Source organism: Brucella sp. NBRC 12950 (assembly GCF_030268145.1).
Classification (GTDB): Bacteria; Pseudomonadota; Alphaproteobacteria; order Rhizobiales; family Rhizobiaceae; genus Brucella.
In genome coordinates this window covers 282,908-339,159 of sequence record NZ_BSQC01000005.1, presented here as the reverse complement: position 1 = coordinate 339,159, position 56,252 = coordinate 282,908, and the positions used below count along the sequence as shown (strand labels likewise).

The following is a 56,252-nucleotide window of genomic DNA, read 5'->3' as shown; positions in this document are numbered from 1 at the left end:
ACCACGCGCACCAGCTTTCGATACTGCACTGATGTTGAATTCGCTTTCCTGACGTGCGATCGCATAGGCAAGCGCTTTGCCAGAGCCGCTGATATTTGCATGTGCTGGAATGGCGCCAATCGGATGCGATAGCGCGCCGACATCCAATCCACGGAATGCAGCAGCTTTACCAACACGCAGAGCCAGATAATGGTTATCGTTTTTCTCTGCCATCACAGCGAGAAGGGCGAGTTCACCAACGCTACCGAGCTCTTGTGAGAGCTGCGTATAAAGTAAGGTTGCGCGATTTCCATAACCAATCTGCTCAAGACGCTTGATCGCCTGCACAGCAGGGCGACCAGAGAAACGCACACGCTCGGCATCTGTTGGTCTCGGATATGCAAGCTCTGGCGCCTTCTCATTGAGCTTTGCAGCGGAAAGCTGACCATAGAACGTGGTGCCGAAATGTGCCGAACGTCGGTAATAGCCCTGTGCATCGCCTCCAGCGCCAGCTTCCGATGCGCGACCCAACCAATAATAGGCACGGGAAGCGGAAATCGGACGGGAGGAAATTTCTGCAATCTTGGCAAAATGTTGTGCCGCAAGCTTTGGCTGCTTGAGTGCACGCAATGCATACCAACCCGCATGAAACTCGGCTTCGGCTGCCATAGTGGGCGATTCGGCAGCATGTGCAGCTGCAAGTCGATAGGCTAGCTGAGGCTTGTTAATATCGAGAAGTTCGCGTGATAGAATGCGTCGCTCTCCCCACCACGCGTCTGGATCAACGAGCGATGCAGCATCTTTTGGCGCTTTCAGCATCAGGTCTGTTGCTTCGCTGAAGCGATCTGCACGCCGCAGAAAACGAATCTGCAGGAACATATAGGCAGGGTTTGAGTGCCAAGACCGATCAACATCGGCAATGGCTTTTGCCGTATTCGGCGATTTTTGCGCAAGCGCTGCGTAAGCGTTATAAAGTGATTGTGCCTGTGCGGGGCCAGATAGAAGCTTGGCCGACTGCATGCGATCATTATAAAGCGAGCGCAGAAGACGACGCTGATGGTCGTCTCGGCTCAGAACGCTGCCAAATTCCTTCAGAATTTTCGCTTCATCATCTGCAGAAAGACGCTCTGTTGCCCACCATGGCGCTAGCAACTGGCGCGCCTTGGTACTGTTTCCGGTAGCTACATAGGCGCGTGCAAGAACAATCATGCCCTCAGTTGTCTGAGGACGTGTTGTACCAAATGTAGCAATGACCGTTGAAGCCGAAGCGTTTTCTTTTGCAAGTGCGCGTTCTGAGTTACGGCGTAAGGCCGACATGCCTGGCCAGCCTGGCAACTCTGATGCTGCCATTGCGATCTCAGCGCTAGGAACGCCGTCCAATCCGGATGTCGCGATCGACCATGTCAGAATCTGGCGATCAAGCGAGCCCTTGGGCATTCCATTGCGGTATGCAATTGCCCCCTTAATTTCCCGGGAATAAAGCGCATCGAGACCACTCTTTAGCGTCCCACCAATTGCTGCAGGGTTTTCTACGCGACTAAAGGAGGAGGTAATAACCGGGTCTGGTGCCGCAGTAGGACGAGGCTTAGGGGTAACCAGATTGATTGGCGATTCATGTGTAGCGGTTGACGCAAAGGGGCGTGCCAGCGGCGTGGGAACCTCCGTTGGCAAAGATGATTGGGCATATGCAGCCCCCATTTGCCCTGCAAGAAGCGAGGCAGCAATAATCAAACCGCCCGAAAAGAGCGCTCTTTGCTTTAATGGCATATCTATATTTTTCTTACACATGATCTAACGAGAATAGAGTGCCTGATTGCAGGCAAAATATTGTTCAAATCGGGCTTTTATAAGCCTGATCCACGGAGTGGCTGTCTGCTGTAAGACTATGATCTCGATGCATGAAGCATTGGTTAATAAAGAGTTATGTTTTTCTCTTGTCGGTTTTACCCATAAAGGCATATCTTATGATGATGCTTCGATGAGTTTGGAGCAAACATTCGCAGAGAAATTTTCGTAAAACTGTCATTTGCACGCTGATTTGGGCGGGACCCCCGCTTGCCGGATTTGCACTGCGAGACTATGGTGCATCGCCTCGCAACTGTTCTGGCATATAGGAAAGCCAGCTTGGTATTGCCGGGTTACGTCTCTATTTCTCAGGAGTTCACTGATGCTGAAAGGCTCGATTACTGCACTTGTCACGCCATTCGATAGTGAAGGAGCGTTCGACGAGAAAGCCTTTCGTGACTTCGTAAACTGGCAGATTGAAGAGGGGACCAAAGGTCTCGTTCCTGTCGGTACGACCGGTGAAACGCCTACGCTTTCCCATGACGAACATAAGCGTGTTATCGAGGTTTGCATCGAAGTTGCTGCAGGCCGCGTGCCTGTCATCGCCGGTGCCGGTTCTAACAACACTGTTGAAGCCATCGAGCTTGCGCAGCACGCCGAAAAGGCAGGTGCTGATGCAGTTCTCGTCGTGACGCCTTATTATAACAAGCCGAACCAGCGTGGTCTCTATGAGCATTTCTCGCGTGTGGCCCGTTCGATCTCTATTCCGCTCGTGATCTACAATATTCCGGGCCGCTCAATAATCGATATGACACCGGAAACCATGGGTGCTCTGGTTCGCGACCATAAAAATATTATGGGCGTGAAGGACGCAACCGGCAAGATAGAACGCGTTTCGGAACAGCGGGCAACTTGCGGCAAAGAATTCATCCAGCTTTCGGGCGAAGATGCCACTGCTCTGGGCTTCAATGCGCATGGCGGCGTAGGCTGCATTTCGGTGACGTCTAACATCGCTCCTCGTCTTTGCGCGGAATTTCAGGCTGCTTGTCTGGCTGGTGATTATGCGAAGGCTTTGGAATTGCAGGATCGCCTGATGCCGCTGCACAAGGCATTATTCATAGAGCCAAATCCGTCGGGCCCGAAATATGCGCTTTCTCGTTTGGGTCGCATTGAAAATGTTCTGCGTTCGCCAATGGTTACGATCGAAGCAGCAACCGCAGAAAAGATCGATCAGGCTATGAAACACGCCGGTCTTGTCAACTAAGGCTGGTATTTTTGCCCGGTTGATGGATTGTTACGCTATCGCTAGTGCGAGAGCGTTTTCATTTCCGGGAATGAGCATTATATGGTGCCATTATGAATAAGCCGAAAAACTCTCCCGCCCGCAAAATGGTCGCTGAAAACCGTAAAGCGCGCTACAATTTCGAGATTACTGATACGCTCGAAGCTGGTCTGGTTCTGACTGGCACCGAGGTTAAGTCCTTGCGCGCCAATCAGGCCAATATTGCTGAAAGCTATGCCAGCTTTGAGAATGGTGAGTTCTGGCTGATCAATTCGTATATTCCTGAATATACGCAGGGTAATCGCTTCAACCATGAGCCGCGCCGCTTGCGTAAGCTGCTGATAAGCCGCCGCGAGATGGCGCGGATTTTTAACTCCGTATCACGCGAAGGGATGACCGTCGTTCCGTTGAAGCTTTATTTCAATGATCGTGGTCGTGCAAAGCTAGAAATTGGCGTGGCGCGCGGTAAAAAGAATCACGATAAGCGCGAGACTGAAAAGCAGCGCGACTGGAACCGCGAGAAATCGCGTTTGCTGCGTGATCGGGGCTGATACAGCTCGAAGGTCTTCATAGCATTTCCGGCAAAAGTGCGAAGCGGTTTTGCTGCGGATAATGTGAAAAACAAAAAGTTACAGCGGTTCCAACGATTCATTTTTAACTGGATCGCTGTAAAAACAAAGAGCGCCACTTAGGCGCTCTTTTCGTTTGTAAACAATTTGGCAGCTCGAGATTTAGGAGCTGTTGGCAGTCGATATCAATAATCGTCGTCGAGATCGTCATCCTGACGGCGCTGCTGCTGTGGGCGCTCGGAAGGATCACGGCCGATTTCGGCTTTCAGTGAGACGAGGTCGATGAAGTGATCGGCCTGGCGACGCAATTCATCGGAAATCATTGCTGGCTGCGTGGTCAGAGTGGAAACCACGGAAACCTTGCGGCCCTTGCGCTGCAATGCTTCGACGAGAGAGCGGAAATCGCCATCGCCCGAGAAAATGACAAAATGATCGACGGTGTCGGTGAGCTGCATGGCATCGACCGTCAGTTCGATATCCATATTGCCTTTGACTTTGCGTCGGCCCGTTGAATCTGTAAATTCTTTAGCGGCCTTTGTCACGACCTTATAGCCGTTGTAATCAAGCCAGTCGATCAGTGGACGGATCGATGAGTATTCCTGATCTTCAACCAGAGCGGTGTAATAATAGGCGCGGAGCAAATAGCCCCGTTTCTGGAAGGCTTTCAAAAGTTTACGGTAATCGATATCGAAACCGAGGGTTTTTGAAGCTGCATATAAATTGGCGCCGTCAATAAAAAGCGCAATCTTTTCACGAGAATCGAACATCGTGTAATATATCCACTCTACGGTCGGAAGGGAGTGGGCCTGCGACCGCTTATTCAGATTTGTTTCTTAAACGGCGGGTGGTATTCATTTTTACCAATGCGTTTATTGCGTTCTAAGGACATATTATAGAAAAACAAGCAACCTAGGATTGTTATTTGTGCAAACTAAATTACTATTACGTGAATTTTGCACATTGCAACCGATAATAGCACGATTTCTATTGTTCCGATTTGAACCAAGACGCGTATTTGTCATACAGATTTATCAAGAGACACATTTGTCATACAGATTAACAAAGAATAACGAGTTCATCGTTGTTGTATGAAGGTTATCGCTACGCATTTGCGCTTTTGCTTGTAATTTCGACGCATAAGCGTTATGTGCTGGGAAAATTCCGATAAGTTTTAAGAGATGAAAGGGACCGCCTATGGCCCGCGTCACCGTTGAGGACTGCGTAGATAAGGTCGAGAACCGTTTTGAGCTGGTTCTTTTGGCCGGTCACCGTGCACGCCAGATTTCCCAGGGCGCACAGATCACGATCGACCGTGATAACGACAAGAATCCTGTCGTTGCTCTGCGCGAGATTGCTGACGAAACGCTGTCGCCAGACGACCTGAAGGAAGATCTCATCCATTCGCTGCAGAAGCATGTCGAGGTTGATGAGCCAGAAGCTGCTGCTCCAGCTCAGATCACCGATGCATCAGACGCACTGGCCGAAGGCATTTCCGAAGCTGCAGAAGATGATGTTGTTTCCTTCGATCGTATGTCGGAAGAAGAGCTGCTGGCTGGTATTGAAGGCCTCGTTGCTCCTGAAAAGAACGACGACTTCTAATAGCCTTTCAGACTACCGTATTTTACATGCGCTGTAGCCCGGCAAGGCTGCAGCGCATGTTTTTATCTGCTTGAACGCGATGGCTAAAAAAGTCCATTAAGCAGTAATTCACGCGAGTTTGAGTAGGATTTCGACGAGAAATTAAGGCTGTTTGTAAAAAACAGGTTCAGAAGCTCGCAAAATATTCTATTTTTTAGCGATATCTGGAGCTTTTCTAACAAAACTGCGAAGTGGTTTTGCGTAGGGTAGCGCGGAAAAGTTAAGAGAGAGCGGCTCAAAGGATTCTGTTTAATTGGAACCGCTCTGATCTGATTAGTTGTTGTTTCGTATGTGACTGTGGGGAGTTTCTGTAGATGATGCGCCAATATGAGCTTGTAGAGCGTGTTCAGCGATACAAGCCTGACGTCAATGAGGCGCTCCTCAATAAGGCATATGTTTATGCCATGCAGAAGCACGGCAGTCAGAAGCGCGCATCAGGCGATCCTTACTTTTCACATCCGCTCGAAGTCGCAGCCATCCTCACCGACATGCATCTGGATGAAGCTACCATCGCGATTGCTCTCCTGCATGATACGATTGAAGACACGACCGCGACCCGACAGGAAATTGATCAGCTTTTTGGTCCTGAAATTGGCAAGCTCGTAGAAGGCCTGACAAAGCTTAAAAAGCTTGATCTTGTTTCCAAGAAAGCGGTGCAGGCTGAAAACCTTCGCAAGCTGTTGCTGGCGATTTCGGAAGACGTGCGTGTTCTTCTGGTGAAGCTCGCCGACCGTTTGCACAATATGCGCACGCTTGGGGTGATGCGCGAAGACAAACGTCTGCGCATTGCAGAAGAAACTATGGATATCTATGCGCCGCTTGCTGGCCGCATGGGTATGCAGGACACGCGTGAAGAACTTGAAGAGCTGGCGTTCCGCTATATCAATCCGGATGCCTGGCGTGCGGTTACAGATCGCCTTGCTGAACTCCTTGAAAAAAACCGCGGCCTTTTGCAGAAAATCGAAGAAGATCTTTCCGAGATCTTCCAGAAGAACGGCATCAAGGCGAGTGTCAAAAGTCGCCAGAAGAAGCCTTGGTCGGTTTTCCGCAAGATGGAAACCAAAGGCCTTTCTTTCGAGCAGCTATCCGACATTTTCGGCTTCCGCGTTATGGTCGAGTCCACGCAGGACTGCTATCGCGCGCTTGGCTTGATCCACACGACCTGGTCGATGGTCCCAGGTCGGTTTAAAGACTATATTTCGACCCCCAAGCAAAACGATTATCGCTCGATTCATACAACGATTATCGGCCCGTCACGTCAGCGTATCGAACTGCAGATCCGTACTCGCGTTATGGACGAGATTGCAGAATTCGGCGTGGCCGCCCATTCGATCTACAAGGATCGTGGTAGCGCCAACAATCCGCATCAGATTTCGACTGAAACCAACGCTTATGCTTGGTTGCGTCAGACAATTGAACAGTTGTCCGAAGGCGATAACCCGGAAGAGTTTCTAGAACATACAAAGCTTGAGCTGTTTCAGGATCAGGTTTTCTGCTTCACGCCGAAGGGCCGCCTGATTGCGCTGCCGCGTGGAGCGACACCAATCGATTTTGCCTATGCGGTCCATACCGATATTGGCGATAGCTGCGTGGGCGCCAAGGTCAACGGTCGTATCATGCCGCTGATGACGGAACTTAAGAATGGCGACGAAGTGGAAATCATCCGCTCCAAGGCGCAGGTGCCCCCAGCAGCATGGGAGTCGCTCGTTGCAACAGGTAAGGCGCGTGCTGCGATCCGCCGTGCAACACGTTCTGCTGTTCGCAAGCAATATTCCGGCCTTGGCATGCGCATTCTCGAGCGGGCTTTTGAGCGTGCCGGAAAAGCATTCAGCAAGGATATCCTCAAGCCTGGTTTGCCGCGTCTTGCACGCAAAGAGGTTGAAGATGTTCTGGCGGCTGTGGGACGCGGTGAATTGCCGTCGACTGATGTGGTGAAGGCAGTTTATCCAGACTATCAGGATACGCGCGTTACTTCGCAGAACAGCCCGGCAAAAACTGGCGAAAAAGGCTGGTTTAACATTCAGAACGCAGCGGGCATGATCTTCAAGGTGCCGGAAGGTTCTGAAGGTGCCGAAGAACCCGCTGCGACCGGCGAAAAGCCGAAGCGCAAAGCTGTGCCGATCCGTGGCACTAATTCCGATCTGCCAGTGCGTTTCGCGCCGGAAGGTGCTGTGCCGGGTGATCGTATTGTTGGTATCATGCAACCGGGCGCCGGTATCACGATCTACCCGATCCAGTCGCCTGCATTGACGGCCTATGACGACCAGCCGGAGCGCTGGATCGACGTGCGCTGGGATATTGATGAAGGGATGCATGAACGCTTCCCTGCGCGCATCAGCGTATCTGCAATCAACTCGCCGGGCTCGCTGGCTGAGATTGCGCAGATTGTTGCTGCCAACGACGCCAATATTCACAATCTCTCAATGGTGCGGACCGCACCTGATTTTACTGAAATGATAATTGACGTTGAAGTGTGGGATCTAAAGCACCTCAACCGCATCATTTCCCAGCTAAAAGAAAGCGCAAGCGTTAGCGGCGCAAAGCGTGTGAACGGGTAGGACAAATATGAAAACCGAAGATGTGCTTGCCGTCTTCCGCGAAGCGGGAGCGATCCTTGAAGGCCACTTTATTCTCACTTCCGGTCTGCGTAGTCCGGTCTTCCTGCAGAAAGCACGCGTTTTCATGCATGCGGATAAGACCGAGAAGCTTTGCAAGGCGCTGGCAGAAAAGATCAAGGCCGCTGATCTCGGCAAGATTGACTATGTCGTCGGCCCTGCAATCGGTGGTCTTATCCCTTCATACGAAACTTCGCGCCATCTTGGCGTCCCATCGGTTTGGGTTGAGCGTGAAAATGGCGTTTTCCGCCTGCGCCGTTTCGATGTGCCAAAAGGTGCGCGCGTTGTGATTGTGGAAGACATCGTCACGACGGGTCTTTCGATTCGCGAAACTATCGAATGCATGAAGGATATTGGCATCGAAGTGGTTGCTGCTGCATGCATCGTTGATCGTTCAGCGGGTAAGGCTGATGTCGGAACGAAGTTGATTGCCCTCGCGGAATACGAAGTACCAGCCTATTCCCCAGATAACCTGCCGCCGGAACTCGCTGCAATCCCAGCGATTAAGCCAGGAAGCCGTAATATTTAAGCGATTTCGACTATATTATTGATTTTGCTCAAGGCTGTTTCCACCCTGCGGCGAAATTGCGCTTTGCGGTATTCATCTAGTACCCTTAATTTAGGGGGAAGGGCACGCCCATGCCCATCCCCCTATCTAGGAATTTGTCGTGGCTGTTGCGCCTCTTATATTCGACTCAAAATCCCCTTATCGTGCTCCCTGTGGAGTGTGCGTGGATTGCGACGTGCGTCGTATGGCGGTTTGCTCTGCGCTTGATGACGGTGATCTTGGCGCGCTTGAAGCGATTATGACCTCCAAGAAGCTCGATGCAAACGAGATGTTGGTGGAAGAGGGCGATCCAAAGCGCCGCGTTTTCAGCCTAACATCGGGTATGTTGCGCATCTATACATCGCTGCCGGACGGTCGCCGCCAGATTGCGGGCTTTCTTGTTCCGGGTGACTATCTCGGTTTGGCCGACGATGACGTCTACTCGCAATCGGCAGAAGCAGTTGTTCCGTCCGTGCTTTGTGCCTTTTCCACCAAGGAAATGGACAGTCTGATGGAGCGGTTTCCAAGGCTGAAAGAACGCCTCCACCAAATGACTCGCGAAGCATTGCGCACCGCGCGTGATAATCAGCTCGTGTTGGGGCGTCTTGCACCGGTGGAAAAGCTAGCAAGCTTCCTTTTGGTTTTAGGCGCACGCACGGAAAAGCGTGGCGGAAAGCCTAATCTTGTTCATCTGTCGATGAACCGCACTGACATCGCGGATTATCTTGGCCTGACGATTGAAACCGTTAGCAGGAGCTTCACAAAGCTCAAGACCCAGGGGCTTATCCAGTTACTGGACGCCAACACGGTCGAGATATTGTCTCGCCGCTCGCTTGCTGCGGTTGCCGGAATGGACCCTGACGCCGCATAATTTCATTTACAGCAATCCCAATATTTTTGTTTTGAATTCGTTGATTCAAATCAATGAACTTTGCCTCAGCCACCATTACACCTGACAGTAGAGGATGATGCAGCACATTGCAGTGCTGCTCGATCATAACGAGGTGAACAGGTGTCGTTGTGGCTGGCAATTACAATATCGGCTGTCATGTGTGCGGGCTTCCTTGCCGCCTCATGCCGACTTGCCCGGCAGAATGCCCGTCTTCGTCCAGTGCGCGTAAAGGTGAGAGGCTCTCACCGGATCGTCAGGAGCGGGGAGTGGAACCATCATGCATGAAGCCGCGATAAGACGATATGCGGCGCTTGCCGTTCCCCGCTATACATCGTTCCCAACTGCTGTGGATTTCACGCCTATCACACCTGACAGCACAAAGCGCTGGTTGCGTCAGATCGGTCCAGAAGAAAGCGTGTCGCTTTATGTCCATGTGCCGTACTGCAAAGAGATCTGCCACTATTGCGGTTGTCATTCGAAGATGGCGATCCGCGAAGACGTCATCGAGAATTTCGTCATAGCTCTGTTGAGTGAGATTGAAACTGTAAGTGCAAGTCTGACGGCTCGTCCGCAAGTCGTGCATCTCCATTGGGGCGGGGGCACCCCTTCTATTCTGCATGCCACGCAGTTCAAGCGTATCATGGCGGCTCTTCGCCTGCCGTTTGATTTTCATCCGGACATGGAACACGCCATTGAGCTTGATCCACGCACGGTCAATCCAATTCTGGCAAAGACCTTGTCGTTGATGGGGGTGAACCGTGCGAGCCTCGGTGTTCAGGATGTGGATGCTGATGTGCAGAAAGCAATTGGTCGCGTTCAGCCGGTTGAAACGGTTATTCGTGCGGCAACTCTGCTGCGAGAAGTCGGCATAGATAAGCTAAATTTTGACCTTATCTATGGTCTGCCGCTGCAAACGATTGAGACGCTGCGTGAGACCTGCAAGCGGGTCGCTGAGCTCAAACCTGATCGCGTTGCCTGCTTCGGTTATGCACACCTGCCTCAGCGTCGGGCCAATCAGCGGTTGATCGACGAGGACAGCCTTCCGGATGCCGACGAGCGTTTTGCGCAGGCAAGCACAGTTGCCGATAGTTTCATCGGCTTCGGCTATCAGCCTGTAGGTATCGATCATTTCGCTCTACCTGACGACGCACTCGCTATTGCTGCGCGTGAAGGTGCACTGCATCGTAACTTCCAGGGCTACACGACGGATCGCTGCCATACACTGATCGGCTTTGGGCCGTCATCGATTTCACAATATCCGGGTGGATACGCGCAGAATATTTCCGATGTTGGACAATACAGCAAGCGGGCAGTAGCGGGCGATCTTGCAACCGTGCGTGGTTATACAATGCGCGATACGGATCGCGTACGGGCAGGGATCATTACTGCCCTCATGTGCAACTTCCGTGTCGATCTGAACCATGCCGCGCCGGATATGGAATTTTCCGATGAGATGGCGCTGCTTCGTCCGCTGGTCGCTGATGGGCTGGTCGAGGTGGATAATGGGATAATTACTGCGACTGAAGATGGCAAGCCACTCATCCGCTTGGTGGCGGCAACATTCGACGAGTTTCGCAGGGAAAGTATGCACGGCTTCAGTTTCGCCGTGTAGCCAGAGCTACAATTTGCGCATTGCTGAAATATCATTCGCAATGTGCGCCAGAGCAAAGAAGTAGGGTGGTTTTCACTCTATTTTAGAGCTGCCGCTGCACCGGGCCGTCAAAAGGTCAGTGGCATTAGGGGCACCGTTCGTTGGGGGATGAACGGTGCCCCACTATTTTCAAACCATAAGCTGGTTGGGCTTATCGTGCCTTTTCCATCTTTGGCAGGAAGATCGTCAACAGGCCGAGAAGCGGAAGATACGAGCAGATCTGATAGACGAACTCGATGCTTGTGCGGTCGGCGACGATACCGAGCGCTGCTGCTGCAATGCCCGCAATGCCGAATGCGAGGCCGAAGAACAGGCCTGAAACCATGCCCACACGTCCCGGAAGCAGTTCTTGTGCGAACACGATGATGGCAGGGAAGGCAGATGCCAGCACGAAACCGATGATCACGGTGAGAACAGCTGTTACTTCAAGGTTTGCATAAGGCAAGGCGAGTGTGAATGGAACGATACCGAGGATCGATACCCAGATCACAGTGCGCGTGCCGATCTTGTCGCCGATAGGGCCTCCGACGATCGTACCTGCTGCAACTGCACCGAGGAACACGAACAGCAGCAACTGCGATGCCTGTACGGTCACGCCGAAATGGCTGATCGTATAGAAGGTGTAGTAGCTCGTAAGGCTGGCCATATAGACGTATTTGGTGAAGATCAGCATGGCGAGCACGGAGATCGACGCAATAACCTTCTTACGTGGCAGCGGCAGGGTCTTGTCCGGCTTTGGCTTGCTCTTATTGGCAAGATTATGCTGGTTGTACCAATTGCCAACATACCACAGCAGAGCCATGCCGATCAGGGCTGCGATAGAGAACCACGACACGCTGGCTTGACCGAACGGCAGCACAATGAAAGCTGCAAGCAGCGGTCCAATCGATGAGCCGAAATTACCGCCTACCTGAAACAGCGACTGTGCAAAGCCGTGGCGGCCACCCGATGCAAGACGTGCAACGCGCGCAGCTTCCGGATGGAATACCGAAGAACCGAAGCCGATGAAGGCCGCACCCAAAAGCAGGACCGAATAATGATGAGCCGTTGCAAGCAGGATCAGGCCGATCAGCGTGCAACCCATACCGAAGGGTAGGGAGTAAGGCATCGGACGACGGTCGGTATAGATGCCGACAATCGGCTGTAGGATCGAAGCCGTTACCTGAAATGTGAAGGTTAGCAAGCCGATCTGCCAGAAAGACAGGCTGTAGTTGTCCTTTAGCATCGGATAGATGGCCGGAAGGAGCGACTGCATCATGTCGTTCAGGAAGTGGCCCATACTCGTGGCCAGAATAATGGCGAGAACCGTATTGTTCGCGCTATTGCTTGTTGGCTGCTCGGCAGCACTCATGCTCATAGTCCTACTCCGAAGGTAATTTGGAACGGGATTTTCCCGCAAAGTGGTGAGGTCGGTTCGGAAACCCAATTCGTACGTTTACGAATATTTCTAACCTGACCATTTCATAATCATATTGTTTCGCGCCTGCTTTCGTGATTTGGTCCATTACCTTCGAGACTGGGCCAAAGCCAATGAAGCCAAAATCGCCACCGGGGCTTTTATTACCGGGCAGTGAGGACCTGCAAAAGTTCCACGAACAACGGATCGCCATGTTGGAAAACATGGGCGGACCAGTAATTGCACTTCCAACAAAATATCCTGATGGCTATTTTGTTCCTCGTCATAGTCATAGCCGTGCGCAGCTTTTATGCGCGTCACAGGGGGTGGTGCTGGTTACAACCGATGCAGGACGCTGGATGATCCCCGGTGATCACGCGATGTGGATTCCTGCTGGTGTCAAACATTCCGTCGAAATCGTTGGCGATGTGTTCATGCGCTCCATCTATATCGCTCTTGATGCAATTTCCGGTGTGCCGGACTATCTGCATGTGGTGGGGCTGACCGACCTGATGCGCTGCCTGATTATCGATGCAACCTCTGTCGATAGCATTCCCGAACCGGGAAGCCGCGATGCTTTGGTAATCGATCTCATTCTGAAAGACCTTCACACCTTGCCGCAAAGGCCACTTGGTTTGCCATTTCCGGCAGACATACGCTTGCAAAAGCTGTGTCGGGAGTTCGTGACGAAGCCCTCGGCTCGCGCAACAATTGACGAATGGGCTGACCGTATGGCGATGAGTAGACGCTCATTTACCCGTCATTTTCAGCGAGAAACTGGTGTGAGCTTATCTGTCTGGCGGCAGCAGGCTTGCCTTTTTGCCGCTGTCCCACGCCTTACCGAAGGTGAAGCGGTTACAAGCGTGGCGCTTGATTTGGGCTACGATAGCGTTTCCGCCTTCACGACAATGTTTCGCCGTATGCTGGGTGTATCTCCGAAGTTCTATTTACCTCGTATGCAGACAGCCCACATCGAGGGCCACGAGAAACTGTTATCCGGATTGGTAGCTCAATAATAACAATTGTCTCGGTGAGCAGAGAGCAGTATTAGAAGCCCATGTTGTTCCAACGTCGAAATCCGCCGAGCCGAAAAGAGCGCCTGAGGCTGCTCGTCTGGCCGCGCCGTTCCTTTGCTCGCTCATTCAAATATGGCGGCAAGCGAGTGCTGCGCATCACCGCCTCTCCGCATGCGGTCGCTGCAGGCTTGGCCGTTGGCGTTTTTTCAGCTTTCACACCGTTTTTCGGATTTCACCTGATTATCGCAATCGTTCTGGCCTATTTTCTGGCTGGTAATATTGGCGCTGCAGCTCTTGGCACTACGCTTGCCAATCCGTTGACGCTACCGTTCATCTGGGGAAGCACCTATGAGCTGGGCCGCTTTGTCATAAGCGGAGACCTGGAAAGCGCGCCGCCTTTACACCTGGGACATGCGCTTCAGACGATGAAATTTGGTGAAGTCTGGACGCCTCTGCTTAAGCCTATGTTGTTTGGATCGACGATTCTCGGTGCGGCTTTTGCGGTAGTCGCCTATTTCGTCACACGCTTTGCGGTAACTGCCTTTCGTCGGCGCCGGCTCGAGCGCCTTGCTGAGAAGCACAGTCTCTATCGGTCGCGGGAGCCGAAAAACATATGATCATTGGCATTGGCAGCGATCTGATTGATATACGCCGTATAGAGAAAACACTTGAAAAGCACGGCGATCGCTTCACCCAACGAGTATTTACTGAGATTGAACAGGCAAAATCCGACGGTCGTAAACAGCGTGCAGCCTCTTATGCAAAGCGTTTCGCTGCAAAGGAAGCCTGTTCAAAGGCTCTTGGTACCGGGCTTTCGAATGGTGTGTTCTGGCGGGACATGGGTGTCGTCAATACGCCTTCGGGCAAGCCGACGATGAAGCTTACGGGCGGAGCAGCAGAACAATTGAAACGTATGCTGCCACAAGGCACGCGTGCTGCCATACATCTGACAATTACAGATGATTTTCCTCTCGCTCAGGCCTTCGTCATTATCGAAGCTCTTTCTTTAACGGAATAATTGATGTTGCGGAAATGGTGAAAACTGGTTCCCCGACAAGGATATGAACAAAACAATTGCGATTGTGACAGGTAAACTCCTGCTCATAATCGTGCGAGAAACCGGTGATTGGATTGCCTCGGGCAATCTAAGCCGTTATTAGATCGCACATCGGCAAGCGGAGATACAATGAGCGTGTCCAGCAAAAGTGAGACTAAAAAATCGGGTGGCTTTGGCGAAACCATCAGCGTTATCGTGCAAGCACTGTTGCTGGCGCTGGTTATCCGTAGCCTGCTTTTCCAACCATTCAGTATTCCATCTGGCTCCATGCGCCCCACTTTGCTGGAAGGCGATTATCTGTTTGTGTCGAAATATGCCTACGGTTATTCGCGCTATTCGCTACCTTTTGGTCTCGACCTTTTCTCAGGTCGTATATGGGCCGCTGAGCCAAAACGTGGTGACGTTGTCGTCTTCAAGCTGCCAAGTGATACGAATGTCGATTACATCAAACGTGTGATCGGTCTGCCAGGTGATCGTGTGCAGATGCGAGGTGGTGTGCTTTACATCAACGATGTTGCGGTAAAGCGCGAACGCGTTGGCACCATCGATAATCCCGACGTGACGGAGGTCAATCGCCCGGTTGAAGTCTATCGCGAAACGCTGCCAAATGGTGTGACCTACGACACGCTTGATCTGGCGCCAAATTCCATTGGCGACGATACGCGCGTATTTGAGGTGCCAGCTGGCCATTATTTCATGATGGGTGACAACCGCGATAACTCGCTCGATAGCCGCTTTGGCGTCGGCTATGTGCCTTTTGAAAACCTTGTCGGTCGTGCAAACATCATCTTTTTCTCAATCGCCGATAAGTCAAGCCCGCTTGAAATCTGGAAATGGCCGTCTGATGTTCGTTTCAGCCGACTTATTTCATGGGTAAGTGGCGAGCCGCATACAGCTGTAACCGGAAACTAAAATGGTCTCCGCGAATAAAGCAGCAGAAATTCTGGAGGCGCGCACAGGATACCGTTTTCAAAATCTGAAACGGCTTGAACGTGCGCTCACCCATTCAAGTGTCCAGGCACCATCCCGCGCCAATTATGAACGCCTTGAGTTTCTTGGCGACCGCGTGCTTGGTCTCGTGGTAGCCGAAATGCTTTTTGAAGCATTTCCAGAGGCTCCAGAAGGCGAATTGTCGGTGCGCCTCAATGCGCTGGTCAATGCGGAAACCTGTGCCGCGATTGCGGACGAAATCGGGCTTGCCGATCTCATCCACACAGGTTCCGACATTAAATCGCTCAATGATAAGCGCTTGTTGAATGTGCGAGCGGATGTTGTCGAAGCGCTGATCGCCACGATGTATCTTGATGGTGGGCTGGAGGCTGCGCGCGGCTTCATAAAGCGCTACTGGCAGGAGCGTTCGCTTGAGACCGGAGCAGCTCGCCGTGATGCCAAGACTGAGTTGCAGGAATGGGCGCATCAGCAAGGCAATGTACATCCATCTTACAGCATTTTGAGCCGCAGTGGGCCGGACCACGACCCGCTTTTCACCGTTGAAGTGACAGTGAAAGGATTTGCACCCGAAACGGGTGAAGGTAGATCCAAGCGGATTGCTGAGCAAAGCGCTGCAGAAGCGATGCTTTATAGGGAATCTGTCTGGAAACGCGACACTTCCGGCTAATGCGGAAATCTGCATTCTTTTAAGCGAAATTCGGCTATAATCGGATCAACAGCGACAGTGGTGGGCTTGTCGCATGGGGCAGATTGGTTTTGGGCGAGGAGCCAATCTCTGCCATCAATTTGAAATCGAGCAATTCCAGCGAAAGTGGGGACGGGACCGCGTCGGGAATTGCGCAAAACAAAATTGGAGTGCTTCCCACTTCTTGTGAAATGGGTTGCTCCTAAAAGGATAAGCAATGAATAATCCGACGACGCCGACTTCCGGCGAAATTGAAACCGGGCAGACACGTTCTGGCTTTGTAGCGCTGATTGGGGCGCCAAACGCCGGAAAGTCCACGCTGGTTAACCAGTTGGTGGGAACCAAGGTTTCAATCGTCACGCATAAGGTACAGACCACGCGCGCGCTGGTTCGTGGTATCTTCATCGAGAACAATGCGCAGATCGTACTTGTCGATACACCCGGTATTTTCCGTCCAAAGCGCAGGCTGGACCGTGCGATGGTCACGACCGCATGGGGCGGCGCGAAAGATGCCGACATCATCCTCGTTCTGCTGGATGCACAGGGTGGTCTCAACGAGAATGCAGAAGCGCTTCTGGAAAGCATGAAAAACGTGCGCCAGAAGAAGGTGCTGGTGCTCAACAAAGTTGATCGCGTTGATCCCCCGGTTCTGCTGGATCTGGCAAAGAAGGCCAATGAGCTTGTCACCTTTGATAAGACTTTCATGATCTCTGCGCTGAACGGTTCGGGCTGTAAGGATCTCGCAAAGTTCCTGGCGGAAACCGTTCCAAATGGCCCTTGGTATTATCCGGAAGATCAGATTTCCGACATGCCGATGCGGCAGCTTGCAGCGGAAATCACCCGTGAAAAGCTTTATCTGCGCCTGCATGAAGAACTGCCTTATTCCTCGACGGTAGAAACCGAGCGCTGGGAAGAGCGTAAGGACGGCTCGGTACGTATCGAGCAGGTCATTTATGTCGAGCGCGAAAGCCAGAAGAAGATCGTACTTGGTCATAAGGGCGAAACGATCAAGGCTATCGGTCAGGCTGCGCGTAAAGAGATCAGCGAAATTCTTGAACAGAACGCGCATCTCTTTCTGTTTGTAAAAGTTCGCGAAAACTGGGGCAACGATCCTGAGCGTTATCGTGAAATGGGTCTGGACTTCCCGACTTAAGGTATATCTGGCTGCTCCATGGAATGGCGCGATGAAGGCATAGTTCTCGGCACACGACGACATGGCGAAACAAGCGCCATTGTCGAAGTGATGACCCGTGAACATGGGCGTCATATGGGCATGGTACGCGGCGGGCGCTCCCGCCGCATGCAGCCTCTCCTTCAGCCGGGCAATCATGTCGATCTATCATGGTGGGCAAGGCTTGATGAGCATATGGGCAGCTTTACCATTGAGCCGCTTGGCTTTGCGGCGGCGCGGCTCATTGAAACGCCCGTGGCACTTTACGGTATTCAGCTTGCTGCCGCCCATCTGCGCTTATTGCCAGAGCGTGATTCCCATCGTGGCTTATACGAAACGCTCCGCCTCATTATCGAGCATTTTGACGATCCGCTCGCCTCAGGTGAACTATTGCTTCGGTTTGAAGTGATGATGCTTGAAGAACTCGGCTTTGGCCTGGACCTGAAAGAATGTGCCGCAACAGGTGTCCGTGAAAACCTGATCTATGTATCGCCCAAGTCAGGACGTGCGGTCTGCGGCGATGCCGGCGCTCCCTGGGCCGATAAAATGTTGCCGTTGCCTGCATTCGTCAACAGCACATCAGTGCGTCCGTCCTGCTATGACGACCTCAATGATGCATTCAGAATGACGGGCTTCTTCTTTTTGCGACATGTGTGGGAACCGCGCGCGCAAACGCCTCCCGATGCACGCGGGGGCTTTCTGAATGCGGTATCGCGAAGCATCAACCTGCAACAGGTAAGCTAAAGACTTCGCCCTCAAAAGTATCTTTTCCGCGCCCGATTGCCTTGATCGCTTCAATCATGCGGCCATTTCTCGCCAATATCTGATCAGCAAGTGCGATAAGTCGGATATTCGGGGTTGCTGATGGCGAAAGCTGTCGCAGCTTTTGCGCGAGAGCTACTTCATCCAGTGCCGGATTGAGCGCAAGTGCTATAATGTAAGCGCTTGCGGTAGAGCGTGATACACCCGCATAGCAGTGAATGAGCATTGGCTTGGAGCGACCCCAATCGCTTGCGAAGGCCAGTATCTGGTGAATATGACTATCGTCAGGCATGACCAGCCCTTCGCGCGGCTCAACGATATCGTTGAAAGTAAGGTTAAGCCGCGTGACGGTGCTCGGCATCGATGGAAGATCGCTGCTGCTCAATGACAAGATATGACTTGGGCGATGCAGAGCTATTTGGGCTTCAAGCCTCGAAAGCGGGCTGACCACAATATACGTCATGGCTTATTTCTTTCGCGCCTGTTCCAATGTTGCAAAGCGCGCCAGAAAATCATTTTGAACGCTTTGTGTCGGACGGGGCGTCAGGTCTAGCCCTGACGGATCGAAACTGCGCGGACGGCCAAAATATTTGGTCGCTTCTGTTTCGCTGAAACCGGCAAGTCGTGTTGCCTCAAAAAAAGCTGCGACCTGATCGGCACGCTTGATCAGTTTTTTTAGAGACACGGAAATGGAAGCTGGCAGCGAAAACCGAACGTGAACTGCACTCTCAAGACGTGCTTCGATCAGTTTGTAATTCCCGCCCATCACAGCTTTGAAGGGCGAAATCATGTCGCCAATGACATATTCAGGCGCATCGTGCAGGAGCGTCAACATTTGCCATTCGATGCTCGCATCAGGCACAAGCCGGTTGAAAATCTGTTCAACCAGCAGCGAGTGCTGGGCAACCGAATAGGCGTGTTCGCCGACAGTCTGCCCATTCCAGCGGGCGACACGCGCAAGACCATGCGCGATGTCTTCAATCTCTACATCAAGGGGCGACGGATCAAGAAGATCCAGTCTGCGGCCTGACAACATGCGCTGCCAGGCGCGATCTTTGCCCGATGACCGGTCAGCGGCTGCCATCAGGCTTTGTCCGCGTCGGCAGTTTGAAATGTGAAGCGTACATGCGGGGGAAGGGCGAGCGTAATTTCGGCCCCACCAGCCAGAATCGGCGTGCCGGAATCAAGCGCATCCTTCACTCGGTCAATGCGCACAAGCGCCAGACCGAGTTTGCCGGACGAACTGCCAAGGGCTCCGATATCGCGCCCACCGACCGTAACCGACGTACCCATTGCGGGCAGGGGCGCATCAGATTTTGCCACGAGGACGCGTCGACGCGGCGTGCCGCGGTGATGCATACGCGAGACGACTTCCTGCCCGATGAAGCAACCTTTCGGGAAAGTCACGCCGCCAGTCTGATCGAAATTAATGTCGTGAGGAAACACATCATTATAGGCGAAGTCGGCTTCACCTTCGGCGATGCCATATTCAGCGCGAAGAGCTGTCCATGCACTTTCATCGCTGATCTCACCGGCCTGTCCGTAAGTGCGAATAACATCCAGTTCTTCAGGGAACCGGGTATCGCGCTTAATTGAAACGCTTTCTGAGGAAGCGGAATCGTTCTGCCAGCAAACGCTCACAAGTGATTCTGGCAATTGGGTAATTTCTGCTTTAGCGCGCAGACGATAGAGGGTCATCCGCTTAGCAAAATTAGCTGCAATGCCAGCAGGCATGTCGAATCGCAGCCCGTCTTCAATGCGCGACACAAGGAAGTCGAACATGACCTTGCCCTGCGGTGCCAACAGCGCACCGGGTTTCAGCTCATCGGCGCCAAGCTTGTCGAGATTGGTTGTGATCACGGCCTGCACGAATTTTTCCGCGTCTTCGCCTGTAATGTGAACCAGTGCTCTGTTGGAAAGATTGATCGTTTCCGCTACCGTCGCCATCGCTTCTTCCTTGCCTTTATAACCATCGTTACGTAAGCCGCATTGAAAAGGCTCGCAAGTCCCATTCAGCCAGCAGGAGACAACAATGGCCCAAACGTTCGACACAATCCTGAAAGGTGCAACCATCGTCAATCACGACGGTATAGGTCAGCGGGACATTGGTATTCGTAACGGGCGCATAGAGGCGATTGGCTCGCTTGCAGCAGGTTCTGCTGGCGAAGTCATCGATTGCACCGGTCTGCATATTTTGCCCGGCGTTGTTGACAGTCAGGTGCATTTTCGTGAGCCGGGGCTGGAGCACAAGGAAGATCTGGAAACAGGTTCGCTTGCTGCGGTTCTGGGTGGTGTGACATCGGTTTTCGAAATGCCGAACACCAAACCACTGACGACTTCCGCTGAAACGCTTGAAGACAAGATTCGCCGTGGCCGTCATCGTATGCATTGCGATTTTGCCTTCTGGGTCGGCGGAACGCGGGACAATGCAAAAGACGTTGCCGAGCTTGAGCGCCTGCCAGGTGCGGCTGGCATCAAGGTGTTCATGGGATCTTCGACAGGCAATCTGCTGGTTGAGGACGATGAAGGCGTCCGTTCGATCCTGAAAAATACGCGTCGCCGCGCCGCCTTCCATTCGGAAGACGAATTCCGCCTTAAGGAGCGCGAAAATCTCCGTGTTGAAGGCGATCCATCGAGCCATCCCGTCTGGCGCGATGTTACCACTGCACTGCAATGCACCGAACGCCTTGTCGGTATCGCCCGCGAAACCGGCGCACGTATTCACGTCCTGCATATCTCTACAGCCGAAGAAATCGATTTCCTTCAAGGACACAAGGATGTGGCAACCTGTGAAGCCACTCCGCATCACCTTACGTTGTCGGCGGATGAATATGCGACGCTTGGCAATCTTATCCAGATGAACCCACCGGTGCGTGAAAAGCGCCATCGCGATGGTGTTTGGAAGGGCGTTGATCAGGGCATTATCGATGTACTCGGCTCCGACCATGCACCACATACGCTGGACGAAAAGCAGAAGTCTTACCCGGCTTCGCCGTCTGGAATGACCGGCGTTCAGACGCTGGTGCCAATCATGCTCGATCACGTCAATGCGGGTAAGCTTTCGCTGGAGCGCTTTGTCGATCTGTCGAGCCACGGCCCCAACCGCATTTTCGGTATGGCTCGCAAAGGTCGCATTGCTGTTGGCTATGATGCCGATCTCACCATCGTCGATATGAAACGCCGCGAAACCATCACGCATGAACAGGCTGGCTCAAAGGCTGGCTGGACGCCTTATCATGGCAAGACTGTCACTGGCTGGCCGGTTGGTACTTTCGTGCGCGGTATCAAAGTCATGTGGGAAGCGGAAATCGTCAATCCGAATAAGGGCGAGCCAGTCGAGTTTTTGGAAGCTTTGCCTCGCCACTAATGGCTCAACGATTGGCGCGATCTGTCCCATCTTTGTCCGAAGTTAATCTTTCGGCCTGGATTGTCGGGAGTATTGTGTTCTTGTATAAATTTACAAGGAGCACAAAATGTCCGCCCATGACACGGCCTTGCTGGTTATCGATGTTCAGGAATCTTTTCGGCATCGACCTTACTATCGAGAAGAAGAGGTTGCCGCTTACATTGAGCGGCAGCAGGCTTTGATTGACGGTGCCAAGCACAAAGGCGTTCCGGTCGTGCAAATTTTTCATGTTGAGAATGAGGGACCGTTTTCGGAGGCATCAGGTCTTGTGAAGGCGCTTGCACCGATCAGGATCGAGCCGGATGCCGTTTTCCGTAAGCGTCGCCATAGCGCACTGGTGGGCTCAGGTCTCGATGTCTGGCTGATTTCTAACAACATCAAACGGGTTATCGTTTCAGGTATCCGCACCGAGCAGTGCTGCGAGACCACCACACGTCATGCGTCTGACCTTGGCTTCAATGTCGATTATGTCGGCGAAGCCACGCTGACTTCCCCATGACTGACGTAAGTGGTCATGTGTGGAGTGCTGCGGAAATTCGCGCGCGCACCGAGCTGGTACTTGCGGATCGCTTTGCAAGGATAGCAACGGTGGAACAGGCTCTTGCAGGCAGCGCAGAACGGAGAGCTGCATGATCCAAACCGCCGACAGCCATAAAACTGTCCGGGTCTTTGTCGTCGTCCCGCCGCGCACGCTTTTGCTTGACGTGGCGGGGCCGATGGAGGTTTTGCGCAAGGCTAATCTGGAGCAAAACAGGGTGCAGTTTGAAGTGACGTTTATCGGGCCTTCCGAAACGACGCTCAGCTCCATCGGCCTCACGCTTGCAAATATTGAGCCTCTACCCGATCACCTGCCAGATGATGCGCTTGTGGTGATATCCGGCTCAGCTGACATTCCGCTTGGGACTGCTGTCGTTAATCGCGACGAAGATGCAGCGCTTGAAACGCAAATCGTGAGCTGGATGCGTCGTAGGATCCGTCCGGGTATCAAATTGGTTTCAATCTGCTCTGGTGCACTCCTAGCAGCACGCGCGGGTTTGCTTGAAGGGTATGACTGCACCACGCATCATATGGCGATTGATGAGCTGCATCGACTTGCGCCGACCGCGCATGTTCTGCAAAACCGTTTGTTTGTGGAGGATCGCGACAGGCTGACCAGTGCGGGCATTACTGCCGGTATTGATCTAATGCTGCATATTCTGGCCGAGATGGCAGGGCATGCACTGGCTCTATCAGTGGCGCGTTATCTTGTGGTTTATCTGCGTCGCAGCGGTGGCGATCCGCAGCTTTCGCCATGGCTTGAAGGCCGCAATCACATGCATCCTGTGGTGCATCGTGCGCAGGATGCTGTGGCTGCAAATCCGGCTGAAAACTGGTCTGTCGAGAAACTCGCTGACGTCAGCGGGGCAAGCCCGCGCAATCTTTCACGCCTGTTCAATGAACATGCAGGCATGAGCGTGATTGATTATGCCAATCGGCTGAAAATAAGCCTTGCTCGCGAAATGCTGCTGAATTCGGCTCTCGATATGGAGAATATTGCTGAGCGAGCAGGGTTCGCGTCAGCAAGACAGTTCCGCAGAGTGTGGGAGCGGATATACGATACACCGCCTAGTCGTATGCGGGCATTTGCGACAGATAACTCTGCCTACTGAAGAACACGATCCTGCAGGAAGGTGCCTGCAATAATCTGTTCGCGCATTTTCTCGATAAGTTCGAGTGCGCTGTCTTCGCCTGTTGAACGCATAAGTTCTGTAAGGGCTGTAGTGAAAGCAGCTTCCGCCAGAATTTCTGGCTCAATTCCTTCGGAAATGCCGTCTGCCCAGGCTTCATTCTGGTATTCAATCGCAACAAGCTTCTTTTCGCGGGCGATCATCTCGTCCAGATCTGCTGGCATATATTCCATAGACTTCATCCCGGCTTGCGCCCTTCTTGCTGTATCAGCTGATTTCTCACCATTGGGAGCACAATCACCTGCAGCCTGACTGTCACGTTTAAGACAGTGTTAACAGATTAAAGCGGATTTGAATGAGGCAATTTCTGCCCATCCGCACAAGACTGAATAATTGGTTAATTCCCATAGCGCGAGATAAGCTCGTTCGACAAGCTTTCTCCTTCCTTCATGTAGCGATCAATCGCCGCAAGAGCCGAGGGTGTGCAACGAACATAATTGTCGCTGAAAACGCGGTATCCATGGTTGAAGCTTGAAACAAGACGCACTCGCTCGGCTTCATCGGGCTTTTCGGCAGCAATTATGGCATCCATGCGCTCGCGCCATTCGTTGCTGGTTTCTCCGCAAAGGTTGCGCAGATAGTGAAGCGAGCCAAGCACTTCCGCAATTCTGAGCATTTTGCCCTCATAAGGAGCATCCTGGGCAGAAAGGGCCGGGGACAGAATGCCCAGCCAGAATGCTATCACCAATATGGAAAGCCGTTTTTCCTGCAATATACGCCCCTCTGAAGAAAGAAATTCCTGAATGAGAAACGGGGCCACTTCAAGGCGATACGGAATGCGCGCCTGAAGCATCCTCAATTTCAGCGACAGAGCGCGCCACATCCAGCGTACTATCCGTCACATTGGCATGGGTCATTTCTTCGATGCTGAGCCAGTGTATTGCGGCTGCATCGTCACCGGCCTGTTCCTCGCCTGAAATCTCAAACGCACGATAGACTGACAGGAAGTAGCTCTTTGAATAGGCCTTGCCTTCGAGTGCCAGATCAACTGTGATAACATGGCGGAGAGAGCCCGCATCCAGTGCAGTTTCTTCTTTCAGTTCTCGAATGGCAGCTTCTTCCGGCGTTTCCCCAGCTTCGATACTGCCACCCGGAAAAGCCAGCCAGCCTTTCCATGGTTCCTTGCCGCGTTCGACCAGCAAAAAGCGGCCATCACGGCGACATATGAGAGAAACGCCGTGTATCTGAACGGGGGCAGGGATGGCGGGAACTGTAACCATGAACCAGCTATGATGCGGCAAACCGCTTTTGGCAACAGCAAAGCCCGCTTGACGATTAACTCAAAAGTCTGAACATGGCCGCTATGTGTGGACGTTTTTCTCTGACTGCTAGCCGTGAAGAAGTTGAAGCCCTGCTTGGTGCAATGATCGAGGAGGATTTTCCTCCGCGCTACAATATCGCACCAACGCAGCCGATACTCTCTATTCTGGCAGGCGAAACACCGCCGCCGGGAAGCAACAGGCCCGACCGTATCGGCATGTTGGTGCGCTGGGGGTTTGTGCCGTCATGGGTCAAGGATCCCAACGACTGGAATCTTGTCTTCAACATTCGTTCTGAAACGGCAGCCGAGAAGAATTCTTTCCGTGCGGCACTCAATCATCGGCGCGCGCTGATTCCCGCTTCCGGCTTTTACGAATGGCGGCGCGAAGGAAAGAACAAAGCGCAGGCTTATTGGATCAGGCCGCGCAACGGCGGTATTGTGGCTTTTGGTGCGCTCGTTGAAACATGGAGCAGCGCTGACGGCTCGCAAATCGATACAGCGGGTATTCTGACCACAAGTGCAAACGGATTTCTCCGTCCCATCCACGAGCGTATGCCGGTGGTGGTGAAGCCAGAGGATTATGCCCGCTGGCTTAACTGCAAGACCCTGCTTCCGCGAGAGGTGGCCGACATCATGCGGCCAGTTCAGGATGACTTTTTTGAAGCCATTCCGGTGTCGGACAAGGTCAACAAAGTTGCCAATACCTCGCCTGACGTTCAGGCGAGAGTAGAGGAAAATCTTGTGGCGCCATCACTGGATCAGGGCAAAAGAAAGAAAAAGCCTGGGCCGGGTGATGAGCCCGACGGTCAGCTTTCCATGTTCTGACGAGCCGGACGCTGACGACGCGATGAAGCGGATCAGCCTGTCTTTTTGACTGCCAGAATTGAGCGGCGCGTATTGTCGTTGCGACCTTTGCTTTCGCGATTGGTCTTGCTCATCAACGCTGCAACCAGCACAGCCGGTCCGATTTCGCGGTACTGGTCAATGAGCTTGTCTTGTCGTGGTTGCAGTTCATTTTTAGGCATTGGTCCATCCTCTTCCAAATTACACTCACTATTTTGTGATTGATTGGGACGGAATGAAGGCTGTTTAGAGCCGGTTTTGAGGAATTCCGGTTAACATCAACGGGATAAGGATGAAGGGGGAATGGGGTTGCCGAAATGCAACAGCGATTTTGACGAGGCTGGCTTCATATAAGCCTGTCAGGCACTCCAGCTTCACCAGTCTGAGGGAAATGCTTTATTTCTATTGAACTTTTTCAAAAGCTCTTGACGTGATTGAGGTCGAGAGAGATAAGTAGCGTCATGAAAACGCCGACCACGATCATTTGTACTGGTTCGATTATTATTGGCTAGCAGCTTGCTGGCCCGGCCGTTTTCGTCTCCCCTACCATAAAACAGGATGATAACGCCCCGGCCAGACGGCTGCGGTCTTTCGTGCCCGTATTTTCAGGTCCTTTGGGGAAATAAAATGGCTGATGCGCCGCAACTACGCCTATACAATACTGCCACTCGCACGAAGGAGGCTTTCACCCCCATCGATGCAAATAATGTGCGCATGTATGTCTGCGGACCGACCGTTTATGACTTTGCCCATATCGGCAACGCACGTCCGGTTATCGTCTTTGACGTTCTTTTCCGCCTGCTGCGCCATTTCTATGGCACTGAAAAAGTCACTTATGCGCGTAACATCACCGATGTTGACGACAAGATCAACGCGCGTGCTGCTACTGAATATCCCAACCTTCCGCTCAATGAAGCAATCCGCCGGGTGACCGAAGGCACAAACAACCAGTTTCAAGCTGATATCACGGCTCTGGCAAATCTGGAGCCGTCGAGCCAGCCGCGTGCAACCGAGCATCTCGACGACATGCGTAATATCATTGAGAAGCTGATCGAGCGCGGCGTTGCCTATGTTGCAGATGAGCATGTGCTGTTTTCCCCGTCAGCGATGAACGCTTTGGGTGGCGCACGCTATGGCGCGCTTTCCCACCGTCCATTTGATGAGATGCTGGCCGGCGCTCGCGTCGATGTTGCATCCTATAAGCGCGATGAAATGGATTTTGTGCTGTGGAAGCCATCGCGCAATGGTGAACCCGGTTGGCCTTCACCGGCAGGTATTGAAACGCTTGGTCGTCCCGGCTGGCATATCGAGTGCTCGGCCATGTCTATGGCCAAGCTGCTGGCGCCTTTTGGCGGCGGTTTGAAGTGTGATGATCCGTATAAGAACCAGTTCGACATTCATGGCGGTGGCATCGATCTTGTGTTCCCGCATCATGAAAACGAGCTTGCGCAATCATGCTGCGCATTCGGAACTGAGCGGATGGCCAACATCTGGATGCATAATGGATTCCTTCAGGTTGAAGGGCAGAAGATGTCGAAGTCGCTTGGCAACTTCATAACCATTCGCGATGTGCTGAACGATGGTTTGCCGCAGCTTGGTGTCTGGGATGACAAGGATGCTCGCGATCGCTGGGTTGGTCTGGCTGCTCGTCTTTCGATGCTGCAAACGCATTACCGCGAGCCGATCAACTGGACGGCGCAGCGTCTGGCAGAGTCTGCCGAAGAGCTGCATCGCTGGTATGGTTTGTTGCGCGACGCGGACTTTGCTGCGCCTTCTGCGCTTTCCGTTGTTGAAGAAGTCGCTGACGCATTGTCGGACGATCTCAACACCTGGTCTGCTATCACGTCTCTACGCAAAGCATTCAAGGCCAAGGACGTTGCAGCTTTGGGCGAGGGCATGGCACTATTAGGCTTGCTCGACCCTTACTTTGTGACTGCACAGGATGTGCCAGTATTTGCAAAGGCAGATGTTGATATAGCTGCAATCGATGCATTGATTGCCGAGCGCCTGAATTTCATAGCTGGCAAGAACTGGGCAGAAGCAGATCGTATCCGCGATGAACTTCTGGCGCAGGGCGTGCAGTTGAAGGACGGCAAACATCCTGACACCGGCGAACGCATCACGACATGGGAAGTGGTAAGCTGACGATCGTTTAGTTTCTGGGAGGAAGCCATGACGCTTGATAATAAGCCGCTCTATAGCGGGGGATGCCAGTGTGGTGCGGTGCGCTTTCATATCGAGGGCGTACTTGGTTCAGCATCTATCTGTCATTGCCGCATGTGTCAGAAAGCCTTTGGCAATTTCTATGCGCCGCTGGTTTCGGTGGGTGAAGCAAAACTCATCTGGACCCGTAACGAACCGAAGCGTTTTCAGTCGTCGAATCACGTCAAGCGTGGGTTCTGTGCTGAATGCGGAACTCCGCTGACTTACGAGGCGCCGGATGGTGTGGCGCTTTCCATAGGCGCTTTCGATGCGCCGGAAGAGATTGAACCCACAATTCAATGGGGTGTCGAAGTCAAGCTTCCCTATGTCGATGACCTAGCAAAACTGCCCGGTTTCGAGACCGAACGAGATCCGGAAAGTATCGAGTTTGTAAGAACCATGGTGTCCTACCAGCACCCCGACCACGATACTGAAAACTGAAAAGCCATAAATTATAACGGCATACACCCACCGACAGGCAGGCAAAATGGCACGCGAACGCATCTATATCTACGACACGACCTTGCGGGACGGACAGCAGACTCCCGGCATTGACTTCTCTGTCGAAGACAAAAAAGCGATTGTCATTCTGCTTGAAGAATTGGGTGTCGATTATGTGGAAGGCGGCTATCCGGGTGCAAATCCAACGGATACGGCCTTCTTCAAAAAGCGGCAGACCTCACGGGCCAAGTTTGCAGCTTTTGGCATGACCAAGCGTGCAGGCGTTTCGGCATCGAATGATCCGGGATTGACTGCACTTCTGCAGGCTTCAAGCGATGCAGTCTGTTTCGTTGCCAAAAGCTGGGATTATCATGTGCGGATTGCGCTCGGCTGCACCAATGAAGAAAATCTAGAATCGATCACTGCGTCGGTAACCGCTGTTCGTATGGCTGGTCGTGAGGCGCTGGTTGATTGCGAGCATTTCTTCGATGGATACAAAGCCAACCCTGAATATGCATTGTCTTGTGCGAAGGCTGCCTATGAGGCAGGCGCTCGTTGGGTCGTGCTTTGCGATACCAATGGCGGGACACAGCCGTCGGAAGTGGCTGAAATCATCAATGCGGTCAAAGCTGTTGTTCCGGGTGAAAGCCTTGGCATTCATGCTCACAACGATACCGAGCAGGCCGTCGCCGTTTCGCTTGCTGCAATCGATGCAGGTGTGCGGCATGTGCAGGGAACACTGAATGGGATCGGTGAGCGTTGCGGTAATGCGAACCTCGTTTCTCTTATTCCGACACTGGCATTGAAGCCTTATTGGGCTGATCGCTTTGAACTTGGTGTCAAGCCTGATGCGCTGAAAGCAATCACCCGCATTTCACGCGCCTTCGATGATATTCTGAATCGTGCGCCGACCGAGCAGGCGCCCTATACAGGTACGTCCGCCTTTGCGACCAAGGCAGGTATTCATGCCTCAGCGCTGCTTAAAGACCCGCAGACTTACGAGCATGTTCCCCCAGAAACGGTCGGTAATCGCCGTCGCGTCATGGTTTCGGATCAGGGTGGTAAGTCGAACTTTATCGCCGAACTGGAGCGTCGCGGCATTCGCGTTGCCAAGGACGATGTGCGATTGGATACGTTGATTGCACTGGTCAAAGAGCGTGAAGCAGAAGGCTATGCCTACGAAGGTGCTGATGCGAGTTTCGAGCTATTGGCGAGAGCCATGCTCAACCCGCAGCCGGAATTCTTTAAAGTCGACTCTTTCCGCTGTCTTGTTGAACGCCGGTTCGATGCCAATGGTTCATTGAAAACTGTTTCCGAAGCCGTGGTGAAGGTTGAGGTCGACGGTGAAATGCATATGTCGGTTGCCGAAGGTCACGGTCCGGTCAACGCTCTTGATATTGCACTGCGCAAGGATCTTGGCCGCTATCAGGATGAAATCGAAGATCTCGAACTGGTGGATTTCAAGGTGCGTATCCTCAATGGCGGTACAGCAGCTATCACCCGCGTTTTGATTGAATCCGGTGATGCTACGGGCGCTCGTTGGCGCACGGTTGGCGTCTCCGACAATATCATCGATGCATCGTTTCAGGCGCTGATGGATTCGGTCAATTATAAATTGATGAAGAACCGTTCTTTAGCTGGTCTGGTGGCTGCTGAATAAGCCGCTTCTTTCACGAAGATTGATGCTTTGATCAGTTTAATTGAATAGATTTTATGGATTGATCGGCGCATAGCAGTCTGACAAACTCGAAAAAGTTCGTAGCTTTTCCGAGCGTACACTTAATTCGGAGATGGAAATGACCGAGCAAACCTTATCCGGAGGCCAGCTTTCAGATGGAAGCCGTGGCTTCATGATGGCTATGGGGGCTTATGGTCTTTGGGCTATTTTGCCCTTCTATCTCAAGGCTTTGTCACATCTCCCCGCACTTGAAATTGTCGCGCATCGCGTGATCTGGTCGGTGCCTGTTGCTGCGATTTTGCTACTCTTCATCGGTCAATTTCGCACAATACTTGATGCTCTGCGCAAGCCGCGAATGCTTGCAATGGCTGCACTGACCGCTGCACTTATCACTGTAAACTGGTCGGTTTATGTTTGGGCTGTTGCGCATGACCAGATTATCGGCGCCGCACTCGGATACTATATCAATCCACTATTCAATGTGGTTTTGGGCGGGCTGTTTCTCGGTGAGCGGCTGTCAAAAGTGCAGTATGTTGCAGTCGGCTTTGCATTTGCCGCTGTTCTCGTTCTGACTCTCAATGCTGGTGGCCTGCCTTGGGTTTCACTGGTGCTACCGCTGACATTTGGTCTTTACGGATTTTTCCGCAAGTCTTTGCCTATGCCACCTTTGCAGGGCTTTACGCTTGAAGTGGTTATCCTTTCGATCCCGGCGCTTGGCTATGTTTTCTGGTTGATGGCCAATGGTCAGGATCATTTCTTCTCAGGCACTATGTCAAACGTTTCGCTGCTGTTGCTTGCAGGACCGTTCACGGCAATTCCGCTGATTCTATATGCGGGCGGTGCAAAGCTGCTGCGTTATACGACGCTTGGCCTTATGCAGTATCTGACGCCTACGCTGCTGTTTATCTTCGCAATTTTCATTTTCCACGAGCCATTTTCCAATGCGCAGCTCGTAGCTTTTGTTCTCATCTGGACAGGCCTGATTATCTACACATGGTCGTCTTTGTCGGCGAATCGTAAGGCACGCGCCAGAGCCTGATAAATTTAACTTGAGCGTTTGAGCTTCTATCTATGGTGGATTATGGCCACCGGAGCCATAATTTGGCCGTGCTCTGGCCCTCTGGTCCGTTTGTCATTTCAGATGGAATTTGGAGCCGCTCACTGCATGCTGTTTCGTGCTGCCCGCAGAGATAAGCAGATTCACGTTGTTGTATCGCCAGATCTCATGATCCGGTCCAACGACGCGCATACTGCTGCTTTGGCTGAGCATACGAAATTGCCTCCGCTTTCGCAGCGTGCTCTCAAGCCACTAGAACGCGTACGCTTTTCCATTCACACACATCGACGCGCCTGTATTGCGCTGGCGTCAGCCACGCTTCTGGCGGGTGGTGCAATGGCTTTGGTGACGGGAGGTTTGGTGCGACATGGACATGCTTCACAGCCTGTGATGATCGATCCTACCACGCTGGTTCACAGTCATGCGGCCATGAAAGAAGCGCGGCTGGTTCCTCAGAATGAAGTTGATGAGAACCGACGCATTGCCAAGCGCATCGATATTGCCGAAGGTACCGACGATGGAGAAGCGACACTCTTTACCTATCAGCATGTCATCCTTGATTTGAAGAATGAAGGAAGCGGGCAGGGTCTGATCGATCTGGCATCGGTACGGAGTAAACGGCGAGGGGAGAAAACCTCTGATCAGCCAGATGAAATTTCAGCGCTTGCCAATCAGAAAGGTGTGCCGCTGAATGTAAGCTTTGCCAAGCCAGCGGATACGCCTCATAAAAAGGCGCACGAAATTGTTCTCGCTCCACAATCGCGCGAGAAGGTGGGCGTACTCATGCAGGCGGCGGATGTATCCGCCGACGATGCTGCACATCTGGAACAGGCGCTTGGTCGAAAAGACCTCGTTCCTGGTGACAATCTGGTTCTGCTACTCGATCAGTCGCAGGGCAAGCCAGCGCATATAACGATGGCACGGTTCAGGCATGGTAATGCATCAGATTCCGTTTATGGACGGACAGACGATGGTGTTTTCCGCGCGAATGATAATCAGAGACTTTTCGCGCGTCTTTCTCATGATGCTATGTTGTCCGCATCGCGCCAGCCCGCAAAAAGAGTAACGGATGGATCTGTTCAGTCCCGGCTTATTGCAGCAGGGGCACCGAGCGAAGTCGCGGATGATGTGAAGAAACTCGCGGGTGAGAATAACGTATCGCTTCAGAAGGGCGTCAACGGGGTTGATAAAATCGACCTCCTGTTCCGTGAGAGTGTGGATGCCGATCCTGAACTGGTGTTTGTGGAGTTTACCACAAACGGTCAGGCCAAGCGTTTTTACAGGCATGAAGTCGAGGGAAACGCTGACTATTTCAACGAAGACGGTTCCTCGATGACCAAATACCTCATGCACAAGCCACTGCCAAATGGCCGCTTGAATGATGGTTTTGGCTGGCGTGTGCATCCGGTTTTGCATGTCCGCAAACATCATAATGGCGTGGATTACGATGCGCCAATCGGCTCGCCTATTGTCGCTGCAGGAGATGGTACGGTTGAGCTGATTTCGTCACAAAAGGGCTATGGCAAGTATGTGCGCATTCGCCACCAGGGCGGCTACAGTACCACCTATGCTCATCTCTCCGGAGAAGCGAAGGGGCTGAAAGTCGGCCAGCATGTGAAGCAGGGTGAAGTGATCGCTTATGTGGGATCAACCGGCTACTCGACCGGACCGCATTTGTATTATGAGCTCAAAGTCGGTGATCATTATGTCGACCCGCTCAAAGCACAGCTCAATGCGGGTGAAAAGCTGACAGGTTCATCCATGTCGAGCTTCCGCTCGGAAATGGATCATGTCGATAAGGTTTTCAAGCAGATGAATTTGGCGCCACTGACAAGTGACGCCAAAGACGTTTTAAAGACGAATTGAATCACACTGGCCGGTAAGCATTGGCCAGTGCAACGAATTCTTCGACGCTTAGCGTTTCAGCGCGCCGGGTCCCATCAATTCCAGTTTTTTCCAGAAGTTGTGCGCCGCCGACAGGCTTAAGGCTCTGACGCAGCATTTTCCGGCGTTGCCCGAAGGCTGCCTGCGTAATCTGGCCCAAAGCATCCGCACGGCATGGGAGTGGCTCTTCACGAGGCGTGATATGAACGACCGACGACATGACCTTCGGCGGAGGCGTAAACGCCTGTGGAGGCACATCGAAAGCAATTTTCGAATGCGTACGCCAACCTGCCAGAACGCTGAGGCGCCCATAATGATCCGTATCAGGTGCAGCCACAATACGCTCGCCAACTTCACGTTGGAACATAAGGGTCATTGAGGAATAAAAGGGTGGCCAAGGCTCAGTCAGAAGCCAGTTGAGCAGCAATTGTGTTCCCACATTATAAGGCAGATTAGCCACGATGCGTGGCTTCGGGCCATCCGGAAAGAGAGTTTTGAAATCTTGCTCCAATGCATCACCGGAAATAATGCGCAAACGTCCCGGATAGTGCGCTTCGATCTCTGCAAGAGCATCAAGACACCGTTCATCGCGCTCAATTGCGGTAACATAAGCACCTTGAGCAAGCAGAGCGCGTGTCAGGCCACCTGGGCCGGGACCGACCTCGATAACCTGCTGATCTTGCAGATTGCCTGCCTGTCGAGCGATCTTCGATGTCAGGTTCAGGTCGAACAGAAAGTTCTGCCCAAGCGACTTTTTAGGCATCAGGTCATGCCGTTCGATGACCTCACGCAGTGGCGGAAGATTGTCGATGCTCATGATTTCCGCCTTGCTTCGTTTTCGGCTAGTTCCTGCGCCAACCTTATGGATGCGATGAGACTGTCAGGGCGGGCTATACCTTTTCCTGCAATGTCGAAGGCCGTTCCATGATCGGGGGACGTCCGGATAAATGGAAGCCCGAGGGTAACATTGACCGCCTCGTCAAAAGCGAGAGCTTTCGCCGGAATAAGCGCCTGATCGTGATACATGCAAATGGCGACATCATAAGTCACGCGTGCTTGTGCATGGAACATGGTGTCAGCAGGCAATGGTCCCCAGGCATTGATGCCCTCACGCTGCAATTCCTCGACTGCTGGCCGAATAATAGCGTCATCTTCCTTACCCAGCGCGCCACCTTCACCCGCATGAGGATTGAGGCCGGAAATCGCAATACGAGGTACTGCTATGCCAAAACGATCCGTCAGTTCCTGCGCCGTGATGTAAGCCACTTCCAGAATATCATCCTTGGTCAGTAAGCGTGGGACGTCGACGAGAGGGATGTGGATTGTGACTGGAACGGCACGTAGTTCGGGGCCAGCCAGCATCATTACCGGAATGACTGTGCGTCCGAGATGTTTGCTGGCGAGTTCGGCGAGAAACTCCGTGTGTCCGGGATGTTTGAAACCTGCATCGTAGAGCGGCTTTTTGGCAATCGGGCAGGTGACAACGGCTGATGTTTCGCCACTCAATGTCAGCGCAACGGCGCGTTCTATTGCTTCAATAACACCTGCTGCGTTTTCCGGCAGAGGTTTGCCGGGGCTTTCCTTATGCGTGTTTTTCAATGGCAAAACGGGCAGTTTTACATCAAAGATGTCGCAAGCATCGGCAGGGGTGCTAATCGTTGCGATTGGCACATTCAGGCCAAGATGCTGCGCGCGGGCTGAAAGCTGCGCCGGATCGGCAATGAGCAGAAACGTTGGCAGAGAAAGCTCTTTGCGCTGCAACCATGCGCTAAGAGCAACATCAGCTCCAACACCTGAGGGGTCACCAATGCTGACGGCGAGCGGAGGAACCGGTTGAATAGTCATAGCTGTTTATCTCGGCTAATGAAATAAGGGGGCAGACGCCCCCTCAAATTATACGGTCAGTTTAGTACTGCCAAGGCTCTGGAGCGAAACTCAACGATTTACAATCGTTGCCTTTTCGCGCAGCTCAGCAAGATACTTCTTGCTCAGATCATCAGCCTTCTTTTCCTGTCCCGCTTCGGAATCAGTGCCTTCCATGGAGAAGACAAGCTGTGCGACTCGGTCATCGGAAACTTGACGCGTCGAGCATACGGCTAGAATTTCAACACCTTTTTCGGTGTCATGTGGCGGAGTTGCGCGGTTTACGCCAGCAGCTTTGACGTCTTTGGCCCATTCGCCCGGAAGTTGCTGTTCGATAACCCGACCGAGATCGCGAACTGTAACGTCGATCATGCCCTTGGTTAGCTGACGGGTAGTGTCGCAGCTCTGGAAGCGCGAGCGCAATGCATTTGCTTCCTGGCGACGCTTGCCGAGCAGAGCAGGCGAACGCTTTGCATTTGGAACGACGAAAATAACCTGCTGCAGATGGTATTCAGTTGAGACAGGCTTTTTGCCGCCGTCTTTCAGCATACGCTGAACAGCGTCCTGCTCGCTAACCATTCCAGTGGCGCGGAAGCGCGCGCTGACGAGGCGACCCCAGCCCATCTGGACCATGATGTATTTCTTGAAATGATCAGGTGTAATGCCAGCCTGATTCATCAGCTGATTAAGCTGAGCGACGCTCATCTTGTTACGGGTCGCAAAGCCTGCATAGGCCTGATCGACTTCCTGATCGGAAATGTTAATGCCGCGCGATTTCATTTCGACGCGCTTCAGCATCTCTTCAGTCAGTTCTTCACGAGCAACCTGATTAAGATTGCCGCCTTTACGCTGCAGTTTCAGAAATGCTGCACGGCGCTGAATATCGCCGTTGGTGATTGCATTGCCGGAGACAATGACCTTGACCTCCGTTCCGCCGGCAGCCAATGCCGGTGTCAAAGTCGCAGCCGTTCCAAGCGCCGTCACACATACGGCAGCGCCCAGCAGGGAGGCGAATAGAGGTCTTGCAAACATCATCTTTATTTCCCGATTTCCTTCAGGTCGGCGAATGACAAATTTCACCGGATGTGTCCAATCTTACTAGTCATCTGACGCAAGTTCAAACTGAACAAGCATATCAGAGGCCAGACATATTATGATGCCTGTATAGAGGAGCCAAAGCGGCGAAACAATGACCCTTTAGCAATTTACGAGGTAATTAAAGGTACTTAACTGAATAAAATCGATAAAAAAGCGAACGTTATTTGAAATGATTAAGTGATGCTGCGGCATAAAAGGAAAGAGCGGAAACAAGTTGGATTGTTTCCGCTCTTTCGAAGTTTAGAAGGTTTGAGCGCCGCTGCCAATGTCGCCGAGTGTTCTGAACGATATATTGAATCCAACGCTATGAGATGCCTTGTCCTCACCCGGATTACGGGTTTGAACGTAAGCCATCGAGTAGGTGAAGCATTCATCGTCATAGGCAAGACCAGAGGATGCGCGAACAAGTGTATCCGACACAAGGTCATAAGTGCCTGAACCGAAGACACGCCAATTAGCATCTAAACGTGCAGTAGCGGCACCCGTAACTTCCTGCCGGAGCTCTGAATAACCATAAGCCGGTTGCGGAGCGATGTAAGCATACTGAGCTGAAACCGACAGCTTCTGCCAGTTTTGCTGTACTTCGAGTTCGCCACGCTTAACGTCTAGGTTATCCTTGTCAAAACGTCCGCGTGCAGCCAGTGCAAGACCGGTCGAATTAGAGGTGCCGATCATTGCAACATAATCGGAGCGTGCATCCTGAAGACCGGAGTCTGCTCCTACATTCAGGAAATCACTTGTGCCATACGAATTCACGCCACCGAGTTGGAATGATTGCCCTGCGAGAGCATACAAGCCCCAGTCGCTATTGCTGAAGTTGCCCGAATAGCGAAGACCGAGATTGGCACGAGTGCCGCCTTCCACACGGTCATAGCCAGAGAACTTGTCACGCGAGAACAGGTTCGTAGCATCAAACACGAAGCTCTGTGCATCTTCGTTCGGAAGTTCGCCCGCGTAACGTTCGTTGTTGCGCATATAGATCTGCGCAATCGGCTCAAGAATATGTGTTGAGCTGGTGCTTGAGAACAGGATCGGCCAACGCAATTCAAGACCAGCCGTCGCCATTGCGCGCAATGCTTCGGAGCGAACTATGGCGTCGGTGTAACCCGCAACAGCTGGATCAAAGTTCGTATTGGCACTGATAGCATCACCGCGCAGAGCCAAAAGCGGCGTAATTACCAAACCAGATGGCGTGATAAATGTACGCTTCCACTCAGCTTCCGTCGTAAGACGCGCATTTGTGCCGCTGAAACCAGGGATGCGTGGGTAATAGATCGAATTATTACCTGGATTGAGCGTATAATTCGCATTCTGACGATACAGAACCTGCGCATTGGTAGTGATGTTAAGTTCACCACCATAAACAGGATCAGGCACTGTGTAAGAATAGTCGAGACTTGGGAAAACCCAAGGCTGCTTCGAATGCATTTCCACGTCTTTATACGTAGAAGTGAGCGGATAAGATTCCTGCACATTGAAGCGATAGAAGTTGAGGTCGAAGTAATTCCGGTTATTGATGCCGGTTAAATAGATCTTTGAAACCTGAGTTTGTGCGTTATAGCCCTCAAGATTGTAGGTACGGCTAAAATTGCGATCGGTCTGGGCCATTACATCCCAGCCAAACTTCCAACGCGAATTGATATCGAAGTCGCCTTTGGATGCGACCATGCCGCGGTTATCTTCACCGCGATCTAGCGTATTGGTGCTGAACTCACCCGGCTTCATCTGATGAATGCCAGCAATCTGAAGATTATAGGAGCCGTTTTCGAGACGATGACGCCATTCGGCCTGCGTCAGGAAGCCTTGCTTCGTGTAAGCAGTTGTCGAAAGCGTCAGATCGTAATTCGGTGCTAGAGCCCAGAAATATGAGTTCTTGATGCCGAACCCAAGGTCGTCTTTATAGCTGAAACCTGGGAACAGAAAGCCGCTCTTACGCTTGACTGTCGGGTCGGCCATTTCGAAGGCTGGGAAGTAAGCCAACGGAATGCCGAGCAACTCGAACTTGCCACGTTCAAAACGCACCGTCTTTGTCGCGCTGTTCCAGATAATCTTACGTGCCTTGATCTGCCAAAGCACAGGCTTGTCCGGATCTTTTTCGCAAGCCTGACAGGCCGTGTACACACCGTTATTAAAGGTGGTGATCTCACCGTTGCTGCGCTCAGCGCTTTCGGCTGCAAAGCGGGTGTTGTCGGTGGTCTCAACGCGAAGGCCATTCACAAAGCCGTCGCGGAAACTATCCGTCACATCAAGATGGTCGGAGTAAATCTTGTTGCCATCGCGCTCTACAATTTCAACGTTCCCAGTCGCAGTCATGCGACGGGTCTGCTGATTATAGGTCACTTTATCCGCGACGAGGCGATTGCCGTCATATTCAATGCGAACTTTACCCTGAGCGGTAACGACGTTCACATCGCGATCATAGACAAGCTCGTCTGCCTGCAGAAGCATACGCGCATTAGGATCGCTCTGGTAATTTGCTCCCAGAGCGTCCTGCGCTTGTACCTGCGAAGGAATGATTGCGACTGAAATGAAAGGTATAGCAAGGGCGCACACCAAAGCAGTCCCGCGTGCAAGACGCGTGAATGAATGGGGCAATACCATGCGGGCGTTACTCGAACCCACTAACCATCCTCCTTATGCAACAAAAAGGAGACACCAAAAAATGTCGCAATAATTACAGGAACCCATGCTGCAACGAATGGAGGAACGAATCCTGCATTGCCGAATGCCTTCACCAGTACCGAAACGACATAAAGCATGAAGCCGGCGACAACGCCACCCAGAATCATCGCTCCGGACTGACCAAACCGCACAAATTTCAGGGACACTGTTGCAGCAATGAGAGTCATGGCCATCAGCAATGCAGGCAATGCCAGAAGTGACTGGTATTGCATGTCAAATGCGTTTGCTGAATAACCGAAAGAACGCGCAACTTCGATCTTGTGACGCAGCTGCGTGAATGGAATTGTATCAGGGGAGGCGAGCTTTTCTTCCACATATTCCGGACGCAACTGCGTAGGAATATTGACGCTCTCCAGTTTGCGCGGTTCCTCACCACGCGAAAATCTCGTTACGTCCGTTAATTCCCAATGACCATCCATGAGTTTCGCGGTGCGAGCATCATAGCGATCTTTGATTTTCTTCTTATCATCAAACTGAATGAAGATAGCGTCGGCAAGCGTTGCTCCGCGATCAAGGATGCTCTTGGCGCCGATGATGGTTTCGCCATCGTCGGTCTTTTGGCGAAGCCAAGGATCACGAAGCGCAGAAACATCGGTTACCTTGCCGCTCTTCCAGGTCGAAGCGATCTCGTCAGCTTTGGAAAAGCCATAGGCCGCAAACGGATTGAGAATGAAGATGGTGGCGAGGCCAAACAGCAATGCTCCGAAACATGCCGGAAGCAGAAACTGCCAAGCCGAAACGCCAACGGAACGCGCGACAACCAACTCATATTTGCGATTAAGCGAGATGAGTGTCGCCATTGCAGAGAAGAGCGCGACGAACGGAATCATCTGCTGCATGATGAATGGAACGCGCATCGCAGAGATACCTAGCGCAGCCCATACCGTGTAACCAGGCAGATTAGCGAGTTTGCTGGCGTTCTCGGTAAAGTCGAGCAAAAGTGCCAAAGCAAAGATACCGAGCAGAAAATACAGTGTAATCTGCACATATCGCATGAAAAAGTAACGACCGAGAGTCCAGCCAATCATGCTCGTCCCCCCGTATCTTTGCGGGATCGCCCAAGTAGACGATCTGAAGTAGCTGTTATATTTCGTTTCAATCGGTCGTAGCTATCAAGTATCCGATCATTCCACTTGTCTGGGAGCCCGACACGCCGTCCTGTTAACAGAGCAAAGCCGGTGACAAGCATTACACCAATCGGCACAAGATACATCATGACGATATATGTCTCGTCCTTATCAGCCCGGTCGGCCGAGAAATAACCCGCCCAGTAAACCAGAAGTGCCGTGCTGATCGCGGAGAAAGAAGCGGATACGCGCGCTTCACGATGTGAGCGGGAGTCGCCAGCAAAAGCGAGGGCGATCAGAGCAAAAACAACAGGATACAGCCATTCGGTCAAGCGGCGGTGCAGCTCAGCCTTGTAGCGCAGAGGGCGCGTCTGCAAGATCGGGTCGTTCGGATCCGGATTCAGCAAATAAGTAAGCGGCCGATCTTTCGCATAGATCACAAAATCGTCGCCAGCTGACGTGAATTGGCTCAGATCGAAGGCATAGGAGTTGAACTTGATAATCGAAACCGTGCCGTCTGAAACATCGCGGCGCTGGACTTCACCATCCTTCATCAGCAGCATGTCACCTGCGGGCGTGCTCGCGATGTTGCCATCAGCTGCATAGTAAATCAGATCAAGCGTTGGATCGCGAGAATCTGCAATAAACAGGCCGCCGATGCTGCCATCACCACGGCGCTCGGCGATCTGAATATAGAGATTGTCCGCAAGTTTGCGGAAGCTACCTTCCTGAACAACCACATTCAGCAAATCAGCGCTGGCATTGGCGATCATAGCGCGCATGTTCATGCGCGCATAAGGGTCGACATAGTTAGCGACGAGAAAGGAAACGACAGAGATAATCGCTGCGAGCATGAGTATCGGACGCATTACCGCGCTGCGAGGCGCGCCGGATGCATTGATGACAACGAGCTCGGAATCCTGGTTCATTGTCGAAAGCGTCTGCGTAATTGCAATGATCAACGCAAAAGGCATGACAAGAGGAATTGCGGACGGAATCAGCAGCGAACTGAACTGAATGATTGTCTGAATTGATTGACCGCTTGTTGTGAGAAAGTCGACACGCTGCAGTACCTGCACAGTCCACGTAATGCCCACTGCGGCGCCCAACACCGCAAAGAACATAATCGCCACGCGGCGGAGGATGTACAACTCAATCAATTTCATAGGTGGAGTTTACATCCCGGTTCCGTTGAAGGAGCCTGTCCCTAAAGAAACAACGCTCGTAAATGAATATTCAGTCTAACTGCACTTGGCTAAAATTAGCCGAACAAATTTGGTTAACAGATTACTAAAGATTTTCAGCCGAAGCTAGCGCTCGCTTCTCTAAAGGGAGAGCGTGGCTGGTTGCAACCTGTTTTTGCTGAACATAGGTGGATACGGAAACGGAGCTTGGCAAGTTGTCACCGAAGTTAACGCAAAACTGATTTTCATGATGCGGCGGACTTGCCGTTTCGCCATATTCGTCTCACATGAGTAGGGAAAAGTCGCGACACAATCGTGTCATCTCATTGTCTGGTCTTTGTTTGGAGTTGTTATGTCGAAACGTCCTTCCATTTCTTTCAGTGAATTTTCAGCACCGCAAAAAGGCGTAAGCATTGTTCTGGTCGCCAAGGGCGGCGGCTTCGCAGAAGAAGCAGGCCACGCGGCAGGCGGAGCCGAAAAAATCACTCGAATCGCCGAAATTGCAGGCTTTACAGGCGCTTTGGGCAAGACTGCAGAAGCGATTGACACCTCGGAAGGCGGCGTAGACAAGATCGTTCTGGTTGGCGTCGGCGAACCCGGCGAACTTGGTAATGATGATTGGATTAAGATCGGCGGCGCAGCTTTTTCGCGAATCGGTAAGGCCGAACGCGCGACCCTAACGCTGGCTCTGCCTGAAACGACGATTGCGGGTGATGAAGCAGGCGACGTTGCTCTGGGTATGATTCTTCGCTCATACGAGTTCAATCGCTACAAGACCCGCAAGAGCGAAGAAAACGCCGAGCCGAAACACGCAGCGAAAATTCATATTCAGACGGCAGATGTTCACAGTGCCAAAAGAGCGCTTGAAGTTGCCGAGGCTGTGGCCGACGGGGTCCTGAAGGCGCGTGACCTCGTTAACGAGCCTGCCAATATTCTTGGCCCTGTAGAATTTGCAGAAGAAGCCGAAAAGCTTGAAAAGCTCGGCGTCAAGGTTGAAGTTCTCGGCGAAAAAGAAATGAAGAAGCTCGGTATGGGCTCGCTTCTGGGTGTTTCACAGGGCTCGGTTCGTCCACCGCGTCTGGTCATCATGGAATGGCAGGGTGCCAAGTCCAAGGAGAAGCCGGTTGCCTTCGTGGGCAAGGGCGTTGTTTTCGATACCGGCGGCATCTCGATCAAGCCTGCTGCTGGTATGGAAGAAATGAAAGGCGACATGGGTGGTGCTGCAGCCGTTACCGGTTTGATGCGCGCTCTTGCTGGTCGCAAGGCGAAGGTCAATGCTATCGGCGTGATCGGTCTTGTTGAGAATATGCCGGATGGCAATGCTCAGCGTCCGGGTGATATCGTTACATCGATGTCTGGCCAGACAATCGAAGTGATCAACACCGATGCTGAAGGCCGCCTCGTGCTGGCAGATGCACTCTACTACACAATTGATCGTTTCAAGCCGCAGTTCATGATCAATCTCGCCACCTTGACCGGCGCGATCATGGTTGCACTCGGCACGCATCATGCTGGTCTATTCTCGAACGATGACGAGCTTGCTGATCAGCTTTATGAAGCAGGTCAGGCAACTGGTGAAAAGCTGTGGCGTATGCCGCTCGGCAAGGAATACGACAAGATGATCGATTCCAAGTTTGCCGATATGAAGAACAGCTCAGGCCGCTATGCAGGCTCGATCACCGCGGCGCAGTTCCTCAAGCGTTTCGTGGGCGATACGCCATGGGCGCATCTCGATGTGGCCGGAACAGCTATGGGATCGCCAACAAACGAGTATAGCCAATCGTGGGCTTCGGGTTACGGCGTTCGCCTTCTCGACCGACTTGTCCGCGATAATTTCGAAAGCTGAATTCGATTCAAGAACAATATGTTGGGGCGAGAAGGTGAATCACTTTCTTCGCCCCCATCAATAATTTAAAGAGAGCGCATGGCTGAAATTCTCTTTTACCACCTGACAGAATCGACACTGGATGAAGCCCTGCCGGGGCTTGTAGAACGCTCCCTCGGGCGCGGTTGGCGTGTGACGATTCAGGCCGTGAGTGATGAAAGACGGGATGCGCTCGATAGTCTGCTTTGGACATTCTCTGACACATCCTTCGTGGCCCACGGCACCGACAAGGAACCGCACCCTGAACAACAGCCGGTGCTACTGACAACCTCGGAAGCCAATCCAAACGGAGCAACGGTTCGCTTTCTCGTGGAAGGTGCTGCATTGGAACAAGCGGGCGACTACGAGCGACTTGTTGTCATGTTTGACGGGCATGATCAGGATCAGCTCGAACATGCTCGCGCGCAGTGGAAAGCCTTCAAGACGGAGAACCACGATTTGACCTACTGGCAACAGACACCAGATCGTCGTTGGGAGCGCAAAGCCTGATGCGTGCAATTTTCGTTGCGATGATTATTGCGGGTTTTGGTCTCGCCCTTGGTTATCCCTGGTATGTGCGCCACTTCACTGGTGACGAGATTGGCCGTTGGCCAATTCTGGAAAGCCGTCAGGGTCGCTTCATCACACAGGAAATCAAGCTTGAGGCGAGCGACGCGCCGGTGCGTATTTTCCTCGATGCAGTGCCGCTGCCTGGCTATGTGCCTGCCGAGCGCCGCTCGGCCGTAACGCTGGCCGTTAGCCGGAATGGAGTTCCCGTTCTGTCGCAAGGTCTGGATTTTGCTTTGACCAGTAGCTCTATCAACACAGATCGCCCGCAGGATGGCAGCGTGTTGCGCCAGAGTGCAGGAGATATTGATCCGGTTTTATCCGGCACTTATGCTTTCCGCGCCGTTCAGGGCAATACGGATGGTCTACAACTCTCCAAAGTCGAACTGGTTCTGAGGCGAGGGGCTGAAGAAGCTGATGAGACCTACACCACGATTGGCCTCATCATTGGCGTGCTCGGCGTTTATGCGCTTATGCGGACGCGCATTCGCCGCCCGCAAGTTTAATCAGCCATTGCCTCTTCATATTCGGAAGACATTTCAAGCCATTTGTCTTCCGCATCGGCAAGCGCTGATTTTGCCTCACTCATCTCTTTATTGATCCGGATCGCTTTCTGCGGTTCCTTCTCATAAAGAGCGGGGTCTTCCAGCTGCGATGTGAAACCGTGAATCTGTTTCTGCAGTTTCTGCATCAAGCTCTCGGTTTCCTTGATCTTTTTGAGCAGGGGGGCCAGTGTTTCGCGCTTCTGGGCTGCAAGTTTACGCTGTTCCGCCTTATTGACCTTCGGGCCTTCTTCGCGCTCTGAAGCCTGTTCACCCTTGGCATCGGCGAGAACAATCTGGCGGTATTCGTCCAGATCGCCATCAAATGCTTTTACGCCACCCTCACGCACCAGCCATAGCCGTTCCATGGTCGCTTCGATCAGGTGACGATCATGCGCGATCAGAATAACGGCGCCGTTGAAGGCGTTGAGAGCGTGAACCAGCTCCTCACGGCTATCAATATCAAGGTGGTTGGTCGGTTCGTCGAGGATCAGCAGGTTTGGGCCATGGAAAGTCGCAAGGCCCATTAGCAGGCGTGCCTTTTCACCACCTGAAAGATCCTTGGCGGGCGTCAGCATTTTCTCAGTCGAAAGCCCCATCTGGGCAACGCGTGCACGAACTTTGGCTTCCGGTTCAAGCGGCATCAGCTTGCGCACATGCTCAATCGCGTTGTCTTCCGGTATCAGATCATCCATCTGATGCTGGGCAAAGAACGCTACTTTCAGATTGGGCGAAAGCGTGAGATTGCCTTTTTCAGGCTGCAACCGTCCGGCAATCAGCTTGGCAAGCGTCGACTTACCATTACCGTTGGAGCCGAGCAGCGCAATGCGATCATCATTGTCGATGCGCAGCGTGACGTTTCGCAACACAGGCTTACCTGGCACATAGCCGACATCGGCATGGTCAAGCGCGATGATCGGCGAGGCGGCTTTCTTTTCCGCGTCAGGGAAGCGGAACGGCTGCACATTGCTTTCGACGTAAAGGTCTATCGGTTTCAGCTTCTCCAGCGCCTTCATACGCGATTGCGCCTGTCTGGCCTTCGACGCCTTGGCACGGAAGCGTTCCACGAAAGCTTCCATGTGTTTGCGATGTGCTTCCTGTTTCACATGGGCTTTTTGCTGAAGCTCCAGCATTTCATGACGTTGCCGCTCGAACTGATCATAGTTGCCACGCCAGAAGCTGATTTTCTTCTGATCAAGATGCATGATTGATGACGTGGCAGAATTCAGCAGATCGCGATCATGGCTGATGATGATGACGGTATGCGGATAGCGCTTCACATAATCAACAAGCCACAACACGCCTTCAAGATCGAGATAGTTGGTCGGTTCATCGAGCAACAGCAAATCCGGCTCAGCAAAAAGCACTGCTGCGAGTGCCACGCGCATACGCCAGCCGCCCGAGAAAGCGGATGCAGGGCGGCGTTGTGCTTCTGTGTTGAAACCGAGACCGGACAGGATCGCGCCCGCGCGTGATTCCGCCGAATGCGCATTGATATCGGCCAGTCGGGTATGAATTTCAGCAATGCGATGCGGATTGGTCGCTGTTTCAGCTTCTTCGAGAAGTGCTGTTCGTTCCTTATCCGCCTTCATGACGATTTCTATCAGCGCATCTTCCGTGCCGGGAGCTTCCTGAGCCACCTGACCAATGCGTGTGTTCTTCGGCAGAGAAATGCTGCCGGTCTCGGAAGCCATATCACCGGTAATCACGCGGAAAAGCGTGGATTTTCCAGTGCCGTTGCGGCCAACAAAACCCGTCTTCGATCCCGCAGGCAGTGTGACACTGGCGTGGTCGATCAGAAGGCGTCCGGCGATGCGTACAGAGATATCGTCAAGAATAAGCATGGTGAGAAGGCTTTTGCACGGCTTGAGAAATTTCCGCAAGTATCATCTGAACCAATATCAGGCGAAGCGGCGTCCTGCTTCAGTGCGCTGAAACTGAATGAGATCAAGTGACGGCGCATCCGCGCTCAAACGCGTGAGTGCTGAATGAATTTGCCCGCGATGGTGCGTCTGATGATTAAAGAGATGAGCGAGTGCTGGCGCGACGCGTTGGCTGATGGTGCGCACATTGGTTGCCGTCATATAGGTGAAGCGTCCTGCGAGCTGTGCGGCATTCATGCTTTCAACATAGTTGCAGATACGTTCGTCTTCTGCCTTCCTCATATCCCGTAGCTTGATGAAATCGTCGGTTATGATGGCATCAAGCTGGTTGGGGTGATCACCTTCGCCGGTGAAGCGCTTCATCCAGATGCGATCCGTCACCAGAAGATGATTGAAAGTACGATGGATCGAGCCGAAGAAAAGGCCAAGGTCGAGCCTGTAATCCACATCGCTCAGATCGGCCGCTGCGGAATAGAGCAGTTCATTGGCCCAGCGATTATAATAGGCGAACATTTGAAAGTGCTGTTCCATCTTTCCCCCGCATGTGAATCGAATTTACACATCTATGCAGTCAATTTTCTGCCGTCTCAAGATGATAAGAGGCAAGGCTGAGGGGCTACCCCTTGGCAATTGAGGCTATCAACGCTATAGAGCCTCACTTTTCAAATTTTCCATCAAACAAGGTGTCATAATGGCAATCGAACGTACCTTCTCCATGATCAAGCCTGATGCGACCCGCCGCAACCTGACCGGTGCTATCACCGCTAAGCTCGAAGAAGCTGGTCTGCGCGTTGTCGCTTCCAAGCGCGTGTGGATGAGCCTGCGTGAAGCTGAAGGCTTCTACGCTGTTCACAAGGAACGCCCTTTCTTTGGCGAACTGACTGAATTCATGTCTTCCGGCCCAACCATCGTTCAGGTTCTCGAAGGCGAAAACGCAATTGCCAAGAACCGTGAAGTCATGGGCGCAACCAACCCTGCAAACGCAGACGCTGGTACGATCCGCAAGGAATTCGCTCTGTCGATCGGCGAAAACTCGGTTCACGGTTCGGACGCTCCTGAAACAGCTGCTGAAGAAATCGCTTACTGGTTCTCGGGCACTGAAATCGTCGGCTAATTGCTGATAGATGAATTGAAAAAGCCCGGTCTCGCGACCGGGCTTTTTTATTTAAGCATTGAGGCTATCAAAGGCTTTGTGCAAGCCTTGCCAACTCGTCACCACCTTCATCGATCAGGACGAGTTTTCCAGAATCCATTTTGTATGAACGCGTTTTGCCAAGCACATCGAGGAATTTGCGTTCCTGATTCATCAGCGCAGGCGGGCATTGCATATAGGTGGAGCCGATCTCGGCGAATGAAATATTGCTGCCCGAGATCGTCGCCTTGCTCATGAAGCGGTTGCAGCCACCCGAGCCGCTGACAGTGCCGTTTGAATCAACTAGAAGGGTGGTCTGGGCAGTATCGACTACGCCGCCGCCTTGAATATCTTCCGCGAGCCAATCCTTGCCTTCAATACCAATAGCAACCGATTCATCCGCGCTTTTACGAACCATCACGACTTTAAGTTCAATTGGTTCCTGAGGATTCTTCGGGTCAACTGTGTAACGTTCGTCGGTTACAAACCAAAGCGTATCACCTGCAACAATGCGCGCCTGAAGGGCATAGGTGTGTTGCGGCTCGATCTCATCAGTATCGAAATTGATTGCAAAAGGGATTGGCGATCCCTGCGGTGCTTCTATCCGCGTTTCTCCGATGGTCTTGGATGGCGCATCGGCAAGAGAGACATCAGTGAGCTGCACAACAAGGTGCGCTTCTGGTGGGAGAGCGATGCGCTCGCGATAAACAACCTTACCGCTGATTGTCTTGTCAGCGGCAATACTGGCAGTCGGCATGGACGTCGTAAAAAACATGGCAGCACCGCCGAGCACGCCAATGCCCGCAGTGAGCGCTGCCACGATTGAAAGAGTTTTCGTCAGTCCTTTTAGCATCGCCAAATCCGAAACTTCCGTTCCCCGCATTTGTTGTCATGTGCTTTTGAGCGGCGCTAACAATCTGTCGATTGGTTCATTGGCCCAAGCTCAATGGCATCAAGATTCATGAGGCAGACAATAAACGCCGCTTCATGTGAAAATTGTGGCAGCGCGGTAACACGCTATCCAAAATACCCTATATTCTAGTGGCTTAAATAGTTAATTCGCCATTAAATAGCGCGAGCGAAATTCTTTCCAATGTAAAAAAGAATTTCATCTGCGACAACTTGCCCAAAAGAAGAAGCGTTCAGTGCTTCTGCCAGCGTTCTCGACTTTGGTCGTCTTCAGCCTTTGATTCGACCCAACTGCCGGTGCCGCCGTCAATCAAATGCTCGCGTTTCCAGAACGGTGCCCCAGTTTTCATGAAGTCCATCAGGAATGACGCGGCTTCAAAAGCGGCCTGACGATGAGCTGATGCCGTGACGACCAGGACAATGTTTTCGCCTGGTTTAACAAGACCATAACGATGGATGATGGAAATGCCCGATAAAGGCCAGCGGCTGATTGCTTCATCGACAATACGACGAATCTCTGCTTCCGCCATGCCGGGATAGTGTTCCAGTTCAAGCGCGGAAAGTTTGCCGCCTTCATCACGACAAAGGCCGGTAAACGTAACGATCGCACCAATATCCTTGCGGCCTTCGCCAAGCTTGCGGATTTCTTCAGCAACGTCGAAATTCTCGGAGCGCACGCTCACAAAAAGCGGGCATGTGGCTTGCCTGGACATTTCAACCACCCGTCATGGGTGGGAAAAGCGCTACTTCATTGCCGTCTTTGACGAGTTCGTCATGTTCGGCATGTTCCTGATTGATGGCCGCACGAATGACTGTCTCATGCTCGAAGGCAGCTTCATACTCTTCGCCGAGGTTTTTGAGGTGAGAGATGAGCTCCCCAACACTGATGGTCTCGGAAGGAAGTTCGATAACCTCTTCTCCCTTGCCGATCTTCTCACGCACCCAGGCGAAATAGACGAGATTTACGCGCATAGTTTTAGTCCATGACGTGTTTGAGGCCAGCGCGGAAATAATCCCAACCGGTGTAAAGCGTCAGGATCGCAGAAATCCACAGCAGGCCAATGCCCATTTCAGTCGTATATGGTAGGACTTTGTCCCCGGCAGGGCCAGCAAGAAGGAATGCAAGTGCTACCATCTGTGCAGTGGTCTTCCACTTTGCCAGCTGAGAAACCGGAACGCTAACCTTCAGCTCAGCGAGATACTCGCGCAGGCCAGATACCAGAATTTCACGGCAAAGAATGATGATGGCTGCCCAGAGCGTCCATCCAGCAATTGTTCCATCGGCTGCAAGCAACAGCAGGCAAGCGGAAACAAGAAGTTTGTCAGCAATCGGATCAAGCATACGGCCGATCGTTGATGTCTGCTGCCAGATACGAGCCAAATAGCCATCGAAGAAATCTGTGATGCTGGCGATGGCGAAAATTGCAAGCGCCGTCCAGCGAGACGTGTCACTGGATTGCAGACGTCCCTCCACGAAGAAGCACAAAACGACAAGCGGAACGGCGATAATCCGTCCGTAAGTCAGAATGTTAGGCAAGGAGAGAGTGTGATTTTTCCGCATAGCACCGCCGCATTCGTTATGAGAGCACATCAACAGGGATGACAAAGAAAATCAACACCTGCGGACGTGTTCTACCGGGACGTAATGACGCCTGTGGAAGATTAGCTGCCCAAACCCGGACAAAATTACGTCAACGGTCGTGAAAATGATCGTGAATGGTCTTCGCCATGGCTTCAGAGATGCCATCAATCTGCATCAGATCTTCAACTGCAGCACGAGATACGGCTTTCGCGGTTCCGAAGTGATGCAAAAGTGCTCGCTTTCTTGAGGGACCGATTCCCGAAATCTCATCCAGCGGATTGGCGACCATTTCCTTCTTGCGACGCGCACGATGCGTGCCGATGGCAAAACGGTGCGCTTCGTCGCGCATACGCTGAACGAAATAAAGAACGGGATCGCGTGGGGGGAGTGTGAAAGGTGGTTTGCCCTCGATAAAGAAGCGTTCGCGCCCAGCTTCGCGGTCAACGCCCTTGGCAATGCCAATGGCTGTCACAAGATGGCTTATGCCAAGTTCGCCCAAAATCTGGCGCACGGCTCCAACCTGTCCCTGACCGCCGTCGATTAGAATGAGGTCGGGCCAGGCAGGGAAAGCATCGTTGATGGCTTCCGAGCTTTCCGTATCAATTACTGGCTCCGGCGCAGCATGTTCTTTAACCAGTCGCGAGAATCGGCGCTCGATCACTTCGCGCATCATGCCAAAGTCATCGCCGGGCGTGATGTCGGTCGATTTAATATTGAACTTGCGATACTGATTCTTGACGAAGCCTTCAGGGCCAGCAACGATCATGCCGCCGACTGCATTCGTACCCATGATATGCGAGTTATCGTAAACTTCGACACGGCGTGGCGCGTTGGGCAAACCGAATGCCTCGGCCATTCCTTTGAGCAGTCTTGCCTGCGAGGATGTTTCTGCCAGACGACGTCCCAGCGCTTCGCGGGCATTGGTCAGGGCGTGGTTGACCAACTCCACCTTTTCGCCGCGTTGTGGAACATTCACCTGCACGCGATGTCCCGCGCGCGATGAAAGCGCTTCAGCGAGAAGCGACTGATCTTCGACTTCTTCTGAAAGAAGAACGAGCTTCGGGCAGGGCTTGTCATCATAAAATTGCGACAGGAACGCGCCGAGAACTTCCGCTGCTCCAAGCGAGCTGTCAGCTTTCGGAAAATAGGCGCGATTGCCCCAATTCTGACCGGTACGGAAGAAGAAGACCTGAATACAGGTCATGCCGCCTTCCTGATGAATTGCGAAGACGTCGGCTTCTTCAACCGTCTGCGGGTTGATGCCCTGATGCGATTGCACATGCGAAAGTGCGGCAAGACGATCACGATAGACCGCCGCGTGTTCAAAATCGAGATCGGCGGACGCCGCCTGCATGGCCGCTGCCAGATGATCCTTCACCCTCTGGCTCTTGCCGGAAAGGAAGGCCTTGGCCTCACTGACAAGCTCTGCATAATCCTCGTCGCTGACTTCATGCGTACAAGGGCCGGAACAGCGCTTGATTTGATAAAGCAGGCAGGGACGGGTGCGCGTTTCAAAAACTGAATCCGTGCAGGTGCGCAGCAGGAACGCGCGCTGAAGCGCATTGATCGTGCGACCAACGGCACCCGCAGAAGCAAAAGGGCCGAAATACTCGCCTTTGCGCGAGCGTGCACCACGATGCTTGAAAATGCCGGGCGCGCGATGTCCGCCACTCAGCAGAATATAAGGAAACGATTTGTCGTCACGCAGCAGAACGTTAAAGCGTGGGCGCAAGCGTTTGATAAGATTCGCTTCCAGCAGCAGCGCTTCGGTCTCTGTACGCGTAACAACGAATTCCATCGTCGCCGTTTCGCCGATCATACGCGTGATACGGTTGGAATGTCCGATGCCGCGCGCATAGTTAGAGACGCGTTTCTTAAGGCTGCGGGCTTTGCCGACATAAAGCACGTCACCATCGCTATTGAACATGCGGTAGACGCCGGGATTATTTGGCAAACGCTTGACGAAAGCATTGATAATGTCTGCGCCGCTTAAGCCTTTTGTATCTGGCAGACCATCTGACGAATCCCACTGAATGGAATCGGCCGCCGAGGCAACAGCAGGCGTTTCCTCAATAGCATCATCGTCGTCATCGTTCTCTGCATCGCCCATGATAATGCCCGCCACATCCTGCTCATCATCCGATGGCAGGCGTGAAATAGGATCATCATTGGGTTTGCGTGGTCCAGTCATTCTTTTATTCCTGCTATATCCGGCGTTTCCCATGCCAGATGCTGACCGCCATCAAGCGCAATCATCTGGCCAGTTACGGAACGGCTTTCCCAGAAATAGCGAATAGTGCGTCCAAATTCGGACAAATCAGGTGCGCGCTGCAATGGCAGATGGCTCACCTGTAATTCAAAGTCACTTATATCCTGACGCTCGCTGGGCAGCGTGGGGCCGGGAGCAATGGCATTGACACGAATACGTGGTGCAAGTGCCTGCGCAAGCGTACGCGTCGCATTCCAGAGCGCCGTCTTCGACAACGTATATGAAAAGAAGTGCGGGTTCAGCTTCCAGACACGCTGGTCGATGACATTCACAATGAGACCGTCTTCACCTTCCGGCAGAGCCTTGGCCAATTCTTCAGCAAGGATCACCGGTGTTTTCAGATGAATCGCAAAATGGCGATCCCAAAGCTGCATATCAAGATTGCCGATGCGATCGTCTTCAAACAATGAAGCATTGTTGACCAGCAAACGAATCGGTCCCAATTGCGCTTCTGCCTGTTGCAACAAGCCACGAACATCATTTTCATTCGCCAGATCAGCCTGCACGACACCGGCTTTTCCGCCGTTAGCCACGATTTTGGCCGCCAGTGCCTGACCTTCCGCAACTGAGCGGTTACAATGGATAGCTACCGGAAAGCCATGTGCTGCCAGATCTTCGACAATGGCTTTTCCTATGCGTCTTGCGCCTCCCGTCACCAGAACAGGGCAATTTGCAAGCAGGTTGGTTTCCGGATTTTCCAACAGGGTAAACACTTTCTTATCGTGATTCATCGCTTCGATTCATGCCATTTTGCCGGAAAAAATACAGCTAAAAATAGGGGGGATGCCGATTACTGCTGACAAAAACCTAGCAAATTCAGTAGTTTCGATTTGGCCCAACTTTTTCTGTCCCAAAATAGTGGCTCTCTATTTTCCTATATAAGCGCCTGAAACGAGCGTTGCGAGAATGCAACATCGCAATTTTGCCACCTTCTCGTCAGGTTCTCTCCACAGAAGGGGGCAGATCGTGCCGCAATTACCGACGATATGTCAGTCCTGTCAGCGCGGCATGAGCGGTTCACTCCCGAAATTGCTGCTCACCCGATAAGGGACCGCGCTAAAGGTAATTTAGTCAAGGAGAATGCTATGCGCACTCTTAAGTCTCTCGTAATCGCCTCGGCTGCGCTGCTGCCGTTCTCTGCAACTGCTTTCGCTGCTGACGCCATCATGGAACAGCCTCCTGTTCCAGCTCCTGTTGAGATGGCTCCACAGTACAGCTGGGCTGGTGGTTACACCGGTCTGTACCTCGGCTACGGCTGGAACAAGGTAAAGACTAACACCGACGGCGCAATCAAGCCTGACGATCTGAAGGCTGGCGCATATGCTGGCTGGAACTTCCAGCAGGACCAGTTCGTATACGGTGTTGAAGGTGACGCAGGTTACTCTTGGGCCAAGAAGTCCAAGAATGGTCTTGAAGCCAAGCAGGGCTTTGAAGGCTCGCTCCGTGGCCGTCTTGGTTACGACCTGAACCCAGTTATGCCTTACATCACCGCAGGTGTTGCTGGCTCGCAGGTTAAGCTCGACAACGGCGTTGAAGACGAAAGCAAGTTCCGCGTTGGTTGGACTGCTGGTGCCGGTCTCGAAGCTAAGCTGACCGACAACATCCTTGGTCGCGTTGAATACCGCTACACACAGTTCGGTAACAAGACCTACGACCTCGGAACCGAATCGGTTCGCAACAAGCTCGACACCCACGACATCCGCGTCGGCGTTGGCTACAAGTTCTAATTACTACGTAATTGAACGAAAAACCGGGTAGGAAACTACCCGGTTTTTTATTGCCTGATTTTTTATGGCATTCAGCGAACGAGAGTGAACGATCGTACGCGAAAAGCGCTGCAACATAATTCCCTAAAACTGAATCAGTTTAAGGTAAAATTATGCTGTAAATATAAAGTGTTAGAGCGACCTTTGTGCGCCCAGTAGGGTGCGCGGCGCTTTAGGCGTGTGGCAGAAGTTTTGAAAGCTCAGGATGCAGCTCTTCAAATCGCTTCATCCAGCGCTTGAGCTTCGGACGACCGCGCTCCCATTTGCCTTCAAAGCGCAGCCCCAGATAACCAAGGGTGGCAGCCACCGCCAGATGACCGCCATGCAGCTTGCCAGCAAGGCGCGGTGGAGCTTCATTTAGAAGATCGAGTGCTCGTTCGGCCTTACGCCATTGCAGATCCAGCCATGGCTGATGCACTTTTTCTTCCGGGCGCATACGACGCTCGTAAACATGGGCGAGCAGAACGTCAGCCAAACCGTCTGCAATCGCTTCAAAACGCTCAGCATCCGCACGCTTTTCGGCATTGCGCGGAAAGAGCTTGTTCCCCGATACGCGGTTCAAATATTGCATGATCGCTCGGCTATCGAAGACGGACTTGCCATCATCTGTAAGCAAGGTCGGGATTTTACCCAATGGATTGGCGCTGACGAGGTTATCCGGTTCTGCCGAGGTGGTAACGACCACGCTTTCAAACGGGATGCCTGCATGGGCTGCGGCCATACGCACCTTGGCGCTATACGGCGAGGCGGGCGAATAAAGGATCTGAGTCATCACGATTCCTGAGGTTTAGGACTATCTTGTCGCGGGCATCATAACGGATCGGCTGCGACATGCATTGGCGTTGACCTGTTCGCAGGCACGAAACTTCAGGTCTTTCGTCATGCAGATGCGAACTTCCTGAAGGTAATTTCTATTGCAGGCGACCGATATTCCGTCCGGCTTCATTCCTGGATTGGCGGTTACAAACGCTTTTTCAACAAGCATCGGATCAACACGACGGTTTCCAGCCATGCTCCGAAGGCTCGGAGGGATGTTCACATGCTGATATGCTTGACGGACGGTTGCGAAATATTCGTTCTGAGGGAGGCCAGAGCAGCTTCCATGCTTGCGCCATTGATGCGCGACAAGCCCTGTGGACGGCATGATGTCCGAAACGCTTGAAACGATTTGTCGGGGAACAAAACTGCCACGGCTGCGAGCATTGTCGAACTGACAATTGGCTGGATAGCCCCATTCGTTTTGTGGCCAAAGCCCATGAACGACAAACCCGAAAGGGCGATTGGTCCCGCATTGCTGCCTGTTTGCTCTCGGACCTTCCGAAGCGCAATAGCTTGGCGACCATGAAAGAGACAGCACATAGAAATCAAATTCACCGGGGCTACTGTTGCCCCGGTCTTGCGCCACTGCGGGTAGCGCTGCAAAGGAAGTGGCAAGAACGGCGGCTGAGATCGCCGCCAGTTTGCGCAGCATTGCCTATCCTATCAACGCAGGACGCGGCATTTTGCGTCGTACACGGCCCAGCGATCAAAGCCATCTACGCAGAATTCGACATTCTTGCCGACGCCTGCAAAGCCCTGACCTTCTTCAACCATGTACCAAACCGAACGATACTGGCCATCGCTGAGAACAGCCGTTGCCTTGCAATAGGTGCGCTCGATCTGGGCTGGATTGTTCTTTGGCTCATAGCGCGTCAGGCGAACATCGCTCATTGCAGAAATGCCAACCTGTGGAAGGTTTGGTACGTTGCGAACCTGATAGCCGAAATCAGAAACGACGCTGCGCAGAATGCTCTGCTGACTGCAAAGACCGGCATCACCAACGGCTGTCGGTGCAGATGTCAGATAATCTGCAGCATTTGCGGGCAGGGAAGCGAACGTCAGGGGAAGAACCGATGCAGCCAGAAGTGCTGCACGAGAAAACTGTCCGATGCGATCCAACTTGCGTTGCATATCTCTATCCTGTCTCACAATTCGAGCGTGATGCTCGTTTTATTAAATTGGCTGAGTTGCAGTTTCTTTCAGCAACGGGCAGCGGTCAAGTGCGATCCGTCTCGCTGCGTATCCATTGAATGCTGAAATTGCTCCCCTTTTCTTCACTAAGCAACTTGGTAAGGCAGGGAAGCAGGGTTTGCATCTCACTTTCCAGTGTATAGGGCGGATTGACGACAATCATTCCAGTGCCATCAAGCCTCGGCTCAAGCGATGGTGCGCGAATCGCAAGTTCAATGCGCATGATCTTCGGAATTTCGGTTTCACGCAGGCGCTTTGAGAACCGTTCTGTCTCTTTACGGTCCTTGACCGGATACCAGAGCGCATAAGTACCACCGGGAAAACGCTTGTAAGCCTTAACCAGCCCGTCAACGAGGCGATCAAATTCGCCTTCTATTTCAAACGGCGGATCAACCAGCACCAGACCGCGTTTCTCCTTAGGCGGCATATGTGCGCCGAGCGAAAGCCAGCCATCAAGCTCAATGACGCGCGCCTGATAATCGCCGTCAAACAGCTTCGCCAGCTTTTTGGCATCCTGCGGATGAAGTTCCAGTGCCGACAAGCGATCCTGTTTGCGCAAAAGATGACGGGTCAGAAGCGGCGAGCCGGGGTAATGCCGCAGCTCTTTACCATTGTTCACCGCGCGCACCACATCGAGATAAGGCTGCAACAATTCAATGGCGGCTTCTGGGATTTCGCCTTTTTCGACTGCATCGAAAACACGGCTGATCCCGCCCGTCCATTCGCTGGTTTTGCCAGCTTCGGTGCCGCGCAGATCGTAAAGGCCGATACCTGCATGGGTATCGATCACGCGAAAGGCTTGATCCTTGCGCTTGAGATATTCAACAATGCGGGAAAGGATGACGTGCTTGACGACATCGGCAAAATTCCCGGCGTGATAGGCGTGACGATAATTCATGTTCGCGCTTGTTTCATGCCTCGTCGCTTTCGGCAATATCCCTGCTTCACCAAATGTGACATATAACTGTCATCATCTGCTCTCATCCGAGTCGAGTCTTCCATGTCTGGTAGCGTACTGCTGATTGTCCTTTGTGGCGCGTTTTTCCACGCAAGCTGGAATGCTATCGTCAAAGGAGGCAGTGACAAATTTTTCGCAGCCGCCTGCATCACCGGTGCAGCTGGTCTGATTTCGCTGTTTTTCCTGCCTTTTTTGCCGCTGCCGCATCCATCGAGCTGGATTTTCATAGGCCTCTCAACCATCACGCAGATATTCTACATGTCTTTGGTCGCAGCTGCCTATAAATCGGGCGACATGAGCGAAGCATATCCGATCATGCGAGGCACGCCACCTTTGCTGGTGGCACTTGTCAGCGCACCTTTGATTGGCGAAGCCATTGGC

Annotated in this window: 56 protein-coding genes and 1 pseudogene (2 of these 57 running past the window's edge); 29 read left to right on the top strand and 28 right to left on the bottom strand. The window is 52.6% G+C overall.

Going from position 1 to position 56,252, the window contains the following annotated elements; genetic code table 11:
* Window positions 1–1,677 carry the 5' portion of a lytic transglycosylase domain-containing protein gene (locus tag QSJ70_RS11175; RefSeq protein ID WP_285536457.1) on the bottom strand. It extends 387 nt beyond the left edge of the window, so the window shows 1,677 of its 2,064 coding nt (coding positions 1–1,677); the start codon lies at window positions 1,675–1,677; its stop codon lies off the left edge, out of view.
* A 469-nt stretch (window positions 1,678–2,146) separates the two neighbouring features.
* Here QSJ70_RS11175 and dapA point away from each other — a divergent pair, with 469 nt between their 5' ends.
* Together dapA and smpB are read left to right on the top strand one after the other, a co-directional pair.
* Window positions 2,147–3,028 carry a 4-hydroxy-tetrahydrodipicolinate synthase gene (dapA, locus tag QSJ70_RS11170; RefSeq protein WP_079211689.1) on the top strand — a complete coding sequence of 294 codons (882 nt, stop codon included), beginning with the start codon at window positions 2,147–2,149 and terminating at the stop codon, window positions 3,026–3,028.
* A gap of 92 nt (window positions 3,029–3,120) precedes the next feature.
* Window positions 3,121–3,597 carry an SsrA-binding protein SmpB gene (smpB, locus tag QSJ70_RS11165; protein WP_285536381.1) on the top strand — a complete coding sequence of 159 codons (477 nt, stop codon included), beginning with the start codon at window positions 3,121–3,123 and terminating at the stop codon, window positions 3,595–3,597.
* Window positions 3,598–3,800: 203 nt separating this feature from the next.
* On the opposite strand, the gene QSJ70_RS11160 is transcribed toward smpB, so the two are convergent.
* Window positions 3,801–4,382: a LabA-like NYN domain-containing protein gene (locus QSJ70_RS11160; protein WP_064320375.1), complete on the bottom strand. Its 582-nt coding sequence runs from the start codon at window positions 4,380–4,382 to the stop codon at window positions 3,801–3,803.
* 427 nt (window positions 4,383–4,809) lie between these two features.
* Between QSJ70_RS11160 and rpoZ the strand changes: the two genes are divergently transcribed.
* The 5 genes from rpoZ (at window position 4,810) to hemN (ending at window position 10,919) form a co-directional block, all read left to right on the top strand.
* Window positions 4,810–5,214 (top strand): DNA-directed RNA polymerase subunit omega, encoded by a 405-nt coding sequence (gene rpoZ / locus QSJ70_RS11155; protein WP_007874272.1) that lies wholly within the window; start codon window positions 4,810–4,812, stop codon window positions 5,212–5,214.
* Between the two features lie 353 nt (window positions 5,215–5,567).
* On the top strand, window positions 5,568–7,811 hold the full coding sequence (locus QSJ70_RS11150; RefSeq protein ID WP_285536378.1) for a RelA/SpoT family protein: 2,244 nt from the start codon (window positions 5,568–5,570) through the stop codon (window positions 7,809–7,811).
* A 7-nt stretch (window positions 7,812–7,818) separates the two neighbouring features.
* Window positions 7,819–8,397, top strand: a complete 579-nt coding sequence (gene pyrE / locus QSJ70_RS11145; RefSeq protein ID WP_064320377.1) for an orotate phosphoribosyltransferase — start codon at window positions 7,819–7,821, stop codon at window positions 8,395–8,397.
* 223 nt (window positions 8,398–8,620) lie between these two features.
* Window positions 8,621–9,286, top strand: a complete 666-nt coding sequence (locus QSJ70_RS11140) for a helix-turn-helix domain-containing protein (RefSeq protein WP_153223320.1) — start codon at window positions 8,621–8,623, stop codon at window positions 9,284–9,286.
* A gap of 298 nt (window positions 9,287–9,584) precedes the next feature.
* On the top strand, window positions 9,585–10,919 hold the full coding sequence (gene hemN, locus QSJ70_RS11135) for an oxygen-independent coproporphyrinogen III oxidase (RefSeq protein ID WP_285536375.1): 1,335 nt from the start codon (window positions 9,585–9,587) through the stop codon (window positions 10,917–10,919).
* 190 nt (window positions 10,920–11,109) lie between these two features.
* Here hemN and QSJ70_RS11130 read toward each other — a convergent pair whose 3' ends face one another.
* Window positions 11,110–12,315, bottom strand: a complete 1,206-nt coding sequence (locus QSJ70_RS11130) for an MFS transporter (RefSeq protein ID WP_285536372.1) — start codon at window positions 12,313–12,315, stop codon at window positions 11,110–11,112.
* 173 nt (window positions 12,316–12,488) lie between these two features.
* On the opposite strand from QSJ70_RS11130, the gene QSJ70_RS11125 reads away from it, so the two are divergent.
* From QSJ70_RS11125 to recO, 7 genes are all read left to right on the top strand, one after another.
* Window positions 12,489–13,370, top strand: a complete 882-nt coding sequence (locus QSJ70_RS11125; protein WP_039859613.1) for an AraC family transcriptional regulator — start codon at window positions 12,489–12,491, stop codon at window positions 13,368–13,370.
* A 41-nt stretch (window positions 13,371–13,411) separates the two neighbouring features.
* Entirely contained in the window at window positions 13,412–13,987 is a 576-nt protein-coding gene (gene bspA / locus QSJ70_RS11120; RefSeq protein ID WP_285536369.1) for a type IV secretion system effector BspA, read from the top strand.
* A complete protein-coding gene (gene acpS, locus QSJ70_RS11115; RefSeq protein WP_285536368.1) occupies window positions 13,984–14,388 on the top strand; it encodes a holo-ACP synthase in 405 nt (134 codons plus the stop codon). Before bspA ends, acpS begins: the two co-directional genes overlap by 4 nt.
* A gap of 168 nt (window positions 14,389–14,556) precedes the next feature.
* Window positions 14,557–15,339 carry a signal peptidase I gene (gene lepB / locus QSJ70_RS11110; RefSeq protein ID WP_007874290.1) on the top strand — a complete coding sequence of 261 codons (783 nt, stop codon included), beginning with the start codon at window positions 14,557–14,559 and terminating at the stop codon, window positions 15,337–15,339.
* 1 nt (window position 15,340) lies between these two features.
* Window positions 15,341–16,045, top strand: coding sequence for a ribonuclease III (gene rnc, locus QSJ70_RS11105; protein ID WP_007874291.1), 705 nt, complete (start codon window positions 15,341–15,343; stop codon window positions 16,043–16,045).
* Window positions 16,046–16,280: 235 nt separating this feature from the next.
* Entirely contained in the window at window positions 16,281–17,216 is a 936-nt protein-coding gene (gene era, locus QSJ70_RS11100; RefSeq protein WP_285536366.1) for a GTPase Era, read from the top strand.
* Between the two features lie 18 nt (window positions 17,217–17,234).
* Window positions 17,235–17,978, top strand: a complete 744-nt coding sequence (gene recO / locus QSJ70_RS11095; protein ID WP_064320384.1) for a DNA repair protein RecO — start codon at window positions 17,235–17,237, stop codon at window positions 17,976–17,978.
* Here the strand turns inward: recO and QSJ70_RS11090 are convergent.
* Genes QSJ70_RS11090 through ygfZ form a run of 3 tightly spaced genes read right to left on the bottom strand, consistent with a single transcriptional unit; the run spans window position 17,956 to window position 19,943 of the window.
* Window positions 17,956–18,459 (bottom strand): tyrosine phosphatase family protein, encoded by a 504-nt coding sequence (locus QSJ70_RS11090; RefSeq protein WP_285536363.1) that lies wholly within the window; start codon window positions 18,457–18,459, stop codon window positions 17,956–17,958. The two genes, recO and QSJ70_RS11090, sit on opposite strands and share 23 nt — an antisense overlap.
* Window positions 18,460–18,462: 3 nt before the next feature.
* On the bottom strand, window positions 18,463–19,080 hold the full coding sequence (locus QSJ70_RS11085) for a YfbR-like 5'-deoxynucleotidase (RefSeq protein WP_007874295.1): 618 nt from the start codon (window positions 19,078–19,080) through the stop codon (window positions 18,463–18,465).
* Complete coding sequence (gene ygfZ, locus QSJ70_RS11080) at window positions 19,080–19,943, bottom strand: CAF17-like 4Fe-4S cluster assembly/insertion protein YgfZ (RefSeq protein WP_285536360.1); 864 nt, start codon at window positions 19,941–19,943, stop codon at window positions 19,080–19,082. The genes QSJ70_RS11085 and ygfZ overlap by 1 nt, the downstream gene beginning before the upstream one ends.
* 85 nt (window positions 19,944–20,028) lie before the next feature.
* On the opposite strand from ygfZ, the gene QSJ70_RS11075 reads away from it, so the two are divergent.
* From QSJ70_RS11075 to QSJ70_RS11065, 3 genes and pseudogenes are all read left to right on the top strand, one after another.
* A complete protein-coding gene (locus QSJ70_RS11075; protein WP_200635341.1) occupies window positions 20,029–21,363 on the top strand; it encodes a dihydroorotase in 1,335 nt (444 codons plus the stop codon).
* A 106-nt stretch (window positions 21,364–21,469) separates the two neighbouring features.
* Window positions 21,470–22,035 (top strand): annotated as a pseudogene (locus QSJ70_RS11070) (isochorismatase family protein).
* Window positions 22,032–23,051 (top strand): GlxA family transcriptional regulator, encoded by a 1,020-nt coding sequence (locus QSJ70_RS11065; RefSeq protein ID WP_285536358.1) that lies wholly within the window; start codon window positions 22,032–22,034, stop codon window positions 23,049–23,051. Before QSJ70_RS11070 ends, QSJ70_RS11065 begins: the two are co-directional and overlap by 4 nt.
* Here the strand turns inward: QSJ70_RS11065 and QSJ70_RS11060 are convergent.
* From QSJ70_RS11060 to QSJ70_RS11050, 3 genes are all read right to left on the bottom strand, one after another.
* Window positions 23,045–23,302 carry a hypothetical protein gene (locus QSJ70_RS11060; RefSeq protein WP_171379961.1) on the bottom strand — a complete coding sequence of 86 codons (258 nt, stop codon included), beginning with the start codon at window positions 23,300–23,302 and terminating at the stop codon, window positions 23,045–23,047. The two genes, QSJ70_RS11065 and QSJ70_RS11060, sit on opposite strands and share 7 nt — an antisense overlap.
* Window positions 23,303–23,466: 164 nt before the next feature.
* A complete protein-coding gene (locus tag QSJ70_RS11055; RefSeq protein WP_079212554.1) occupies window positions 23,467–23,844 on the bottom strand; it encodes a TIGR02301 family protein in 378 nt (125 codons plus the stop codon).
* Window positions 23,845–23,890: 46 nt separating this feature from the next.
* On the bottom strand, window positions 23,891–24,349 hold the full coding sequence (locus QSJ70_RS11050) for an NUDIX hydrolase (protein WP_285536354.1): 459 nt from the start codon (window positions 24,347–24,349) through the stop codon (window positions 23,891–23,893).
* An 83-nt stretch (window positions 24,350–24,432) separates the two neighbouring features.
* On the opposite strand from QSJ70_RS11050, the gene QSJ70_RS11045 reads away from it, so the two are divergent.
* Complete coding sequence (locus tag QSJ70_RS11045; RefSeq protein WP_285536454.1) at window positions 24,433–25,215, top strand: SOS response-associated peptidase; 783 nt, start codon at window positions 24,433–24,435, stop codon at window positions 25,213–25,215.
* Between the two features lie 32 nt (window positions 25,216–25,247).
* Here the strand turns inward: QSJ70_RS11045 and QSJ70_RS11040 are convergent, their stop codons facing one another.
* Complete coding sequence (locus QSJ70_RS11040; RefSeq protein WP_007874312.1) at window positions 25,248–25,415, bottom strand: hypothetical protein; 168 nt, start codon at window positions 25,413–25,415, stop codon at window positions 25,248–25,250.
* A 445-nt stretch (window positions 25,416–25,860) separates the two neighbouring features.
* On the opposite strand from QSJ70_RS11040, the gene cysS reads away from it, so the two are divergent.
* The 5 genes from cysS to QSJ70_RS11015 all read left to right on the top strand — a co-directional run bounded on the left by cysS (window position 25,861) and on the right by QSJ70_RS11015 (window position 32,477).
* The gene (cysS, locus tag QSJ70_RS11035) at window positions 25,861–27,378 is read left to right on the top strand and encodes a cysteine--tRNA ligase (protein WP_285536353.1); all 1,518 of its coding nucleotides are present in this window, start codon (window positions 25,861–25,863) and stop codon (window positions 27,376–27,378) included.
* A 27-nt stretch (window positions 27,379–27,405) separates the two neighbouring features.
* Window positions 27,406–27,876 (top strand): GFA family protein, encoded by a 471-nt coding sequence (locus QSJ70_RS11030; protein WP_285536351.1) that lies wholly within the window; start codon window positions 27,406–27,408, stop codon window positions 27,874–27,876.
* A gap of 46 nt (window positions 27,877–27,922) precedes the next feature.
* On the top strand, window positions 27,923–29,536 hold the full coding sequence (gene cimA / locus QSJ70_RS11025) for a citramalate synthase (protein ID WP_105518337.1): 1,614 nt from the start codon (window positions 27,923–27,925) through the stop codon (window positions 29,534–29,536).
* Between the two features lie 136 nt (window positions 29,537–29,672).
* Window positions 29,673–30,593 carry an EamA family transporter RarD gene (gene rarD, locus QSJ70_RS11020; RefSeq protein WP_285536348.1) on the top strand — a complete coding sequence of 307 codons (921 nt, stop codon included), beginning with the start codon at window positions 29,673–29,675 and terminating at the stop codon, window positions 30,591–30,593.
* A 126-nt stretch (window positions 30,594–30,719) separates the two neighbouring features.
* The gene (locus QSJ70_RS11015; RefSeq protein ID WP_352230999.1) at window positions 30,720–32,477 is read left to right on the top strand and encodes a M23 family metallopeptidase; all 1,758 of its coding nucleotides are present in this window, start codon (window positions 30,720–30,722) and stop codon (window positions 32,475–32,477) included.
* 1 nt (window position 32,478) lies between these two features.
* On the opposite strand, the gene rsmA is transcribed toward QSJ70_RS11015, so the two are convergent.
* The 6 genes from rsmA to lptF form a co-directional block, all read right to left on the bottom strand.
* Window positions 32,479–33,312, bottom strand: coding sequence for a 16S rRNA (adenine(1518)-N(6)/adenine(1519)-N(6))-dimethyltransferase RsmA (gene rsmA / locus QSJ70_RS11010; RefSeq protein ID WP_285536346.1), 834 nt, complete (start codon window positions 33,310–33,312; stop codon window positions 32,479–32,481).
* Entirely contained in the window at window positions 33,309–34,340 is a 1,032-nt protein-coding gene (gene pdxA / locus QSJ70_RS11005; RefSeq protein WP_285536344.1) for a 4-hydroxythreonine-4-phosphate dehydrogenase PdxA, read from the bottom strand. Before pdxA ends, rsmA begins: the two co-directional genes overlap by 4 nt.
* Before the next feature lie 90 nt (window positions 34,341–34,430).
* Window positions 34,431–35,393 carry a SurA N-terminal domain-containing protein gene (locus QSJ70_RS11000; RefSeq protein ID WP_285536342.1) on the bottom strand — a complete coding sequence of 321 codons (963 nt, stop codon included), beginning with the start codon at window positions 35,391–35,393 and terminating at the stop codon, window positions 34,431–34,433.
* Window positions 35,394–35,696: 303 nt separating this feature from the next.
* A complete protein-coding gene (locus QSJ70_RS10995; RefSeq protein ID WP_064320401.1) occupies window positions 35,697–38,057 on the bottom strand; it encodes an LPS-assembly protein LptD in 2,361 nt (786 codons plus the stop codon).
* Window positions 38,058–38,077: 20 nt separating this feature from the next.
* Window positions 38,078–39,166: an LPS export ABC transporter permease LptG gene (gene lptG, locus QSJ70_RS10990; protein WP_285536340.1), complete on the bottom strand. Its 1,089-nt coding sequence runs from the start codon at window positions 39,164–39,166 to the stop codon at window positions 38,078–38,080.
* Complete coding sequence (gene lptF / locus QSJ70_RS10985; protein WP_113159079.1) at window positions 39,163–40,371, bottom strand: LPS export ABC transporter permease LptF; 1,209 nt, start codon at window positions 40,369–40,371, stop codon at window positions 39,163–39,165. The genes lptG and lptF overlap by 4 nt, the downstream gene beginning before the upstream one ends.
* 370 nt (window positions 40,372–40,741) lie before the next feature.
* Here lptF and QSJ70_RS10980 point away from each other — a divergent pair, with 370 nt between their 5' ends.
* The 3 genes from QSJ70_RS10980 to bspB all read left to right on the top strand — a co-directional run bounded on the left by QSJ70_RS10980 (window position 40,742) and on the right by bspB (window position 43,326).
* Window positions 40,742–42,235, top strand: a complete 1,494-nt coding sequence (locus tag QSJ70_RS10980) for a leucyl aminopeptidase (protein WP_285536334.1) — start codon at window positions 40,742–40,744, stop codon at window positions 42,233–42,235.
* Window positions 42,236–42,313: 78 nt separating this feature from the next.
* Window positions 42,314–42,763, top strand: coding sequence for a DNA polymerase III subunit chi (locus QSJ70_RS10975; RefSeq protein ID WP_285536332.1), 450 nt, complete (start codon window positions 42,314–42,316; stop codon window positions 42,761–42,763).
* The gene (bspB, locus tag QSJ70_RS10970; RefSeq protein WP_285536330.1) at window positions 42,763–43,326 is read left to right on the top strand and encodes a type IV secretion system effector BspB; all 564 of its coding nucleotides are present in this window, start codon (window positions 42,763–42,765) and stop codon (window positions 43,324–43,326) included. Before QSJ70_RS10975 ends, bspB begins: the two co-directional genes overlap by 1 nt.
* Here the strand turns inward: bspB and QSJ70_RS10965 are convergent.
* Window positions 43,323–45,206, bottom strand: a complete 1,884-nt coding sequence (locus tag QSJ70_RS10965) for an ABC-F family ATP-binding cassette domain-containing protein (protein ID WP_285536328.1) — start codon at window positions 45,204–45,206, stop codon at window positions 43,323–43,325. The genes bspB and QSJ70_RS10965 overlap by 4 nt on opposite strands.
* Window positions 45,207–45,263: 57 nt before the next feature.
* The gene (locus QSJ70_RS10960) at window positions 45,264–45,776 is read right to left on the bottom strand and encodes a DinB family protein (RefSeq protein ID WP_007874340.1); all 513 of its coding nucleotides are present in this window, start codon (window positions 45,774–45,776) and stop codon (window positions 45,264–45,266) included.
* Window positions 45,777–45,936: 160 nt separating this feature from the next.
* On the opposite strand from QSJ70_RS10960, the gene ndk reads away from it, so the two are divergent.
* Window positions 45,937–46,359, top strand: a complete 423-nt coding sequence (gene ndk / locus QSJ70_RS10955; RefSeq protein WP_007874342.1) for a nucleoside-diphosphate kinase — start codon at window positions 45,937–45,939, stop codon at window positions 46,357–46,359.
* A 67-nt stretch (window positions 46,360–46,426) separates the two neighbouring features.
* Here the strand turns inward: ndk and QSJ70_RS10950 are convergent, their stop codons facing one another.
* The 6 genes from QSJ70_RS10950 to QSJ70_RS10925 all read right to left on the bottom strand — a co-directional run bounded on the left by QSJ70_RS10950 (window position 46,427) and on the right by QSJ70_RS10925 (window position 51,868).
* On the bottom strand, window positions 46,427–47,230 hold the full coding sequence (locus QSJ70_RS10950) for a YbaY family lipoprotein (RefSeq protein WP_007874349.1): 804 nt from the start codon (window positions 47,228–47,230) through the stop codon (window positions 46,427–46,429).
* A gap of 289 nt (window positions 47,231–47,519) precedes the next feature.
* Complete coding sequence (locus tag QSJ70_RS10945; RefSeq protein ID WP_285536320.1) at window positions 47,520–47,999, bottom strand: molybdenum cofactor biosynthesis protein MoaE; 480 nt, start codon at window positions 47,997–47,999, stop codon at window positions 47,520–47,522.
* A gap of 1 nt (window position 48,000) precedes the next feature.
* Window positions 48,001–48,258 (bottom strand): molybdopterin converting factor subunit 1, encoded by a 258-nt coding sequence (gene moaD / locus QSJ70_RS10940; RefSeq protein ID WP_285536318.1) that lies wholly within the window; start codon window positions 48,256–48,258, stop codon window positions 48,001–48,003.
* A 4-nt stretch (window positions 48,259–48,262) separates the two neighbouring features.
* Window positions 48,263–48,847 carry a CDP-diacylglycerol--glycerol-3-phosphate 3-phosphatidyltransferase gene (gene pgsA / locus QSJ70_RS10935; protein WP_007874352.1) on the bottom strand — a complete coding sequence of 195 codons (585 nt, stop codon included), beginning with the start codon at window positions 48,845–48,847 and terminating at the stop codon, window positions 48,263–48,265.
* 130 nt (window positions 48,848–48,977) lie between these two features.
* Entirely contained in the window at window positions 48,978–51,059 is a 2,082-nt protein-coding gene (gene uvrC / locus QSJ70_RS10930; protein ID WP_285536316.1) for an excinuclease ABC subunit UvrC, read from the bottom strand.
* Complete coding sequence (locus tag QSJ70_RS10925; protein ID WP_113485091.1) at window positions 51,056–51,868, bottom strand: SDR family oxidoreductase; 813 nt, start codon at window positions 51,866–51,868, stop codon at window positions 51,056–51,058. Before QSJ70_RS10925 ends, uvrC begins: the two co-directional genes overlap by 4 nt.
* 354 nt (window positions 51,869–52,222) lie before the next feature.
* On the opposite strand from QSJ70_RS10925, the gene omp25 reads away from it, so the two are divergent.
* Window positions 52,223–52,864 carry an outer membrane protein Omp25 gene (omp25, locus tag QSJ70_RS10920; protein ID WP_007874355.1) on the top strand — a complete coding sequence of 214 codons (642 nt, stop codon included), beginning with the start codon at window positions 52,223–52,225 and terminating at the stop codon, window positions 52,862–52,864.
* 211 nt (window positions 52,865–53,075) lie between these two features.
* Here the strand turns inward: omp25 and QSJ70_RS10915 are convergent, their stop codons facing one another.
* The 4 genes from QSJ70_RS10915 to QSJ70_RS10900 all read right to left on the bottom strand — a co-directional run bounded on the left by QSJ70_RS10915 (window position 53,076) and on the right by QSJ70_RS10900 (window position 55,811).
* On the bottom strand, window positions 53,076–53,675 hold the full coding sequence (locus tag QSJ70_RS10915; RefSeq protein WP_285536314.1) for a glutathione S-transferase: 600 nt from the start codon (window positions 53,673–53,675) through the stop codon (window positions 53,076–53,078).
* A gap of 21 nt (window positions 53,676–53,696) precedes the next feature.
* Window positions 53,697–54,374 (bottom strand): ribonuclease T2 family protein, encoded by a 678-nt coding sequence (locus QSJ70_RS10910; protein ID WP_112805012.1) that lies wholly within the window; start codon window positions 54,372–54,374, stop codon window positions 53,697–53,699.
* Between the two features lie 11 nt (window positions 54,375–54,385).
* A complete protein-coding gene (locus QSJ70_RS10905; RefSeq protein WP_064320413.1) occupies window positions 54,386–54,853 on the bottom strand; it encodes a hypothetical protein in 468 nt (155 codons plus the stop codon).
* Between the two features lie 85 nt (window positions 54,854–54,938).
* Window positions 54,939–55,811, bottom strand: coding sequence for a 23S rRNA (adenine(2030)-N(6))-methyltransferase RlmJ (locus QSJ70_RS10900; RefSeq protein ID WP_285536312.1), 873 nt, complete (start codon window positions 55,809–55,811; stop codon window positions 54,939–54,941).
* Between the two features lie 102 nt (window positions 55,812–55,913).
* Here QSJ70_RS10900 and QSJ70_RS10895 point away from each other — a divergent pair, with 102 nt between their 5' ends.
* On the top strand, window positions 55,914–56,252 hold the beginning of the coding sequence (locus QSJ70_RS10895) for an EamA family transporter (RefSeq protein WP_007874366.1). 507 nt of this gene lie beyond the right edge of the window; the window shows 339 of its 846 coding nt (coding positions 1–339); its start codon is at window positions 55,914–55,916; the stop codon falls past the right edge of the window.

Coding starts and splice junctions, on each gene's coding strand:
- QSJ70_RS11160 (WP_064320375.1), bottom strand. CDS start 4,382: ATGTTCGATTCTCGTGAAAAGATTGCGCTTTTTATTGACGGCGCCAAT.
- ygfZ (WP_285536360.1), bottom strand. CDS start 19,943: ATGGCGACGGTAGCGGAAACGATCAATCTTTCCAACAGAGCACTGGTT.
- QSJ70_RS11085 (WP_007874295.1), bottom strand. CDS start 19,080: ATGGCAGCCGCTGACCGGTCATCGGGCAAAGATCGCGCCTGGCAGCGC.
- QSJ70_RS11000 (WP_285536342.1), bottom strand. CDS start 35,393: ATGATGTTTGCAAGACCTCTATTCGCCTCCCTGCTGGGCGCTGCCGTA.
- pyrE (WP_064320377.1), top strand. CDS start 7,819: ATGAAAACCGAAGATGTGCTTGCCGTCTTCCGCGAAGCGGGAGCGATC.
- recO (WP_064320384.1), top strand. CDS start 17,235: ATGGAATGGCGCGATGAAGGCATAGTTCTCGGCACACGACGACATGGC.
- QSJ70_RS11030 (WP_285536351.1), top strand. CDS start 27,406: ATGACGCTTGATAATAAGCCGCTCTATAGCGGGGGATGCCAGTGTGGT.
- cysS (WP_285536353.1), top strand. CDS start 25,861: ATGGCTGATGCGCCGCAACTACGCCTATACAATACTGCCACTCGCACG.
- QSJ70_RS11050 (WP_285536354.1), bottom strand. CDS start 24,349: ATGGTTACAGTTCCCGCCATCCCTGCCCCCGTTCAGATACACGGCGTT.
- QSJ70_RS11060 (WP_171379961.1), bottom strand. CDS start 23,302: ATGGAATATATGCCAGCAGATCTGGACGAGATGATCGCCCGCGAAAAG.
- rnc (WP_007874291.1), top strand. CDS start 15,341: ATGGTCTCCGCGAATAAAGCAGCAGAAATTCTGGAGGCGCGCACAGGA.
- QSJ70_RS10915 (WP_285536314.1), bottom strand. CDS start 53,675: ATGACTCAGATCCTTTATTCGCCCGCCTCGCCGTATAGCGCCAAGGTG.
- lepB (WP_007874290.1), top strand. CDS start 14,557: ATGAGCGTGTCCAGCAAAAGTGAGACTAAAAAATCGGGTGGCTTTGGC.
- pdxA (WP_285536344.1), bottom strand. CDS start 34,340: ATGACTATTCAACCGGTTCCTCCGCTCGCCGTCAGCATTGGTGACCCC.
- uvrC (WP_285536316.1), bottom strand. CDS start 51,059: ATGACTGGACCACGCAAACCCAATGATGATCCTATTTCACGCCTGCCA.
- lptF (WP_113159079.1), bottom strand. CDS start 40,371: ATGAAATTGATTGAGTTGTACATCCTCCGCCGCGTGGCGATTATGTTC.
- QSJ70_RS10995 (WP_064320401.1), bottom strand. CDS start 38,057: ATGGTATTGCCCCATTCATTCACGCGTCTTGCACGCGGGACTGCTTTG.
- QSJ70_RS10905 (WP_064320413.1), bottom strand. CDS start 54,853: ATGCAACGCAAGTTGGATCGCATCGGACAGTTTTCTCGTGCAGCACTT.
- QSJ70_RS10900 (WP_285536312.1), bottom strand. CDS start 55,811: ATGAATTATCGTCACGCCTATCACGCCGGGAATTTTGCCGATGTCGTC.
- rarD (WP_285536348.1), top strand. CDS start 29,673: ATGACCGAGCAAACCTTATCCGGAGGCCAGCTTTCAGATGGAAGCCGT.
- lptG (WP_285536340.1), bottom strand. CDS start 39,166: ATGATTGGCTGGACTCTCGGTCGTTACTTTTTCATGCGATATGTGCAG.
- rsmA (WP_285536346.1), bottom strand. CDS start 33,312: ATGAGCATCGACAATCTTCCGCCACTGCGTGAGGTCATCGAACGGCAT.
- hemN (WP_285536375.1), top strand. CDS start 9,585: ATGCATGAAGCCGCGATAAGACGATATGCGGCGCTTGCCGTTCCCCGC.
- QSJ70_RS11045 (WP_285536454.1), top strand. CDS start 24,433: ATGTGTGGACGTTTTTCTCTGACTGCTAGCCGTGAAGAAGTTGAAGCC.
- bspA (WP_285536369.1), top strand. CDS start 13,412: ATGTTGTTCCAACGTCGAAATCCGCCGAGCCGAAAAGAGCGCCTGAGG.
- QSJ70_RS11130 (WP_285536372.1), bottom strand. CDS start 12,315: ATGAGCATGAGTGCTGCCGAGCAGCCAACAAGCAATAGCGCGAACAAT.
- QSJ70_RS10925 (WP_113485091.1), bottom strand. CDS start 51,868: ATGAATCACGATAAGAAAGTGTTTACCCTGTTGGAAAATCCGGAAACC.
- QSJ70_RS10965 (WP_285536328.1), bottom strand. CDS start 45,206: ATGCTTATTCTTGACGATATCTCTGTACGCATCGCCGGACGCCTTCTG.
- QSJ70_RS11125 (WP_039859613.1), top strand. CDS start 12,489: ATGAAGCCAAAATCGCCACCGGGGCTTTTATTACCGGGCAGTGAGGAC.
- QSJ70_RS11150 (WP_285536378.1), top strand. CDS start 5,568: ATGATGCGCCAATATGAGCTTGTAGAGCGTGTTCAGCGATACAAGCCT.
- QSJ70_RS11140 (WP_153223320.1), top strand. CDS start 8,621: ATGGCGGTTTGCTCTGCGCTTGATGACGGTGATCTTGGCGCGCTTGAA.
- QSJ70_RS11065 (WP_285536358.1), top strand. CDS start 22,032: ATGATCCAAACCGCCGACAGCCATAAAACTGTCCGGGTCTTTGTCGTC.
- QSJ70_RS11015 (WP_352230999.1), top strand. CDS start 30,720: ATGCTGTTTCGTGCTGCCCGCAGAGATAAGCAGATTCACGTTGTTGTA.
- bspB (WP_285536330.1), top strand. CDS start 42,763: ATGCGTGCAATTTTCGTTGCGATGATTATTGCGGGTTTTGGTCTCGCC.
- dapA (WP_079211689.1), top strand. CDS start 2,147: ATGCTGAAAGGCTCGATTACTGCACTTGTCACGCCATTCGATAGTGAA.
- cimA (WP_105518337.1), top strand. CDS start 27,923: ATGGCACGCGAACGCATCTATATCTACGACACGACCTTGCGGGACGGA.
- QSJ70_RS10960 (WP_007874340.1), bottom strand. CDS start 45,776: ATGGAACAGCACTTTCAAATGTTCGCCTATTATAATCGCTGGGCCAAT.
- ndk (WP_007874342.1), top strand. CDS start 45,937: ATGGCAATCGAACGTACCTTCTCCATGATCAAGCCTGATGCGACCCGC.
- era (WP_285536366.1), top strand. CDS start 16,281: ATGAATAATCCGACGACGCCGACTTCCGGCGAAATTGAAACCGGGCAG.
- QSJ70_RS11075 (WP_200635341.1), top strand. CDS start 20,029: ATGGCCCAAACGTTCGACACAATCCTGAAAGGTGCAACCATCGTCAAT.
- acpS (WP_285536368.1), top strand. CDS start 13,984: ATGATCATTGGCATTGGCAGCGATCTGATTGATATACGCCGTATAGAG.
- rpoZ (WP_007874272.1), top strand. CDS start 4,810: ATGGCCCGCGTCACCGTTGAGGACTGCGTAGATAAGGTCGAGAACCGT.
- QSJ70_RS10945 (WP_285536320.1), bottom strand. CDS start 47,999: ATGTCCAGGCAAGCCACATGCCCGCTTTTTGTGAGCGTGCGCTCCGAG.
- moaD (WP_285536318.1), bottom strand. CDS start 48,258: ATGCGCGTAAATCTCGTCTATTTCGCCTGGGTGCGTGAGAAGATCGGC.
- QSJ70_RS11090 (WP_285536363.1), bottom strand. CDS start 18,459: ATGACGTATATTGTGGTCAGCCCGCTTTCGAGGCTTGAAGCCCAAATA.
- QSJ70_RS10975 (WP_285536332.1), top strand. CDS start 42,314: ATGGCTGAAATTCTCTTTTACCACCTGACAGAATCGACACTGGATGAA.
- QSJ70_RS10910 (WP_112805012.1), bottom strand. CDS start 54,374: ATGCTGCGCAAACTGGCGGCGATCTCAGCCGCCGTTCTTGCCACTTCC.
- QSJ70_RS10950 (WP_007874349.1), bottom strand. CDS start 47,230: ATGCTAAAAGGACTGACGAAAACTCTTTCAATCGTGGCAGCGCTCACT.
- QSJ70_RS11040 (WP_007874312.1), bottom strand. CDS start 25,415: ATGCCTAAAAATGAACTGCAACCACGACAAGACAAGCTCATTGACCAG.
- smpB (WP_285536381.1), top strand. CDS start 3,121: ATGAATAAGCCGAAAAACTCTCCCGCCCGCAAAATGGTCGCTGAAAAC.
- QSJ70_RS10980 (WP_285536334.1), top strand. CDS start 40,742: ATGTCGAAACGTCCTTCCATTTCTTTCAGTGAATTTTCAGCACCGCAA.
- omp25 (WP_007874355.1), top strand. CDS start 52,223: ATGCGCACTCTTAAGTCTCTCGTAATCGCCTCGGCTGCGCTGCTGCCG.
- pgsA (WP_007874352.1), bottom strand. CDS start 48,847: ATGCGGAAAAATCACACTCTCTCCTTGCCTAACATTCTGACTTACGGA.